Source organism: Vibrio sp. A37, from assembly GCF_059777565.1.
The window spans coordinates 1-43,691 of sequence record NZ_JBLNLI010000021.1 but is presented as its reverse complement, the minus strand read 5'-3'; the positions used below and the strand labels follow the sequence as shown (position 1 = coordinate 43,691).

The 43,691-nt window shown below is 42.7% G+C and carries 38 protein-coding genes; 17 read left to right on the top strand and 21 right to left on the bottom strand.

The window, feature by feature from the left end; translation table 11 throughout:
• Nucleotides 1-168 precede the first annotated feature (168 nt).
• The 4 genes from fre to trxA form a co-directional block, all read right to left on the bottom strand.
• Nucleotides 169-882 carry an NAD(P)H-flavin reductase gene (fre, locus tag ACM2FC_RS21045; RefSeq protein WP_498483019.1) on the bottom strand — a complete coding sequence of 238 codons (714 nt, stop codon included), beginning with the start codon at nucleotides 880-882 and terminating at the stop codon, nucleotides 169-171.
• Between the two features lie 123 nt (nucleotides 883-1,005).
• Entirely contained in the window at nucleotides 1,006-2,472 is a 1,467-nt protein-coding gene (gene ubiD, locus ACM2FC_RS21040; RefSeq protein ID WP_498483018.1) for a 4-hydroxy-3-polyprenylbenzoate decarboxylase, read from the bottom strand.
• Nucleotides 2,473-2,626: 154 nt separating this feature from the next.
• Nucleotides 2,627-3,886, bottom strand: coding sequence for a transcription termination factor Rho (rho, locus tag ACM2FC_RS21035; RefSeq protein ID WP_237363511.1), 1,260 nt, complete (start codon nucleotides 3,884-3,886; stop codon nucleotides 2,627-2,629).
• A gap of 198 nt (nucleotides 3,887-4,084) precedes the next feature.
• Nucleotides 4,085-4,411 carry a thioredoxin TrxA gene (trxA, locus tag ACM2FC_RS21030; protein WP_237363510.1) on the bottom strand — a complete coding sequence of 109 codons (327 nt, stop codon included), beginning with the start codon at nucleotides 4,409-4,411 and terminating at the stop codon, nucleotides 4,085-4,087.
• A gap of 167 nt (nucleotides 4,412-4,578) precedes the next feature.
• On the opposite strand from trxA, the gene rhlB reads away from it, so the two are divergent.
• Nucleotides 4,579-5,880 carry an ATP-dependent RNA helicase RhlB gene (gene rhlB, locus ACM2FC_RS21025; protein WP_498483017.1) on the top strand — a complete coding sequence of 434 codons (1,302 nt, stop codon included), beginning with the start codon at nucleotides 4,579-4,581 and terminating at the stop codon, nucleotides 5,878-5,880.
• Between the two features lie 10 nt (nucleotides 5,881-5,890).
• Nucleotides 5,891-7,381 (top strand): guanosine-5'-triphosphate,3'-diphosphate diphosphatase, encoded by a 1,491-nt coding sequence (gene gppA / locus ACM2FC_RS21020; protein WP_498483016.1) that lies wholly within the window; start codon nucleotides 5,891-5,893, stop codon nucleotides 7,379-7,381.
• Nucleotides 7,382-7,458: 77 nt separating this feature from the next.
• Here gppA and ACM2FC_RS21015 read toward each other — a convergent pair whose 3' ends face one another.
• The 3 genes from ACM2FC_RS21015 to recQ form a co-directional block, all read right to left on the bottom strand.
• Nucleotides 7,459-8,133, bottom strand: a complete 675-nt coding sequence (locus tag ACM2FC_RS21015; RefSeq protein ID WP_498483015.1) for a 7-cyano-7-deazaguanine/7-aminomethyl-7-deazaguanine transporter — start codon at nucleotides 8,131-8,133, stop codon at nucleotides 7,459-7,461.
• A 117-nt stretch (nucleotides 8,134-8,250) separates the two neighbouring features.
• Nucleotides 8,251-8,565 carry a DUF3630 family protein gene (locus ACM2FC_RS21010; RefSeq protein ID WP_498483014.1) on the bottom strand — a complete coding sequence of 105 codons (315 nt, stop codon included), beginning with the start codon at nucleotides 8,563-8,565 and terminating at the stop codon, nucleotides 8,251-8,253.
• Nucleotides 8,558-10,393 carry an ATP-dependent DNA helicase RecQ gene (gene recQ, locus ACM2FC_RS21005; protein ID WP_498483013.1) on the bottom strand — a complete coding sequence of 612 codons (1,836 nt, stop codon included), beginning with the start codon at nucleotides 10,391-10,393 and terminating at the stop codon, nucleotides 8,558-8,560. Before recQ ends, ACM2FC_RS21010 begins: the two co-directional genes overlap by 8 nt.
• A gap of 162 nt (nucleotides 10,394-10,555) precedes the next feature.
• Here recQ and rarD point away from each other — a divergent pair, with 162 nt between their 5' ends.
• From rarD to ggt, 4 genes are all read left to right on the top strand, one after another.
• Complete coding sequence (gene rarD, locus ACM2FC_RS21000; RefSeq protein ID WP_498483012.1) at nucleotides 10,556-11,461, top strand: EamA family transporter RarD; 906 nt, start codon at nucleotides 10,556-10,558, stop codon at nucleotides 11,459-11,461.
• Nucleotides 11,462-11,527: 66 nt separating this feature from the next.
• On the top strand, nucleotides 11,528-12,334 hold the full coding sequence (locus tag ACM2FC_RS20995) for a helix-turn-helix domain-containing protein (protein ID WP_498483011.1): 807 nt from the start codon (nucleotides 11,528-11,530) through the stop codon (nucleotides 12,332-12,334).
• 110 nt (nucleotides 12,335-12,444) lie between these two features.
• Nucleotides 12,445-13,107 carry a LysE family translocator gene (locus tag ACM2FC_RS20990; protein ID WP_498483010.1) on the top strand — a complete coding sequence of 221 codons (663 nt, stop codon included), beginning with the start codon at nucleotides 12,445-12,447 and terminating at the stop codon, nucleotides 13,105-13,107.
• A 107-nt stretch (nucleotides 13,108-13,214) separates the two neighbouring features.
• Entirely contained in the window at nucleotides 13,215-14,966 is a 1,752-nt protein-coding gene (ggt, locus tag ACM2FC_RS20985; RefSeq protein ID WP_498483009.1) for a gamma-glutamyltransferase, read from the top strand.
• 611 nt (nucleotides 14,967-15,577) lie between these two features.
• Here ggt and ACM2FC_RS20980 read toward each other — a convergent pair.
• Together ACM2FC_RS20980 and uvrD are read right to left on the bottom strand one after the other, a co-directional pair.
• Nucleotides 15,578-15,808, bottom strand: a complete 231-nt coding sequence (locus ACM2FC_RS20980) for a glutaredoxin family protein (protein WP_498483008.1) — start codon at nucleotides 15,806-15,808, stop codon at nucleotides 15,578-15,580.
• Between the two features lie 11 nt (nucleotides 15,809-15,819).
• On the bottom strand, nucleotides 15,820-17,994 hold the full coding sequence (uvrD, locus tag ACM2FC_RS20975) for a DNA helicase II (RefSeq protein ID WP_498483007.1): 2,175 nt from the start codon (nucleotides 17,992-17,994) through the stop codon (nucleotides 15,820-15,822).
• 245 nt (nucleotides 17,995-18,239) lie between these two features.
• On the opposite strand from uvrD, the gene ACM2FC_RS20970 reads away from it, so the two are divergent.
• From ACM2FC_RS20970 to ACM2FC_RS20955, 4 genes are all read left to right on the top strand, one after another.
• Complete coding sequence (locus ACM2FC_RS20970) at nucleotides 18,240-18,500, top strand: BufA1 family periplasmic bufferin-type metallophore (RefSeq protein ID WP_498483006.1); 261 nt, start codon at nucleotides 18,240-18,242, stop codon at nucleotides 18,498-18,500.
• 77 nt (nucleotides 18,501-18,577) lie between these two features.
• Complete coding sequence (bufB, locus tag ACM2FC_RS20965; protein WP_498483005.1) at nucleotides 18,578-19,447, top strand: MNIO family bufferin maturase; 870 nt, start codon at nucleotides 18,578-18,580, stop codon at nucleotides 19,445-19,447.
• On the top strand, nucleotides 19,444-20,211 hold the full coding sequence (locus ACM2FC_RS20960) for an HvfC/BufC N-terminal domain-containing protein (protein ID WP_498483004.1): 768 nt from the start codon (nucleotides 19,444-19,446) through the stop codon (nucleotides 20,209-20,211). The genes bufB and ACM2FC_RS20960 overlap by 4 nt, the downstream gene beginning before the upstream one ends.
• Nucleotides 20,212-20,221: 10 nt before the next feature.
• Complete coding sequence (locus ACM2FC_RS20955; protein WP_498483003.1) at nucleotides 20,222-20,686, top strand: DoxX family protein; 465 nt, start codon at nucleotides 20,222-20,224, stop codon at nucleotides 20,684-20,686.
• Between the two features lie 65 nt (nucleotides 20,687-20,751).
• Here ACM2FC_RS20955 and prlC read toward each other — a convergent pair whose 3' ends face one another.
• On the bottom strand, nucleotides 20,752-22,794 hold the full coding sequence (prlC, locus tag ACM2FC_RS20950; protein ID WP_498483002.1) for an oligopeptidase A: 2,043 nt from the start codon (nucleotides 22,792-22,794) through the stop codon (nucleotides 20,752-20,754).
• A 193-nt stretch (nucleotides 22,795-22,987) separates the two neighbouring features.
• Nucleotides 22,988-23,494 (bottom strand): hypothetical protein, encoded by a 507-nt coding sequence (locus ACM2FC_RS20945; RefSeq protein WP_498483001.1) that lies wholly within the window; start codon nucleotides 23,492-23,494, stop codon nucleotides 22,988-22,990.
• Nucleotides 23,495-23,783: 289 nt separating this feature from the next.
• Here ACM2FC_RS20945 and ACM2FC_RS20940 point away from each other — a divergent pair, with 289 nt between their 5' ends.
• Both ACM2FC_RS20940 and gorA read left to right on the top strand, forming a co-directional pair.
• Nucleotides 23,784-24,623 carry a 23S rRNA (adenine(2030)-N(6))-methyltransferase RlmJ gene (locus tag ACM2FC_RS20940; protein WP_498482999.1) on the top strand — a complete coding sequence of 280 codons (840 nt, stop codon included), beginning with the start codon at nucleotides 23,784-23,786 and terminating at the stop codon, nucleotides 24,621-24,623.
• 36 nt (nucleotides 24,624-24,659) lie between these two features.
• Nucleotides 24,660-26,042, top strand: a complete 1,383-nt coding sequence (gene gorA, locus ACM2FC_RS20935; protein ID WP_498482997.1) for a glutathione-disulfide reductase — start codon at nucleotides 24,660-24,662, stop codon at nucleotides 26,040-26,042.
• Nucleotides 26,043-26,122: 80 nt separating this feature from the next.
• Here gorA and ACM2FC_RS20930 read toward each other — a convergent pair whose 3' ends face one another.
• Entirely contained in the window at nucleotides 26,123-26,644 is a 522-nt protein-coding gene (locus ACM2FC_RS20930; RefSeq protein WP_498482995.1) for a cytochrome b, read from the bottom strand.
• A gap of 336 nt (nucleotides 26,645-26,980) precedes the next feature.
• On the opposite strand from ACM2FC_RS20930, the gene ACM2FC_RS20925 reads away from it, so the two are divergent.
• Nucleotides 26,981-27,982, top strand: coding sequence for a WavE lipopolysaccharide synthesis family protein (locus ACM2FC_RS20925; RefSeq protein WP_498482993.1), 1,002 nt, complete (start codon nucleotides 26,981-26,983; stop codon nucleotides 27,980-27,982).
• 149 nt (nucleotides 27,983-28,131) lie between these two features.
• On the opposite strand, the gene tsgA is transcribed toward ACM2FC_RS20925, so the two are convergent.
• The gene (gene tsgA / locus ACM2FC_RS20920; protein ID WP_498482991.1) at nucleotides 28,132-29,331 is read right to left on the bottom strand and encodes an MFS transporter TsgA; all 1,200 of its coding nucleotides are present in this window, start codon (nucleotides 29,329-29,331) and stop codon (nucleotides 28,132-28,134) included.
• 443 nt (nucleotides 29,332-29,774) lie between these two features.
• On the opposite strand from tsgA, the gene ACM2FC_RS20915 reads away from it, so the two are divergent.
• From ACM2FC_RS20915 to ACM2FC_RS20905, 3 genes are all read left to right on the top strand, one after another.
• Nucleotides 29,775-30,488: a carbonic anhydrase family protein gene (locus ACM2FC_RS20915; RefSeq protein WP_498482989.1), complete on the top strand. Its 714-nt coding sequence runs from the start codon at nucleotides 29,775-29,777 to the stop codon at nucleotides 30,486-30,488.
• Between the two features lie 351 nt (nucleotides 30,489-30,839).
• Nucleotides 30,840-31,391 carry a helix-turn-helix domain-containing protein gene (locus tag ACM2FC_RS20910; protein ID WP_498482987.1) on the top strand — a complete coding sequence of 184 codons (552 nt, stop codon included), beginning with the start codon at nucleotides 30,840-30,842 and terminating at the stop codon, nucleotides 31,389-31,391.
• Nucleotides 31,357-32,175 (top strand): VUT family protein, encoded by an 819-nt coding sequence (locus ACM2FC_RS20905; protein ID WP_498482985.1) that lies wholly within the window; start codon nucleotides 31,357-31,359, stop codon nucleotides 32,173-32,175. The genes ACM2FC_RS20910 and ACM2FC_RS20905 overlap by 35 nt, the downstream gene beginning before the upstream one ends.
• 72 nt (nucleotides 32,176-32,247) lie before the next feature.
• On the opposite strand, the gene ACM2FC_RS20900 is transcribed toward ACM2FC_RS20905, so the two are convergent.
• The 3 genes from ACM2FC_RS20900 to ACM2FC_RS20890 all read right to left on the bottom strand — a co-directional run bounded on the left by ACM2FC_RS20900 (nucleotide 32,248) and on the right by ACM2FC_RS20890 (nucleotide 35,758).
• On the bottom strand, nucleotides 32,248-33,867 hold the full coding sequence (locus ACM2FC_RS20900) for a peptide ABC transporter substrate-binding protein (RefSeq protein WP_498482983.1): 1,620 nt from the start codon (nucleotides 33,865-33,867) through the stop codon (nucleotides 32,248-32,250).
• A 97-nt stretch (nucleotides 33,868-33,964) separates the two neighbouring features.
• Nucleotides 33,965-34,561: a cysteine dioxygenase gene (locus ACM2FC_RS20895; protein ID WP_498482981.1), complete on the bottom strand. Its 597-nt coding sequence runs from the start codon at nucleotides 34,559-34,561 to the stop codon at nucleotides 33,965-33,967.
• 300 nt (nucleotides 34,562-34,861) lie between these two features.
• The gene (locus ACM2FC_RS20890; RefSeq protein ID WP_498482979.1) at nucleotides 34,862-35,758 is read right to left on the bottom strand and encodes a response regulator; all 897 of its coding nucleotides are present in this window, start codon (nucleotides 35,756-35,758) and stop codon (nucleotides 34,862-34,864) included.
• A 110-nt stretch (nucleotides 35,759-35,868) separates the two neighbouring features.
• Here ACM2FC_RS20890 and ACM2FC_RS20885 point away from each other — a divergent pair, with 110 nt between their 5' ends.
• Nucleotides 35,869-36,666, top strand: coding sequence for a chromosome partitioning protein ParA (locus ACM2FC_RS20885; RefSeq protein WP_498482978.1), 798 nt, complete (start codon nucleotides 35,869-35,871; stop codon nucleotides 36,664-36,666).
• Here the strand turns inward: ACM2FC_RS20885 and ACM2FC_RS20880 are convergent.
• The 5 genes from ACM2FC_RS20880 to ACM2FC_RS20860 form a co-directional block, all read right to left on the bottom strand.
• On the bottom strand, nucleotides 36,638-37,555 hold the full coding sequence (locus ACM2FC_RS20880; protein ID WP_498482977.1) for an SPOR domain-containing protein: 918 nt from the start codon (nucleotides 37,553-37,555) through the stop codon (nucleotides 36,638-36,640). The genes ACM2FC_RS20885 and ACM2FC_RS20880 overlap by 29 nt on opposite strands.
• A gap of 133 nt (nucleotides 37,556-37,688) precedes the next feature.
• On the bottom strand, nucleotides 37,689-38,627 hold the full coding sequence (locus ACM2FC_RS20875) for an ABC transporter permease (RefSeq protein WP_498482975.1): 939 nt from the start codon (nucleotides 38,625-38,627) through the stop codon (nucleotides 37,689-37,691).
• Nucleotides 38,628-38,631: 4 nt separating this feature from the next.
• Entirely contained in the window at nucleotides 38,632-39,609 is a 978-nt protein-coding gene (locus ACM2FC_RS20870; RefSeq protein WP_498482974.1) for an ABC transporter permease, read from the bottom strand.
• Nucleotides 39,610-39,676: 67 nt separating this feature from the next.
• Nucleotides 39,677-41,230, bottom strand: coding sequence for an ABC transporter substrate-binding protein (locus tag ACM2FC_RS20865; RefSeq protein WP_498482972.1), 1,554 nt, complete (start codon nucleotides 41,228-41,230; stop codon nucleotides 39,677-39,679).
• A 68-nt stretch (nucleotides 41,231-41,298) separates the two neighbouring features.
• Nucleotides 41,299-43,014 carry a dipeptide ABC transporter ATP-binding protein gene (locus ACM2FC_RS20860; protein WP_498482971.1) on the bottom strand — a complete coding sequence of 572 codons (1,716 nt, stop codon included), beginning with the start codon at nucleotides 43,012-43,014 and terminating at the stop codon, nucleotides 41,299-41,301.
• Nucleotides 43,015-43,691: the final 677 nt, after the last annotated feature.

Here is a 43,691-nt window from a genome sequence, read left to right as displayed (position 1 = left end):
AACTGGGCGCTTGGCTTGTTTGAAGCCATCCCGTGTCAGCGAGGGGGCATTATAGGGAGATAGATTAGAAGCGCAAGCTCTTTTTGAAGAAATTTAATAAATAAATTTTAACTGGCGATAGTTCCATCAAAACAGCATACCAACCAACAAAAAGAGCTCGTTTTATAACTAAATGAATGCAAACGCGTCTGCGTACATACGATCACTATTCGCTTGCTTGTTCTGAGTGAACAACTCTCTTGCTGCACCCGCCATTTCAAAGCGACCTGCAATATAGATATCGAATCCGCTTAAAGATTCAAAGTCCTCGTTTATGGCTTGCAGTACATTACCGACTTTACCAGCCCATTCATTGTTTATATCTTCGATGACTGGTATGAAATGAACATTGCTATGATGCGCAGAAATCTCTTTTAACTCTTCTATTGCATAAAGCTGTGTCTGGTTTTTTGCACCCCAATAAAGATATATAGGGTTTTCCTTATTTTGACTGATGCAGTGATCAAGTATCGACCTTACATAACTAAAACCTGTTCCACCGGCAATCAATAGAAGAGGATGCTCACTTTCCTCACGAACCCAAGCTTCGCCGTGTGGCGCATCTATAATGATATCGCTATTGTCTGCCATAGCTTGTTTCATCTTTTCCACCACTTCAATGGCGTAAATGTTGTGCTCGAAAGCACCGATATGCAGCTCCAATTCACCTTGATGGCGACAAGGGCTGCTTGCAATAGAAAATGGTCGCTTATCCTTTTCACTCATTTCCACCATCAAATATTGCCCCGCCTTGAACTCCACCGGAGTTTCTGGGTGCAGCAATATCTGATAAGTATTACAAGCTAATTGTTGGATAGACTTTACTTTGCACTTTATAGACATTTCTTTCCTCGGGCTTACGATCTAGTAAGCAATGGCAAGCGATACATTTTGGCAAGGAACGCCTACCTTTTTACTTCTCTTTCTTAATTATCAATATAAATGAAGACTGTTGAGCTGTCGCATTTATACAATATCTAGCTCCTGCCAGATTTTGTCGACTCGAGCGACTAATTCAGGGTCTTTCTTAATTGGGATACCCCACTCTCTCTGAGTTTCACCCGGCATCTTATTGGTCGCATCTAATCCCATTTTAGAACCTAGACCGATAACTGGCGATGCAAAGTCGAGGGAATCGATCGGAGTATTATCGATCGTGACGGTATCTCGAGCAGGATCCATGCGAGTTGTAATCGCCCAAATAACATCATTCCAATCACGCGCATTGACGTCTTCATCACAGACAATCACAAACTTGGTATACATGAACTGACGCAAGAAAGACCAAACTCCCATCATCACTCTCTTAGCATGACCAGGATATTGCTTTTTCATCGTGACAACGGCCATACGATAAGAGCAACCTTCTGGTGGGAGGTAAAAGTCGACAATTTCTGGAAATTGCTTTTGTAATATCGGAACAAACACTTCATTCAGCGCAACGCCTAATACTGCGGGTTCATCTGGTGGACGCCCTGTATACGTGCTGTGATAAATTGGGTCTTTGCGCATCGTGATGTGAGTGATGGTAAACACATGGTGTCTTTCTTTCTCGTTGTAGTAACCGGTGTGATCACCATAAGGCCCTTCATCGGCGAACTCTTCTGGATCGATATATCCTTCCATCACGATTTCAGCACTTGCAGGTACTTCCAAATCGTTGCTTACCGATTTAACCACTTCTGTTTTACTACCTCGTAGTAAACCTGCAAATGCATATTCCGACAAAGTATCTGGTACTGGTGTTACTGCGCCGAGTATAGTCGCAGGGTCTGCGCCATAAGCGACCGAGACGGGAAACGGTTCTCCAGGGTTAGTTTCCATCCAATCTTTAAGGTCTAAAGCCCCCCCGCGATGTGCGAGCCAACGCATGATCACTTTGTTTTTGCCAAGCTTTTGCTGACGATAAATGCCCAAGTTTTGCCTTTTCTTGTGTGGGCCTTTGGTGATGGTAAGCCCCCAAGTAAGAAGTGGTGCAACATCATCAGCCCAACAGCTCATTACGGGTATCTTGTCCAAATCAACCTCATCCCCCTGCCACACAATATCTTGGCAGGCAGCTTTACGAAGTCTCTTGGCAGGCATATTTAAAACTTGCTTAAATACTGGCAGTTTATCAATTGCGTCTTTAAATCCCTTTGGCGGCTCTGGTTCTTTAAGATATGCGAGTAATTTACCTACCTCTCGAAGATCGAGAACATCGTCTCTTCCCATACCAAGTGCAACCCGCTCAGGAGTACCAAACAAGTTGGTTAGAACAGGGATAGTATAACCAATGGGGTTTTCGAACAGTAAAGCAGGACCTTTCGCTCTTAAAGTGCGATCACTAATTTCCGTCATCTCATAGTGAGGATCGACAGGATGAGTTATACGTTTGAGTTGACCTTGTTTTTCCAACAAGTCGATAAAATCTCGTAAATCCTTAAAACTCATAGGCCTTTCATTCATAGCAAAAACTGAGCGCAGTATAACAAACTCTGCTTGAGCGGCGAGTGTTTTACTGTGACTCACACTGAATAACAAACGTCCAAAAACAAAAAAGCGCTACCTCATAACGAGATAGCGCCCTTAAAATTCTTTCTAACGACTATTGTCTGCGCATTGCATCAAAGAATTCGTCGTTTGTCTTGGTCATTGCCAATTTATCAATTAAGAATTCCATCGCATCGATTTCGCCCATTGGATGGACGATTTTACGAAGTATCCACATTTTCTGTAACTCATCTGGCTTAGTTAGCAGCTCTTCACGACGAGTACCAGAGCGGTTGAAATCAATCGCTGGGAAAACACGTTTTTCAGCAATCTTACGATTTAGGTGCAGTTCCATGTTACCTGTACCTTTAAACTCTTCGTAGATAACTTCATCCATTTTCGAGCCAGTATCAACCAATGCTGTTGCGATGATAGTCAAGCTACCACCTTCTTCTACGTTACGTGCAGCACCGAAGAAACGTTTTGGACGATGCAGTGCATTGGCATCTACACCACCAGTCAATACCTTGCCTGACGAAGGTACTACCGTGTTGTAGGCACGAGCTAAACGAGTAATAGAGTCGAGTAAAATAACCACATCTTTTTTATGCTCAACTAAGCGTTTTGCTTTTTCGATGACCATTTCTGCAACTTGTACGTGACGAGAAGCTGGCTCATCAAATGTAGATGCGACAACTTCGCCTTTAACTAGGCGTTGCATTTCCGTTACTTCTTCTGGACGTTCGTCGATAAGCAATACCATCAACTCACATTCTGGATGATTATGCGCAATGCTTTGTGCAATATTCTGCAGCAACATTGTTTTACCCGCTTTTGGCGGAGCTACAATCAATCCACGCTGACCTTTACCAATTGGCGAAGCCAAATCCAAAACTCGAGCCGTAATATCTTCTGTTGAACCATTACCACGCTCCATCACCATTCTTTCGTTGGCATGCAGCGGAGTTAAGTTTTCAAACAGAATCTTATTACGTGCGTTGTCTGGTTTGTCATCGTTAACTGTATTGACTTTCAATAGCGCGAAGTAACGCTCACCATCTTTAGGTGGGCGAATCTTACCAGCTATAGAATCACCTGTACGTAGGTTAAAGCGGCGAATTTGGCTTGGCGATACATAGATATCATCCGGCCCAGCTAGATAGGAGCTGTCCGCACTACGTAAAAACCCAAAACCATCTTGAAGAATTTCTAAAACACCGTCGCCGAAAATGTCCTCTCCACTTTTCGCATGCGCTTTTAAAATAGAAAAGATAATGTCTTGCTTTCTAAGACGAGCGAGGTTTTCTAGTCCTAGGCTTTCGCCCAGTTTTACAAGATCGGATACAGCTCTGTTTTTCAGTTCTGTTAGATTCATTGTGGTGGATGCTTGTTTAGTCAAAATAAGATCTGTTGGTTAAGTTAAGATGGAATTTGGTCTATGGATTGACCAAGAAGTGAACGCTTGTTTATTTAACGTGCGATAAACTATCACTAATTTACAGACTAGTCTAGGTTTTGTTGTAGTTCAAAAATAAAACCGTGCAATTTGAGCTGCACGGTTTTTTTAAACGACTTAAAGGTTTGCGTCTAAAAACTCTTTTAGCTGAGTTTTAGAAAGTGCACCAACTTTAGTTGCCGCAACTTCGCCATCCTTAAATAGCAATAAAGTAGGAATGCCACGAATGCCATACTTTGGTGGCGTCTCGGCATTTTGATCGATATTTAATTTGCCGATGGTAAGTTTACCTTCATACTCATCAGAAATTTCATCCAGTATTGGTGCAATCATCTTACAAGGGCCACACCACTCTGCCCAAAAGTCAACAAGAACAGGGCCTGCAGCTTTGATGACATCGTCTTCAAAACCCGCATCGGTCAGCTGCAAAATCTTATCGCTCATCTTCGACTCCAATGTATTTTCTTGGTCTAGCTTTAGTATATCAAACGACCTAACGATAGCTATTATGGTAAAAATAACAAGGTTGTTTGGTTTATAAGCAGTAAATAGATGCCCTATTGGAATGTATTTACTTTCGTATTGCAAGCTTAAGCTGATATTCTATAGAGATGAAAAAGACGCATATCACAGAGCAAAAGTTCGCTGATTTGGGATTAAACACCCAAGTTGTTGAAGGATTGGAGAAAAAAGGGTTCGAATTTTGTACCCCGATCCAAGCCTTAGCGTTGCCGGTACTGCTCGCCGGCCAAGACATTGCAGGCCAAGCCCAAACAGGCACAGGTAAAACGCTCGCGTTTCTTACTGCAACCTTCAACCACTTGCTAAATAATACCAAGGAAGAAAGCAACCGTACTCAGCCACGTGCAATCATCATGGCGCCGACACGTGAATTGGCAATTCAGATCCATAAAGACGCGATGCCACTCGTTGAAAGCACTGGAATCAAGACTGCCCTAGCTTATGGCGGCGAAAGTTACGATAAACAGCTCGCAAATTTAGAAAACGGCGTAGACGTTCTTATCGGTACAACAGGCCGCATTATCGACTTTTATAAGCAACGTGTATTTAGCCTTAACCATATTGAAGCCGTTGTATTGGATGAAGCCGATCGTATGTTCGATTTAGGCTTTATCAAAGACATCCGCTTCCTATTTAGACGTATGCCAGAGCCAAAAGAACGCTTGAACATGTTGTTCTCTGCAACTTTGTCTTATCGCGTGCAAGAGCTGGCGTTTGAGCACATGCATAACCCAGAGCACATTGTTGTTGAACCAGAGCAAAAAACTGGTCACCGCATCCAAGAAGAGCTTTTCTATCCTTCCAACCAGCACAAAATGGCGCTACTGCAAACGCTAATCGAGGAAGACTGGCCAGATCGCGCGATTGTTTTTGCCAACACAAAACAGAAATGTGAACTCATTTGGGGTCATTTAGCCGCAGATAAACTGCGTGTTGGACTGCTAACGGGTGATGTGCCCCAGAAAAAACGCGAAAAAATTCTCGATCAGTTTACTCGTGGTGAAGTCGACATCTTAGTGGCCACTGATGTTGCTGCTCGTGGACTACACATTCCACAAGTGACACACGTCTTTAACTACGACCTTCCTGACGATTGTGAAGACTATGTACACCGAATCGGTCGTACTGGGCGTGCAGGCGCAAGCGGTCACTCTATAAGCTTTGCCTGTGAAGAATACGCGATTAACTTGCCGTCAATCGAAGAGTATATTGAGCACGTGATTCCAGTTTCCGACTACGACCCAACAGCATTGATTGAGGATCTACCAGCGCCGATCCGTATGCGCTCACGCAACAATCAATCACGCCGTACCAATACTGGCGGTACGCGCTCTGGAAACAAAAAGTCGAATAACCGTCGACCACGCCAACCAAGACAAAACAAGGATTAGTCGTCTATTTATGAGTAACGTTGTCTCTTCTCCGCTGTATGCTGCAATTGATTTGGGCTCGAACAGCTTTCACATGCTTGTGGTTAGGCATGTGCATGGCAGCATCCAAACCATTGCGAAAATCAAGCGTAAAGTTAGACTCGCCGCTGGCCTCAATGAAGAAAACGAACTTAGTATTGAGGCTATGCAAAGAGGTTGGGATTGCCTGAGCCTGTTCGCCGAGCGTCTACAAGATATTTCAAGTGAAAACATTCGTATTGTAGGTACAGCCACGCTTAGAACGGCAACCAATATTGATATCTTCTTAGACAAAGCCAGCAAAATATTGGGCAAAGACATAGAAGTTATCTCCGGTGAGGAAGAGGCGGAAACCATCTATAAAGGTGTTGCTCATACTTCCGGTGGCCAAGGGCGCAGGCTCGTGGTGGATATTGGGGGTGCAAGTACCGAGCTCATTATCGGTGAAGGTTTTGAAGCCAAGGCATTAACTAGCTTGAAAATGGGCTGTGTAACTTGGCTAGAAAATTTCTTCAAAGATAGACAGCTAAACGCCGCCAACTTTGAAAGCGCCATTAATGCTGCAAAGAAAGCTATTAAACCAATATTAGATAACTACAAAGATATCGGTTGGGATGCTTGTGTTGGTGCAAGTGGCACTGTTCAAGCTATCCAAGAAATCATGCTTGCTCAAGGTATGGATGAACTGATTACGCTGAAAAAGCTTAAACGTCTGCAAAAACAAGCTATGCTTGCCGACCACCTAGAAGAACTTGATATTGAAGGTCTAACCTTTGAGAGAGCGCTGGTTTTTCCAAGTGGATTATCGATACTGATTGCAGTCTTTGAACTTTTTGCTATCGACTCCATGACACTAGCTGGCGGAGCCCTGCGCGAAGGCTTGGTTTATGATATGGCAGACGATCTGCGCTGCAATGATATTAGAGCCCGCACTATCAACAGCATTCAATCTCGCTTTCAGATCGATGCTAAATACGCAAAGCAAGTGGCCAATGTTGCACAGCGCCTATCCGAGCAGTGTGGTGAAAATTGGATATCTGAGCCACAAGGTAGAGCTTTGATGACGGCTGCGGCCAAGCTACATGAGCTTGGTCTATCTATCGATTTCAAAAAAGGTGGTGAACACGGAGCTTATCTGTTGAGAAACCTCGATCTGCCAGGCTTTACTCGAGCACAAAAACGACTTTTAGCTGATATCGTTCAACGCTATCGCGATCAGTTAACACCTATGCCAGAGCAGCATGCAATTTCAACGAATAATGGTATTCGGGCTCTGAGGTTGCTGCGTATAGCCGTATTGTTGACTCACCGCAGAAACCCTACACTGGAACCAGAGTTTCACTTGGAAAACCAACAAGACACTCTTACCCTTTCAATCCCATCTGTGTGGTTGAACAAGAACCCCCTAACAAGTGCAGAGCTGGAAATTGAAGCCAATCGCCAATCTGATTTAGGCTGGCCGCTGATAATCCACGCCGAATAGTACTGCGATAAAAAATAACAATGCCCCAACGTTTTCACATTGGGGCATTTAATTCAGCACTTCGTGGCGTTGATATTTTAGCTTCTTGATGCTCCGACCATTTTAAAGTCAGGGTTAATCGCCGTCAGCTTTCTCACCAGATAATTCAATAACACACCATACATAGGCACGAACAGTCCGAGGCTGATAATCAACTTAAAGCCATAATCCACCATCGCAATTTCTTTCCAATGCTGAGCCATAAACGCATCTGGGCTGTTATAAAAAGCAATGGTGAAAAACGATAGAGTATCTAACGCGTTACCAATAATCGTCGAGCAAGTCGGTGCAACCCACCAGCTTTTTGACTGACGCAGACGGTTAAATACATGCACATCTAAAATCTGCCCGAGCAGATACGCCATGAAGCTAGCAATGGCTATTCTAGCAACAAACAAATTGAATTCAGACAATGGCTGAAGACCTTGGAACTGGCCATGGAAAAATATCACCGACAAGAAATACGATACTGCCAATGCAGGTAACATAACTAAAAAGATGATTTTTCTTGCCAGTGGGGCCCCAAAAATCCGCACAGTTAAGTCTGTTGCCAAAAAAATAAATGGGAAGGTAAAGGCACCCCAAGTGGTGTGCAAACCAAAAATAGTAAAGGGCAATTGGACCAGATAGTTACTGGATGCAATGATAATCAAGTGAAACACAACTAAATAGTTGAGTGCTTTGCGCTGCTGCACAGGAGTAAATTGACTCATGTCGTACCTTTTTACTTGATTTGGGGTGAGGGAACCCAAATAACGCACAAATTCGATGAATGTGGCTTTGATTAAAAATGGCCGTTGATTATACATCAACCAACATATGCCGCAAGCTTATATCCCTCGGCGTAACAAGCGAGCAAGAAACTCTAGCTCTTCTTTACTATCGGAAACCGACAAGGCCTCTAACCAAACCGCTTCACTGTAGTGTTCCGCCTTCAAAAATAACTGACAATCTTCAAAGTCTATCAACCAAGAGTGTACATCAGCGTCAGATTGTTTTTCGACTACAGTTGCGGAAAGTAACGCAACCAAATGCTCGCCCATCTGCGGAAAACTATCATAATCAAAAGAAGGAGTTTGTAGAATAATACGGCTCGACTCCGGTAGATACTCTGCTAAGCCAAACTGATATTTCGAATTATCCATAATGCGTTAAATATTCCTGAATCACGTCTAAAAAAGGATCGGCGTACTTTTCGAGCTTAACTTGCCCAACGCCATTCACTGCCAGCATCTCTCCATAAGAAGTTGGCAGTATCTCCGCCATATCAACCAAAGTTGCATCACTAAACACCACATAAGGGGGCAAACCATCTTCATCAGCGATGGATTTACGCAGTTTGCGCAGCATGGCGAACAGCTTCTTGTCGTAGTTTTTACTCGATAGTTTATCTTGCTTGGTTGCTTTTGTTGCCGTATCGAGTCGAGGCACCGCAAGCTCGATTTCCATTTCTCCACGCAATAAGGGGCGCGCTTCTTCTGTTAATTGCAACGTGGAGTTTCGAGTAATATTTTGATTGAGCAAACCTTTGTGAATCAGCTGCCGGAAAATACTTACCCAGTAATCGTGGCTATGCTCTTTGCCAATACCGTAGGTTGATAGCTGATCGTGCTTGTTTTCTCGGATGCGAATATTTTGCATACCGCGCATCACTTCCACGACATAACCGATACCAAAATTCTGGCCAACACGATACACACATGACAGCGCTTTTTGCGCCTCTACAGTGGCATCAAAACGCTTTGGCGGATCTAAGCAAATATCACAGTTGCCACAGGGTTTTTCTCGGTATTCACCAAAATAATTAAGGAGTACTTGTCTTCGACAAGTTTGCGCTTGGGCAAAGGCATCCATCGCTGTCAGCTTGTTAACCTCTACCCGCTTTTGACCGCTTTCTTCCTTTTCATCCAGCATTCGTCTAAGCCAATTGATGTCAGCGGGGTCAAAGAGCATTAACGCTTCTGCTGGCAAACCATCTCGCCCAGCTCTACCGGTTTCTTGATAATAAGACTCGACATTGCGTGGAATATCAAAATGCACCACAAAACGTACATTGGGCTTATTTATACCCATACCAAAGGCAACTGTTGCGACGACGATTTGAATATCATCTTTTTGAAACGCTTCTTGCACCAGTTTCCGTTCTTCGACTTCCATCCCAGCGTGGTAACCAGCAACTCTTAGGTGATTATTTTTCAGCTTCTCAGTCAGCATCTCAACTTTTTTGCGACTGCCACAATAAATAATCCCACACTGCCCTTTTTGTGTTGCCAAATAGCGGACAACTTGGCTTACTGGCTTATGCTTTTCAACCAAGCTATAACGGATATTGGCTCGGTCAAAGCTACCCAAATGAACAAGCGGCTCATCAAGTTGAAGTCGATGGGTAATATCAGTGCGAGTCGCGTCGTCAGCGGTAGCGGTTAGCGCCATCACAGGCGTACCTTCAAAGTATTTCTTTAGCTGCCCCAAGGCTGCATATTCTGGGCGAAAGTCATGCCCCCATTGAGAAATACAATGCGCCTCATCGACAGCAATTAAGCTCAACGGTAAATGATGTAAACGCTCAATAAAATCTGGCATTAATACACGCTCAGGAGAAACGTAGATGAGTTTAACGTCCCCCGCATGCATTCGAGAGTAAATATCAACTAGCTCTTGCCTACTAAGCGTTGAGTTAATACATTCCGCCTTAACCCCACTTGCCTTAAGCTGGTCAACTTGGTCTTTCATTAAAGAGATCAGTGGCGATATCACCAGTGTTAACCCTTGTAAAACCAGAGCGGGAATCTGATAGCAAAGAGACTTACCACCACCTGTCGGCATAATGACTAAGCTATCTTTGCCCGTGATAGCAGATTCAATCACATCACTTTGCCCATCCCGAAAGGTTTGATAACCAAAAACATCTTCTAATATAGATTGCGGTGTTGGGTAACCATCCGATGGTTGAGAAATAGCTAGTGAGGTCATGAACTCTCTCAATGAATTATTGGAATAGAGAAGATAAATAGAAGGCGTCGGGCACATTGTAGTAGGGATTCACTGGGAATAAAACTGCAAATTGCTAGGTGAATCACGATAGCGCTCGTATACTGCACATCCTGTCCATGCCATCCCCTACAGGAAAATGTGATGAACAACGACAAACAACAACGCGCTAAACAAGGTATATTTTATGCCGTTGCTGGCTATACCATGTGGGGTATTGCTCCCATCTACTTTAAGGCTATCCAGCAAGTTCCTGCTTTGGAAATCTTGTGCCACCGTGTCATTTGGTCTTTTATTATCCTAACTGCACTGGTTCACTTTAGTGGTAAATGGCAGAGTGTAAAAAATGTTCTGACATCAAAGACAGCCTTGTATATTGTTGGCTCATCAGTATTTTTAGCCAGCAACTGGCTGATATTCATTTGGGCGATAAACTCCGATCACATGCTTGATGCAAGTTTAGGTTACTATATAAATCCCTTACTGAATGTCATATTTGGCATGCTCTTTTTAGGCGAAAGACTAAGAAAGCTGCAGTGGTTTGCTGTGCTTCTTGCGACGATAGGGGTATTTATCCAAGTGGTGGCTTTTGGTCGTGTGCCCGTTGTTGCAATTGGTCTTGCTTTTACCTTCGGCTTTTATGCACTGCTGCGTAAGAAAGTCAGCTTAGAAGCACAAACTGGACTTTTCATAGAAATGCTAATGTTACTGCCTTTTGCTGCTATCTACATGCTGGGTTTTGCTCATAGTGCAACTTCCGACATGATGAACAACACTGCAACTTTGAATATTTTATTAGTATCAGCTGGCATCGTCACTACATTACCGTTCTTGTCGTTCAATGCCGCCGCAACCAGACTTAAGCTTTCAACGCTAGGTTTCTTCCAATATATAGGCCCTAGCTTTATGTTTTTACTCGCCGTGTTGGCTTATGGCGAAACTTTCACTCTCGCCAAAGCCGTTACTTTTATCTTTATCTGGAGTGCTCTGGTTATCTTCAGCTTCGACGGAATTCGATTTAGCAAGAAGAAACTCACCACGGCGGCATAAATTTACAAGACAACACTCTGAACAAAAGGTAAGCTTGGCGATAATTCAACCAGCTTACCTTTTTTAATGGCAGATGATATCCACTATCACTCCACCGCATTTGATGCGATCAATCTGATTGAAGCTAGCTATAAACAGTTTTCGTTTCAGCAGCATTATCACTTAGATTTTCATATCGGTCTTATTACTGGTGGCCAGCAAGTTTTCCAACATAATGGCAGTCGTCATCATGTTGGCTCTGGACAACTTGTTATTATGCCTCCCGATGAGATTCATGATGGGCAATCGTGGCTAGACTCAGGTTACGACGTGCAAGTATTTGCTATCAACCCAAGCTGGTTAAGTCAATTGGCTGATATTACCTCTGCCAACAAACTGATTCATTTTCAAGAGCTCATCATTTCAGACTCAAACATCTTCTCCCAACTCACACAGCTGCACCATATTTTAAAGCGACAAGATATTAGCCAATTGGCCATGGATTGTGCACCGTACGAAGGTTTTAGCCAATTGTTCCATCGCTATGGTTGCATTGAAGAGTCGAACGAAATTCTGTTGGGCCGACAATATATCGGAAAGCTCAAAGAGTATCTGATGGAAAATCTTGACCAAGTCATTCGACTGGAAGATTTATCTACCATGTGCCAACTAAGCGAAACCCAATTTCAGCGGCGATTTAAAGCACAGATGGGGCTTACGCCCTATGCTTGGTTAAGTCGACTGCGCCTAGAGAAAAGCTTGCAACTGCTAAAATCAGGCATGAATGGTACGGAAGTCGCTCTGCAAGTTGGTTTCTACGATCAAGCCCATTTTACTAAATCGTTTAAATCTAGCTTTGGTATCACCCCGTCCCAAGTATCTTCGCGACGCTAACGCCTTTCCATTTTTGAGCGCTTAGCCGATAGACTGTCGATAATTTACAATCGCAAGCGCTTCATCCATGGCATTGTGACATTCAATCACAACTTTTAAGGAAAATTTGAATGAATGAAGCAGCCATACTCCTGACGTTAGCTGGCGTCCACTTTGTCGCACTGATGAGCCCGGGGCCAGACTTTGCTCTCGTGGTACAGAATGCCACAAAATACGGCAGACAAACCGGACTTTACATTGCTCTCGGATTGTCGTTTGGCATCTTTATCCAATCACTACTCAGCATCACTGGTGTGAGCTATTTAGTGCATGAACACCCACTAATGTTTTCGATATTACAGTTTGCAGGGGGGAGTTATTTGCTCTACCTAGGGTATGGCGCACTAAAAGCTATCATCACCAATGTTCTGCGCAAGAGCAAAAACCAGTCAGAGACTGCGAAACCTTCTGTTGTGCTGCACAACAAACGACAAGCCTTTTCAAAAGGCTTTGCTACCAATATTCTGAATCCAAAAGCGTTAGTATTTTTTGTTAGCCTTATGTCCACATTGGTACCTGCAAGTATGCCAACGTCTGGCAAAGCCTTTGCTGTACTCATCTTGTGGAGCCTCTCGCTACTATGGTTTTCATTTCTTGCATGGACACTGTCTACTGAACGACTACAAAAGCGTTTGAGCACCATGGGTGTTTATATCGACACCTTGTGCGGTATTATCTTTACCGTTATCGGAGCTTATATTTTACACGCATCTTTGTTACCACTATTTCATTGATTTACAAGATCAAAGTAACATTTTCGTAACTATTTAATGGCTATCAAGACCGCAGCCTGACAACCTTTTGCATCGCTATAAAGCGTCGCATTCACAAGGAGAGTTTTATGCTGCGGTCGATGAAACCTGCCCTCACCCTAGGCCTACTGTTGGCCTCCTCTGTTGCTCACTCACAGCAAGTCACGGATTCTATTGCTCCAGAGCACAGCTCCGGACTGGAACAGAAGCAATTAGTGGATGCTAAAGACTGGATGGTCACAGCCGCCAACCCTTTAGCGACTCAAGCAGGAGCAGATGTGTTAGATCAAGGGGGCAATGCCGTTGACGCCATGGTGGCTGTCCAGCTTATGTTGGGTTTAGTAGAGCCACAATCTTCAGGCATTGGCGGCGGCGCTTTTCTTGTGTATTGGGATGCAAACAAGCAGGCTCTTACCACTTTTGATGGCCGTGAAACGGCCCCAATGAATGCAACTCCTGAGCTATTTCTAGATAGAGATGGTCAACCGCTCTCTTTCTATGACGCAGTAGTCGGTGGCCGCTCTGTTGCAACCCCGGGCACAGTCATGCTGCTTTGGCAAGTTCACCAGCAGTACGGAAAGTTAGATTGGAAAAAATTGATAGAGCCCATTATCTCTCTCGCTGAGAAAGGTTTCGAAATCAGCCCACGGCTTGCTGCGTCCATAGCTCATGACGAAACTCGCCTCAATCGCTACGAAGAAGCCAGAGAATATTTCTTTGATAAAAATGGCAAACCAAAACAGGCTGGCACCTTACTTAAAAATCCAGCCTACGCTGAAACTCTAAAGAAAATTGCCAAACATGGTGCTAACGCTTTTTATCATGGTGATATCGCGGAACAAATTGTAAACACAGTAAACAATGCACCAAGTAATCCCGGTGTATTATCGACAAAAGACCTCAACGACTATCGAATCAAGCAGCGAGAGCCTATCTGTTCTCCATACCAAAGCTATCAAATATGCGGCATGGGACCTCCTAGCTCAGGAGCACTTACCGTTGGCCAAATCCTTTCTATCAGTGAACATTTTGACCTGAAATCTTGGGGGCCAAACAGCGTCAAATCTTGGCAGGTCATTGCCGATGCTTCGCGTTTAGCCTTCGCCGATAGAGGGATGTATATGGCCGACCAAGACTTTGTTCCAATGCCAACTCAGGGCTTGTTAAATCCAGCGTATCTCAAAGACCGCGCCAAGCTGATTAATCTCGATAAAGCTCTTACCACCGTTTCCGCGGGATCCCCACCATGGGACTATGCCTTGAAACAAAGTGAAGACCAAGCCATAGAGCTACCTTCTACCAGTCATTTCAATATTGTTGATAAACAAGGCAACGTCGTATCAATGACGACGACAATTGAAAATGCTTTTGGCTCAAGATTAATGGTTGATGGTTTCTTACTAAACAACGAATTAACTGATTTTTCTTTCCGTACCCATCAAGGTGAGAGACCGATTGCTAATCGGATAGAGCCTGGAAAACGTCCTCGTTCTTCAATGTCTCCAACCATTATCTTGAAAGATAACAAACCATACATGGCAATTGGTTCACCGGGAGGAAGTCGTATTATCGGCTATGTCGCGCAAGCTATTATTGCTCATGTTCAGTGGGGAATGGATATTCAGCAAGCTATCGACCTTCCGCACATCTTAAGCCGTTTTAAAGAAGTGGAGATAGAACAACACACTTCAGCAGAAAGCATGCAAAGCGCGCTAGAGAAGTTAGGCTATCAAACAAAAGTCGCTGATCTTAACTCAGGATTACATGCAATTCGCATTTTGCCCGACCAACTAGAAGGTGCAGCCGACCCTAGGCGAGAAGGCGTCGCTATAGGAAAGTGAAGACAAAACGACGATCTCCCCAACGCCTTGTGCGAGATCTCTTACAAAAAAGTGAGTAATTGCAGTTTTGAACTAGGGAAAGATCAACCAATATTAACTTAACTATTTGATTTGTATTGCAGGTGATGAAAGTTTCTCTTTTTATACAAAAGAAAAATGCTTTCGTTGCATTGATGATAAATTAGATCTCAGTAATATTGAGTCTGTCGGAGGGATGCTGACAAGGAAAAGATTCTAAGGATTTAGAACACTTCGGGATGAAGGATAGATTACTGAGGATTAGTAATCGGAAAGGAATCATTTAGTAGCTAGGACGGTTACTAACTAAGGACAGCAGGACACCTCTGGATGGGGGAAGGATTCGCATCAGGAAGATGCAACGGACATCGCTAAGGATATTGCGACAAAGCTAGCACGGACAAGTTAGCTGACCAAGGCAGGTACACGGACACCGCTAGGAAGGCGATGAAACGGAAAAAACTGAACGGAAATCAGGATAAATTATCAAGGAATAGATGCATGGAGCACCTTTAAGTAGCTGGATTGCTGCACTTTGAGACTTGTGACCCCGATGAGCTTACGCTCTCGGGGTTTTTCTTTATTTCTTCGGGTTACTTCTCGTTGTACATCCGATCAAAGTTTTTCGGATTCCAACCAATCATAATACGATCGCCAATCTTTAGTACTGGCAGCGATCTGGCCCCTATCGCATCCAGCTCTTTTCTTCCTCGCTGCATTTTTGCGTTGGTTAAGCGATACTTGATACCTTTTGAATCTAAGTAACGCTGCGCGTCCTTGCAGTGGGGACACTTATCTTTGATATATAAAACGACTCTTTTCATTGTGGCTCTCGCTACAGTTTTTCTAATCTCGCATAGGCGGTCACCAGCCATTTGATGCCTTCGCCATTAAACGCCACCTGCACTCGACCTTGCGGACCACTGCCTTCAAAATTGATGATGGTCCCTTCACCAAATTTCGGATGATTTACTCGCGAGCCTAAACTAAAGCCCGTTTCATTGAAGCTTTCCTTCACAGTGGTTTGACTAAATCGGCCGCTACTTGCTGGTCTACTCACTTGCGCTTTCATGCGCACTTCATCCAAGCAATTTTCTGGTAACTCTCGAATAAAGCGCGACGGCTTATGATACTTGTCTTGTCCCCATAGACGACGCATCTCCGCGTAGGTGATGTAAAGCTTTTCCATCGCCCGGGTCATTCCTACGTAACAAAGCCTGCGCTCCTCTTCGATTCGCCCAGCTTCTTCTGCGGACATCTGGCTGGGGAACATGCCCTCTTCCACACCGACCATAAAAACTAGGGGAAATTCCAAACCTTTTGCGCTGTGCAAAGTCATTAGCTGAACCGCATCGTCAAACTCATCCGCCTGACCTTCACCAGACTCCAGCGCTGCGTGAGTTAAGAAAGCGGTCAGGATTGGCATATCTTCCACTTCTTCGGGCGCTTCAAACTGACGAGTCGCAGTAACAAGCTCTGCCAAGTTTTCAATTCGAGCTTTCGACTTCTCACCTTTTTCTTGCTCATACATCGCAAACAAGCCAGAGAAGTTAATCACGTGGTCAGTTTGCTTATGTAGAGGCATTTCAGCAGTATCATCTTCCAGTGCATTAATCAGTTCAACGAAACGCCCAAGTGCACCAGCAGCTCTACCAGCTAAAACTTTTTCTTCCAGCATTGCGACGCATGCATCCCACATCGTCGCGCCTCTATCTCGAGCAGCAAAGCGGATAGTTTCTAGCGTCTTTTCACCTAGCCCGCGAGTGGGCGTATTCACCACCCTCTCAAATGCAGCATCATCGTTTCGGTTCGCTATTAATCTTAAATAACTGAGTGCATCTTTGATTTCTTGGCGCTCGAAGAATCGCATACCACCATAAATTCGATATGGCAGAGCTGACTGAATCAAGGCTTCTTCCAATACACGAGATTGCGCATTGCTGCGATATAAAATTGCAGTATCGCTAAGAGAACCGCCTTTATCTTGCCACTCTTTAATTTTGCCAACGGTAAAGCGCGCCTCATCCAATTCGTTGTAGGCAGAATAAACCGATATTGGCTCGCCTTCATTGCCATCGGTCCAAAGCTCTTTACCCATTCGCTCAGTGTTATTGGCAATCAAAGTATTGGAAGCTTGCAGAATGGTTTTCGTTGAACGGTAATTTTGCTCTAGTCTCACTGTGTTAACACTTGGAAACTCTAAAGTGAACTTCTCAATGTTCTCAACTTTGGCACCGCGCCAACCGTAAATCGATTGGTCATCATCTCCAACAATCATCACGTGAGTATCCGGCCCAGCCATTAACCTTAACCAAGCGTATTGGATGTTGTTGGTATCTTGAAACTCATCAACCAAAATATGTTTAAAGCGTGTTTGGTAATGCTCTCGGATATGTTTTTTTTCACGCAGCAACTCTAAGCAACGCAATAAAATTTCCGCAAAATCAACCAAGCCTGCTCGATCGCAAGCTTCTTGATAGGCGCCGTAAATTTGTAGATAAGTCTTGGCAACGGGATCGTGGTAACAATCAATGTGCTTAGGTCTTAACCCTTCATCTTTCTTACCATTTATCCACCAAGCTGCCTGCTTCGCTGGCCACTGCTTTTCATCTAAGTTTTGCGCTTTGATAATGCGGCGTAACAAACGGTATTGGTCGTCAGAATCGAGAATTTGGAACTCTTCACTCAGATTTGCATCCAGATAGTGCGCTCTCAGTATACGATGGCAAATGCCATGGAAAGTACCATTCCACATGCCTGACGCATTGCCCATCATGAGCTCTTCAATCCGCCCTCGCATTTCAGCTGCAGCCTTGTTAGTAAAGGTCACCGACATAACAGAGAAAGGCGATGCCTGTTCAACAGAAAGCAACCAAGCAATCCGATGAACAAGTACTCGTGTTTTACCACTTCCAGCACCAGCAAGAATCAGCAAGTTTTCTAGAGGAGCAGCGACTGCTTCGCGCTGTTTTTCGTTGAGGCCATCAAGCAGTAAAGAGGGATCGATCATGAGCAGGCTACTGGTTATTTATACATAAAGCGTGATTATAGCCTAAACAATTCAGACTCAAAACAACAAAAAGTGAACAAAAGTTATGCAATAAAATCAGAGCATTGATTCATAAATCACATAAAAATCCAATAAATGATAATTTTTATGAAAGTTTTTTAGACGCTTTTCTATCCTTTAGTTTAAGCAAGCCGAAGAATTGGCCTGCGAAATAAAGTCAAGGATCAACTTCTGAGGATATTACAATGAAAAAGTCTAATCTTGCTGTTACTGCTGCGGTTACTGGTCTTGTTGCATTAGGAGGCACACTATTAACAGCGGCTCCTGTTCTAGCTGCTGATAAAGAAAAGTGCTATGGCGTTGCAAAAGCGGGCAAAAATGACTGTGCGACCAAAACAAGTTCTTGTGCAGGTACAGCCAAGACGGATAACCAAAAAGATGCATTTGTCGTGGTACCTAAAGGCCTATGTGGAAAACTTTCTGGCGGCAGCACCTCTTCGTCTTAAATGCTCACTAGACGTTTTGAAGTGCGTTGCTTCCACACCAGCGCACTTCAAAATTCCAACCAAATAAGGATTTTATTGTGGCTCCCACATCTTTTCATGAAAAAGTTGGCGTAGGGCTAAGAACGCCACATCTCGACAACTTCATCTCTCAGGATACACCTGTGCAATGGCTCGAGATACATAGCGAGAACTTCTTTCAACCACACTCAGTTATGCGGAGCTCTCTGCAGCAGTTGTTAGATAAGTATCCGATCAGTTGCCATGGCATCGGCCTTTCACTTGGCAGTGCAGAAAGAGTCAACACCGAACACTTAAAGCAGCTAAAAGCGCTAATTTCTGAAGTAAAACCTCTATTCGTCTCTGATCACTTAAGCTGGAGCCAAACAGGAGGTCATTACTTTAACGACTTATTACCGCTGCCATATACCGAAGAAGCGCTAGACTGCTTTTGTCGCAATGTATTGGAGGTACAAGAAGCGATTCAAAGACCAATGCTGATTGAGAACCCTTCCAGTTATCTCGCGTTTAATCACTCAACAATTCCAGAATGGGAGTTCCTTTCAGAAGTACAAGCTCGTACTGAATGCCGTTTATTGCTCGACTTAAACAATGTTTACGTGTCTGCTTTCAATCATAAATTCGACCCAGAGGTTTATATCGAGTCAGTACCGCATCAAGCAGTCGATGAAATTCACTTAGCTGGATTCACTGTTAAAGAACTTGAGCAAGGTGAGATCTGGATAGATACACACAGTCGCCCTGTTAGCGACGAAGTGTGGCAGCTCTACCAGCAATGGATTTCAAAGCACGGTTCCATACATACCCTTATCGAATGGGACTTAGATATTCCCCATATTTCCGTGCTGATGAATCAAGCACAGCTCGCCAGCGAGAAGCTACATAGCCTAGAACAACTGCAAGATAATTCAGCGAGGCAAGCCTCATGAGCCTTTCATTATCTGAGCTACAAGCTCGCTTTGCGCAAGCACTGCATTACCAAGCGCACGGCAACGATTGCGATATTGTCAGCGACGAGTTTAGCTCGGAAGAACGTATACAAATTTACCGAAATAACTTCGTCATTAGCTTACGTGAAGTGCTGCAAGCGACTTACCCAATGGTATTTGAGTTGGTTGGAGATGAGTGTTTTGCACAACTTGCCAGGCACTATGTACTTAGCCATCCATTAGAGCACGGCGATGTCACATGTTACGGAGAAGGGTTCGCTGAGAGCTTTGAACACTTTCCTAATGTGATTAGTTCAGCTCCCTATTTATCTGACGTTGCGCGATTTGAATGGGCGATGGATGTCTCCAGCCAAGTCGCTGGTATGTCTGAACAGCGCCGCTATTTGATGCCGCTGTCTCAATTGAATGAAATTGAAGAATCCGAGCAAGGCAATATCTTGCTCGTCCCGTATCGCGACGTTACGATTTTTCAATCCAGCTTTGCAGTGTTTTCGCTACAAAACGCAGTCAAGAATGCTGAATTTGAAGGTTTGGATATCAATCAAGCAGAGCATGGCGTAATAAAAATGCTACCCAACGGCTCGGCTTGGTGCAGCCGCACGACGAAAGAGCTGTTAGAACTGTTAGATCAACTACACTATAAAAAAACTTTGGCTGAGATCGAGCCACATTTACTAAACCAACTGCAACCGTTGATTGAGCTAAACCTAGTTGAAGGCTTTGCATTAGTCGCCACTTTGTAAGGAAAGTTGTATGTCTAATTCAGTCAAAAACGCAATCAAGTTTTATGATTGTATTGTCGAGAGAACACAGTACTACTTTGTCCCTGTTTTCCTGCTATTCCTTCGCTTTTGGGTTGCTGAGGTCTTTTTCACTGCGGGGTTAGTAAAAATACAAAACTGGGACAGCACTCTCTACCTGTTTGAACTCGAGTATCAGGTCCCGATACTGCATTGGGAATTGGCTGCCTACTTAGGTACTGCTGCAGAGCTGATTCTACCTGTGTTCATGATATTTGGACTGCTTACTAGACCGATGGCATTAATCCTATTTGTATTTAATTTTATCGCCGTCGTATCTTATCCCGTACTTTGGGAACAAGGCTTTTTCGACCACCAGCTATGGGGCTTAATGATATTGATTGTTATCGTTTGGGGTCCAGGGCCGCTATCAGTAGATAAATTCTTAAAGCGGCGGCTTGCTGGTAACGGCGATTAAACCATTGAACAGACATAAAAAAGAGCTTTCAAATTGAAAGCTCTTTTTTGTTAGATCAGATACGTTTAAGCGCTAATACCAGAATGTCTTAGCAAGGCATCTATTTGTGGCTCACGGCCTCTAAAGCGTTTGAACAGTTCCATCGGCTCTTCACTGCCACCCATTTCTAGAATGTTGTTCAAGAAGCTCTTCCCGGTTTCTTTGTTAAAGATACCGTCTTCTTCAAACTTTGAGTACGCATCAGAAGAAAGCACTTCAGCCCATAGGTAACTGTAATACCCTGCACTGTAACCACCTGCGAAGATATGGCTAAAGCTGTGTGAGAAGCGGTTCCACTCTAAGCTAGGCAACACAGCGACTTTCGACTTCACATCAGCCAGTGTTTCTAATACTTTCGGGCCAACTTCAGGGTCAAATTCTGTGTGAAGCGTGAAATCAAACAAACCAAACTCAAGCTGGCGCAGGATGAACATCGCCGATTGGAAGTTCTTCGCTGCTAGCATTTTATCCAGCATCTCTTTTGGCAACGGCTCACCTGTTTCGTAGTGACTAGAGATAAACGATAGCGCTTCCTCTTCCCAGCACCAGTTTTCTAGGAACTGACTTGGTAGCTCGACCGCATCCCAAGGTACACCATTGATACCAGCTACCGCGCCGCTGTCGATCTGAGTCAGCATGTGGTGAATGCCATGGCCAAATTCATGGAATAGTGTCACCACTTCGTTGTGGGTAAACAGTGCTGGTTTGTCTCCAAGTGGCTTATTGAAGTTGCATGTTAGATACGCCACTGGCGTTTGCAGTTTACCGTCAAGTGTGTTTCTTCGGCCACGACAGTCATCCATCCAAGCGCCACCACGTTTGTGCTCACGCGCGTACAAATCTAGATAAAAGCTACCACGGTGTTCGCCGTTACTATCGGTAATATCAAAAAAGCGCACCGATTCATGCCAAGTGTCGATACCATCACGCTCAGTAACGGTCATGCCAAAGACACGATTGACAACTTCAAACAGCCCTTTGACGACCTTGCTTTCAGGGAAATAAGGACGCAATTCTTCATCAGAGATTTGGAAAAGATGCTGCTTCTGTTTTTCGCTGTAATACGCGATATCCCAAAGCTCTAACGAATCAACACCAAACTCGCTATTGGCAAATTGGCGCAGCTGTTCTACTTCTCTCTCCCCCTGAGGCTTGGCTTTCACCGCTAAATCATTTAAAAATGACATAACTTGAGACGGATTCTCAGCCATTTTGGTTGCCAGTGACTTTTCGCTATAAGAGTTAAAGCCAAGCATGCGGGCAATCTCATGACGAAGCTTTAGCTGCTCGGCGATGATTTCTGTGTTGTCCCATTTACCAGCCGTTGGACCACGATCCGACGCGCGAGTGACGTAGGCTTCATAAAGCTCTTTACGTAACTCTTGGTTATCGCAATAAGTCATTACTGGCAGATAAGACGGAATATCTAGCGTGAGTAAGTAACCATCCAACTCTTTTGCTTCTGCCGCCGCTTTTGCAGCAGCAAGCGCAGATTCTGGCATACCCGCCAACTCTGCTTCATCCGTCACATGTTTTGTCCAGCCCATAGTGGCATCCAGCACATTGTTGGAAAACTGAGAGCCGAGCTCCGACATGCGTTTACTGATTTCACCATAGCGATGCTGCTCGTCAGCTGGCAGCCCAATACCCGAAAGCTCAAAATCGCGCAGAGAATCGGTGATGGTCTTTTTCTGCGCTTGGGTGAGAGTGGCAAACTCTTTACTGGCTTTCATCGCCTTGTAAGCTTCGAATAAACCTTTGTGCTGCCCAACCCAAGTTCCATACTCAGAAAGCAGTGGCAAGCAGCTCTCATACGCTTCACGCAATTCATCGCTATTGACCACAGAATTCATATGGCTGACTGGTGACCACAAACGACTTAGTTTGTCGTCCACTTCTTCGATTGGGGCGACTAAGTTGTCCCAAGTAGGGTTCGAGTTGTCTTGTAAAACTTGTTCAATCTTAGCTCGACAATCGGCAATTGCTGATTCAACGGCAGGTTTAACGTGTTCAGGTTTAATTTCCGAAAAAGGAGGAAGATCGGTGAAATCAAGAAGCGGGTTCGACATAAGGCGTTCCTTCTAGCTAGTGCAAGCGGGAGAAAATTGAATATAACTAGTTAATATAGGTAACTTAGCTCAATTTCAATCCCACCCTACGACTTACATTAAATAACTGTGGTTGATCTCTTGAGGTAGCAGAGCCGGGTTACGTGTTTTTGCTTCTCGCAAAGAACGCTTGCAGGACAAATCTACTAAACTTTCAAAATTTTGTACTGAAGTTAATTACGGCAATACCTGGTAAAAGAACGCCAAATGCAATTGCCGTACTATGAGAAAAAGAATATTCAAAATAGTGATTTATATAAGGAGCAAACCCCACCCCAGTGACTTGTTTGACTTTGGAGTACACCCCTTCATCACCACAGGATGAAAAATCATCAAAGAAAAACTCTCCAGCATATAAGTAGCTTCCCTTGAATCTCCAGCCGTTATTGAAGTGAGCCCATTCATAATCCAACCCAGTGGCGAAGCATCGATTATCCTGACTATTTTTAAACGTTCCGATCAGAAAATTATGCTTTGGCGTTAAGTCATATCCGATAGAGAAAAATTGATTCCCAAAGTGCTCAGTTCCATCATAATCAGGATCATAGGCATGATAGACATAAGAAAGGTACTTAATTTCGAATCTATTTATTTGGCTTGCAAAAGCAAAAGAAGGAGAAACAAATGAAATAAAACACAATATAAAGACAAAGCGAGCCATAGTTGCACAAAAACCTTGTAGATTAAATCCTTATCACTACATAGCTCCAATCTACATCACCTGGGATACACTTTTCAAAATAGTTACTGAAACACTCATAATTCTGGGAGATGTGTGAAGCAGTTGGCTACTTTTAGCGCTACCCCCACTCTCTACTTGCTGTCTTTTCTTTCACTTCAGAGCTAAATGTGGCGACAATAACACCGTTAGTTTGGTGATGGGTCATTTGGGTATATAATGCTTGCAATTCCACCAGCACACGCTAACGCTAGCGTTATGAGAGATAACATTGCTGAGCTACCGACACAGTTTTCATGCGGGCAACCACGCTGACGTAATCAAGCACATTGTACAAAGTTTGATTCTTTCCTCTTTGCAGCAAAAAGAAAAACCTTTTGTATATCACGATACTCATTCCGGTGTTGGCCGCTATGACCTAAACCACGAATGGTCTGAAAAAACAGGCGAATATAAGCTGGGCATTGGTCGATTGTGGGACGCAGCAGATGTCCCTCAAGAGCTAGAAAGTTATCTAGAAGCAATAAAAGACTTAAATGAAGAACAGGCATTGCAGTATTACCCTGGCTCACCAAGAGTCGCACGAGCTCACCTTCGCAAGCAAGATCGCATGGTATTAACTGAACTTCATCCGAGTGACTATCCTCTGCTGCAGCAAGAGTTTCATCGCGATAGGCAAGTCTCAATCTTCAAAGAAGATGGTTTTCAACGGTTAAAAGCTAGCTTACCTCCCAAAGAACGACGTGGCTTGGTTCTTATTGATCCACCATACGAACTAGCAAAAGAATATCGCGATGTCATACAAGCTATCTATCAAGCCTACAAGCGCTGGGCAACAGGGATTTATGCTATCTGGTATCCGGTAGTGAATCGCTGTGATATTGACGATATGATTGAATCAATAAAAGGGCTAGGCATTCGCAAAATTTTACAGATTGAGCTAGGTGTTACCCCAGATACCAACGAACGTGGCATGACAGCTTCAGGCATGATTGTGATTAACCCTCCTTGGAAGTTAGAACAACAAATGCAGACTATCTTGCCATTTCTCAAGAACACAATAGCGCCAGCGACTGGGCATTACACATTGGACTGGGTTGTTCCTGAGTAATTCGCCCCAATCTAACTAGAAAGTACGACAACGATTATGGAGATACCTGTTTTGGAGAAGAAAGCAGCAACGCATTTTGATTATATATGTATTGGTGGTGGCTCAGGTGGTATTGCATCAGCAAACCGAGCAGCAATGTACGGCGCAAAAGTTGCCTTAATTGAAGCTCAAGACCTTGGTGGAACCTGCGTGAATGTAGGCTGTGTGCCAAAGAAAGTGATGTGGCACGGAGCTCAGGTTGCAGAAGCGATGAACCTGTACGCGGCTGATTACGGCTTCGATGTGGACGTGAAAGACTTCAACTGGAGCAAGCTGGTTGAGAATCGCCAAGCGTATATTGGCCGTATTCACCAATCTTACGATCGCGTGCTGGGCAACAACAAAGTCAATGTGATTAAAGGCTTTGCTAAGTTTGTTGATGCTAAAACCGTTGAAGTGAACGGTGAGCATTACACTGCAGACCATATCCTAATTGCCGTTGGTGGTCGCCCAACTATTCCAAACGTACCGGGTGCTGAATACGGTATTGATTCAAACGGTTTCTTCGATTTAGAAGAGCAACCAAAACGTGTTGCGGTTGTTGGCGCGGGCTACATTGCTGTTGAAATTGCAGGCGTTCTTAGCGCTCTAGGCAGCGACACTCACCTATTCGTTCGTAAACAATCTCCTCTGCGTAGTTTTGACCCAACGATTGTCGAAACGCTCACTGAAGTAATGAACGCAGAAGGCCCGACTCTGCATACTCACTCGATTCCGAAAGAAGTGGTTAAAGAAGCAGACGGCAGCCTGACTCTACATTTGGAAAACGGCAACAGCCAAAACGTTGATACTCTTATTTGGGCGATTGGTCGCCACCCAGCGACTGACGCAATTAATCTCAACGTCACTGGCGTAGCAACTAACGACCGTGGCTACATCAAAGTTGATGAATACCAACAAACCAACGTAGACGGTATCTACTGTGTCGGTGACATTATGGAAGGTGGAATTGAGCTCACTCCTGTTGCGGTAAAAGCAGGTCGCCAGCTTTCTGAGCGTTTGTTTAACAACAAACCTGAAGCCAAAATGGACTACGACTTAGTTCCAACCGTAGTATTCAGCCATCCACCAATTGGCACCATTGGTCTAACCGAACCAGAAGCAATTGAGAAATATGGCGAAGCAAATGTAAAAGTTTACTCGTCTGGCTTCACGGCGATGTACACCGCTGTCACTCAGCACCGCCAGCCATGCAAAATGAAGTTAATTTGTGCTGGTAAAGACGAAAAAGTCGTTGGATTACACGGCATCGGCTTTGCTGTTGACGAAATGATTCAAGGCTTTGGTGTTGCAATGAAGATGGGCGCGACAAAAGCCGACTTCGATTCAGTGGTTGCTATCCATCCTACTGGCTCCGAGGAATTTGTTACTATGAGGTAGCCCCTCTCCAACCCCATTAAGCATCTGCTTTACCAAATGTGTTTTGATAAAGCAGATTGCTCTCTCAACCTTTACCGCCTCTACTGCATCATCCGCTTCAAAGTATCATCTTTCACAATATGGTGATGATAAACTGCCGCAAGCGCATGAACCCCTATCAGGAAATATCCCACATTGGCAATATATTCATGAACCGCCTTTATATCTGAATAAGTCGCCTTGTCTGGAATGGTGAGTGCAGACACGTGGATGCCGAAAAAATCCCACTGTTTACCACCAATAACCATTCCGACTACACCTAATACCGGCAGCGAGAAAAAACAAACATACAGTATCTTATGCATCAAAGAAGCCAGTGTCTGCTGCCATTTGGGAGGCTTTGGAACAATACTAGGTAATTCATGTTTGTTGTAGAAGTAAATGCGAACAGCCATAACAACAAACACCAATACACCCGCATTAAAGTGGATAAGTTTAAAGTCGTTGTGCCAAGGGTTGGGTTTTGGAATAAATCCTTTTAATTCAATAGCTGCGTAAGTAACGGCTATAAGCGCTAAGCTCAACCAATGTAAGACGATTTGGTGTCGAGAATATCTTTGCATAGTAAGTTTTGTATCTATTAAAGGGGAAACAATCTGAATTAAAGGTGGGAATGATAATGATTATCAAAAAAATATCTAGATGTGAATAGGCCCATATCTATGCAAGGCAGTCAGTTTTATGCAATTTTACGTTTCATTAATATTAAAAATAATTAGTATAGGTAGCTGAACCACTAACATTTTCATTAAAATAGACATGCAAAATCTTTCTTTTTATTGCAAGATTTTGAGATACACATTCCACAAAAAGTACTTTTTTGATACAATTCATTTGCAATAGTTATCCCTTCTGCGCCTCTAGATTGGCGCTATCGCCAGTGAGTTGTAGGTGTCAAAGTGATTTTCAAGAAAGATATAACGATCGTTTTCCAAGGTCCTGTAGTCAAGGACATTACGGCAAAGTCAATCATTAAAGCTAAGGAATTATTTCCTGAAAGCCCAATAATTCTTTCAACTTGGGAAGGTGAATCCACTTCAGATATTGAAGTATCGAACCTGATATTTAGCAAAGATCCTGGAACAACTGTTATTTCTTACGGAAGAGATAACCGCAAGCACACGGCTAATGTAAATAGACAAGTGGTGTCCACAAGAAACGGCCTCAAAGCGGTAGAAACAAAGTATGCTGTCAAAATAAGAACTGACAATATTTTGCACAAGGATGAATTTATTCATTTTATTGATAAATTCCAAGAAAGAGATGATTCGTACTCAATATTTGAAAATCGCATTGTCTCTTCATGTTACTTCGCGACGGAGTTTGTCAAAGGTCTTACTGCGCCTTATTTCTTTTCAGATTTTTTCCACTTTGGCTTAACTTCAGATTTGATAAAGCTATGGGATATTCCCTTGTTTGAAGATTATATATTCGATGAGTCCTTGTCAGGGAAGTTTCAACATAAACATTATCCCATGAGGCGACCTTTTGTAGAACAAAACTTGTGGGTCTCATGTCTAAATAAAAACACAACTGAATCACATAACTTTGTTGATAGGTTTGGTACGAGAAAAGATGTAAAGGACTCTTATAGCTACCTAATAAACAATTTAATTGTTCTAGATGGCCATATGATAGGGCTTGAAGTTCCAAATCGACTTCGTCGGAAAAATAAACTCCCTGTTGAATTTTATAGCCATCGTAGATGGACATGGCTATATGAAAAACGTTTCCAATTAAAAAACACGATACCATTATTTTTTAAAGCTAAATGGTATTTTGGTCGTACGTTTGATTACCTGTTTTCTGGATTACGGTACCAAATAAAACAGCCATTTATGTTACGCAAAAAAAGAAAATTCGACTCAAATGTCGAGCTAATACCCCAGCAAGTAGACTAACAATTAGTTTTGCCCCTACTTATCATATTGAGGGCGATCCTTATATCGAGCTTCTACGCACCATCAGTTTGAATCACTTACCTCCAAGTTATCTTTAGGGGGCAAATAGATAATATTATCTATTTGCCCCCTAAAATTTACCCCATAACTTAATGCGCAAACTCACCTTCAACTTGCGAGTTTACTTTGTGCTTGGTAAATAGCCCTAATGTTAAGCAAGCAACAAATACCACCACATACAACGCATCAGCGGTCATAAGCGCTGCGTGAACTCCTGACGACTGCACGATTGGGCTTGATACCACAAAAGTTAGCATGGTACCTGTTGTGCCGCAGGTCAGAACGAAGTTCACCAGTTTTGGCGAAGCCACTTTAGTCTGTTGGGAAGCTAAAGTAATAATGGTTGTATAGATAGCACTAGAAACAAACCCAAGGGCAATAATCCAATACCCTAAATGAGATACTGCTGTCGACGTATTAAACATATACATAAATACGGTGGCAAGTAGCGATAGCACTAGTACCAGCTTGTGCAAGTCAATATAACGCAATACAAGAGTAAGTACCCACATACCTATCATGTAAGACATCCAGAAACGTGCGACCATAGTACCCGCCTCTTCAACGCTCATCTCGAATGTTTTCTGAACATACTGTGGAACCCAAGAAATGAATACCAGCTGGCCTAGAATGTAGCAAAGGGCTGCTAGAGCTAGGATATAGACACCCACACCCCATTTTTCACCTGTTAATTTTTGGGATTGTTCTGCTTTAGCTTTTTTACCCAATTGTGGAAACTCTGAAATCCGAGTTAGGACGAAAATCGCCACGTAAATTAACCCAATGACGGCATATACCCAATACCAAGGAGCTTGCTTACCTAGCATGTAGCCTGCGATTGCTGGCAGAGCCATACTCGCCATACTGAAAAATGAGTCAGTAAACAAAAGACGAGAGCCACGCTGGCGTCCTTCATATAGTCGAGTGATCAAGAACGTACCGATAGACATGGTGATACCACCCATGACACCAAGCACAAACATACACAGTGAGAAAATCATCAAGCTATGAGTAAGCATCAACGAAATGATCATTAGTATCATTAAGACAAAGCCAAAGTTTAGCTGTCGTTTGAGTGGGATAATATCCATCAACCAAGCATTGAGGAATATTGCTACCAACATACCACCATTCAGGAATGTAAAGGTGTTGCTCATGCTGGATATAGGAATAGAAAAGAAATTAGCCACAGGCTCCATTACAATGCCAGTGACGGCCACTAATGCACCTACAAGGCCATAAGATAGAAAGCTTATCCAAGTAAGCTGAATTCGATTGCGATTATTCATATAGACACCTGAAGTGTAAGATAAATTTAATTAGTTTCACTAAGAATTGCTTAGCGCAATTTCATCATTCAGGCGAATCATTTCTAAGTATTTATTGTTTTTTATCAGCTAGTTAAGCAGATTGACAACCTGAAATATGAGCAAAAAATTCTATTTAACCGAGAAGTAGCTACACGTGATATACATCTCATTCATGTTGAAATATGACTATAAAAAATTGTTAATTACTAAATATGTGTATATCAAACAGAAAGACATGCTGTTTATTACTCAAGATGGGAAATAAATGAAATACGTCGATAGACATATATCCAGCATAAAAATAGAAACCGCATGAATTTGCTAAGACTTGTAAGAGTTTTACAGTTGCTAACATTTGACCACTATTGAGCTCAAAAAAGATACGTTATATCTAGATCATGTAACTAAATGGAGCTTTAATCATGTGTCTAGAATGCCCTTCAAGAAGAAAGTTATTTAAATTATCAGCTGGCATCGCTGCTTTAACCGCAGTTGGCTCTTTACCATCAATTTCCTATGCCGCCTCTTTAACAAAAGAACAGCGCGACAAAATGACACCAGATGAGATTATTCAATCTCTGTTAGATGGTAATAAAAGGTTTGTCTCTGGTGAGGTATTAAATCATGATTATCGAGCCCAGCAAGACACAAGCCAGCATGGTCAGTTTCCTTCTGCTGTAATTCTAAGCTGCATCGACTCGCGCGCCCCAGCTGAAATCATATTGGATACTGGCATTGGAGAGCTTTTTAATGGCCGAGTAGCTGGCAATGTTGCAAACAGTGATATTTTAGGCAGCATGGAGTTTGCCTGCGATGTCGCTGGAGCCAAAGTGGTGTTTGTTATGGGACACACAAAATGTGGCGCCGTGAAAGGTGCAATAGCCGACGTAAAGTTAGGCAACTTAACAGGCCTACTTAATAAAATAAAACCAGCCATTGGGCTGACTGAATATAATGGTGATAGATCGGCAAATAATTATGACTTTGTCGATAAAGTTGCTGCGACAAACGTTAAACTGACCATTGAAGATATAAAGAAAAATAGCCCAACACTAGAAAATTTAGAGAACAACGGTTCGATAAAAATTATTGGTGCCATGTACGATATTACTAACGGTCAAGTTAGCCTTATATAGGCATATATTTTTACCTTCTCAGACTTTTCAAAAAAAGACCCGCTAATGAATAGCGGGTTAAATTCAAATATCGAATACCCGTTGAAGAGGCGGGCAAAGTCAGTTGGCTATGTTCAATACTCTTAGGCTATGAAAGAGCATTGCACTGAAGCATGTCAAACAACTTATGACTCACTTCATGGCATACATTAACATAATGTGTATTTAAAAAAAATACTTTTCAATCGAGTGTGTATTTAAAAACAATTCATTTTTAATGAGTTCAAATCAGTTTTCCGCTACAATCTAACCGTTGTGCTCGTCACAATCAATTTAATAAATATATAACAACCAAATAGATAGACATTAGCAATGAATACTGAAACTGTCGGCGATAGAATAAAAGAAGCACTCTTTATGAGAGGCATGAGTCAAGCCGATCTTTGCCATAAATCAGGCATTGAGCGCGGACACATAAGCAATATAACCACTGGCCGAATTAAGTACCCCCGCAAACATCTAGGAAAAATTGCTGAGGCTTTAGGCGTTTCAGAAAATTGGCTACTCACCGGACAAGGACAAAATAAAGCTCATCAATTTAGTTATCCCATTTTTGCTTTACTCGATCTTCACTTAACTGAAATAGGTTCTTGGCAAACTGAATTAAAAATATCAGAAGATCTAAAAGTTATTGATGATGGCGAAAAATTGCTTATCATTGCGGAACAATTAGGAGAAGGATCTTACTTATTTCATCATTTGGGAAAGCTCATCACGTTATATAGACACGAGTCTTTATCTCAGATTAGTTGGTACCCTACACAACTTGATGATTCTTATACGCTTATAGGGAAAATTATTTCTAGCATTAGCAAAGAGTTAATAGACAATGAGACAATTAAAGCTTGTCATGGTGAAAGATGACAAGGTTCACTATACCAACGAATCTGAATCTTTAACTATTTCAGAAGACGCTGACGCGCTAATAGACAAAGAGCTTATTAAGCTTTTCGATAAAAAAGATCGCACAACGATTCGAGCGGTGAGCCGTCGACACAATCCGAAAAATGAACTGCAGCGTATGAAATGGTATGGTTTTATTACTGCACTCTACATCGGCTTTTTACTGATTGCGATTCCTATGTCGCCGCATACAATAAAAATTCTCGGTACCTACCAACCTGCTGGCATTCTCATTTTCCCGCTGACTTTCGCGATGCTGGATGTAATTAACGCAACCTTGCGCTACGAATATGCGAAAACCACGGTTTATATTGGAGCCACCATTTGTGCCCTTGCCTCACTGATGATTTTCATTTCATTTCATGTTCTGAATATCTCGGGTGAGTACTACAATGTGTTTCACCCTCTAATCAAACTGTATCTGATCAATATGATCTGCGTGCTTACCTCGGATCAATTGAACAACTTTGTGTTCAGAAAACTCAACGACAAATTCTACAATAAGAAGCTGTGGCTTAAGACTCTCGCTTCTAGTGTCATTGGCCAGATTGCTTACACCATTATCTGGATCCTTGCTTTCTTTAATACTGCAGCCAACGGCACTTTGATTCAAAAAATCATCGACAACTACTCGTTCAAGATTGGCTATGCTGTTGTACTCATCCCTGTTACTTACCTATTGGTGTATATTTTCAACACTATGGTAGACAAGAACCTGTCTGTAGAAACTGCGCAAGAAAGCTAATCACTACTCAGCTTTTAAAAAGACCACTCAAATATGAGTGGTCTTTTTTTAGGTACGTAAAATACAAGGCACTTAACTTGTCGGTTCTGCCTTAAAATACAAATCCTTAGAGTAAATTCTGCCTTCTGCATTATCTGTCGGGAAGCCACCAATGTGTGGGTTGACCAGCCGTGCTTGCATATAGTAAAAAATGGGCGCAATTGGCATATCTTGAGACAAGATTTTCTCTGCCTCGTCATAGAGCTCTTGCCGCTTGTTCAAATCTGTTTCCGCGGTCGCTTTAGCAATAATTTCATCGTATTTAGGGTTACTATAGCCACCATAATTACGGCTGTTGCCAGAAGTAAATATAGAAAGGAATGTTGAAGCTTCGTTGTAATCTCCACACCAAGATGCTCGCATAACATCGAAATTACCTTGCTGGCGTGCAGTCAAGTACGATTTCCACTCTTGGTTTTCAAGTGTGATGTTGGCACCCAAACTCTTTTTCCACATCGAAGCAATTGCCACCGCAATATTCTTATGGTTTTCGCTAGTGTTATACAGCAGCTTGGCTTTCATACCTTTTTCATGAGCCGATTCAACCAACTTCTCTGCTTGCTGATCTCTTTTTCGTTGCGACCAATGACTATATTCTGGCTGGGTGGCATGAAAATCAGCCGTATATTTGTGGGCAAAAGTATAAGCTGGGATGTAGCCAACCTTAGTCACATCTTCAGTGATGACATCACGCATAATGCTGTATGAAGCCGCTTTGCGTATCTCCGGATGATTAAAAGGCTCGTGTTTGGTATTGAAAACGTAGTAGTACGTGCAAAGCAACGGCATGACTTGGTATGCATCTTTGTAATCACGCTTCAGCTCATCTGCCATTGAACTTGGTACATCAGAGGTTATGTCGATTTCTCCTGTCCGATATCGATTCATCGCCGACGTTTGGCTTTCAAATGGAACATAGGTAACTTTATTGAGCACCGTATCCTTATTATCCCAATAATGGGGGTTACGGACCATCACTAACCTTTCGTTAATCACCCATTTATCCAGTTCAAATGCCCCATTGGAAACAATATTGGCTGGCTTGCTCCACGCATCACCATACTTTTTAACCACTTTTTGATTTAGCGGCATCATCACCGTATGAGCGAGCATTGGTACAAAATAAGGAACGGGTTTATCCAACGTAAACTGCAAGGTGTGATCGTCTAATGCTTTGACACCCAATGACTCAACAGGCATCTCTCCATCGATGATTTTTCCTGCATTGTGAATACTGGTCATTTTTAGATACCAAGCATTTGGCGAGGCAAACTTGGGGTCGACAGCACGACGAAGCGCAAAAACAAAATCTCGAGCCGTTACGGGATCGCCATTGGACCACTTGGCATCCTTGCGCAAATAGAAGGTATATTGCTGATTGTCTTTGTTCACCCAGCGCTCAGCCACTCCCGGTATGACCTCTCCTTGCCCATTTTGAATGACTAAGCCTTCAAACAAATCTCGAATCACATGCATCTCAGCTAACCCTTCAGCTTGTAGAGGGTCTAATGTTGCAGCTTCTGCATCATTACCTCTAACTAACTCTTGCTTGTTTGCCAGTTGCACACCATTTGGTACCTGGGCAGCAATAATACTGGGAGCGGAAAGTAAAGACGTACCAGCAATTACTGCCGTAAGAATATGTTTCTCCATCAACGTGTTCTTCCTTGATTACATTAGCGAATAACACATTGATAACATAGTTTGCCACAATGGACGGTGATCACGACGAGCTATTCACAAGGCTTGACTATATTTCATAAATCCAAGAACACATGGTTTCTGAGTCAAACCAATCAGTTTCAGAACTTTCAAGCTTGTAGAAGCGAAACTGCTTTAATGGAGGAGAATAAATGTGAATAGTCACCAACGGCTCATTGTTCGCCTGAAGATTGGAAATTTGATGAATATCGTCATCAATGCTAGCGGTAACACTTCCTTCTTCGTATACGTTCGATTCTGTCGCGTAAATATGTTTGTTCGGCGCTCGCTCAAATACCGTCTCGGTTGCTTGTCCAGATAGCACCTTTACGCCACAAGAAGTGCCTAGATGATCGTGTATCTTACTGCGCTGGCCATTGAGCCAACTAAGCATTAAGACCTCGCAGTGTTCATTTTTAAACAGACGCTTGCGGCAATAGGAATCTTCTTTAAATTCAGCCAATCTTTTGATTTCATGATCACTGAGATACAGGTTATCCAACACATAACGAATAGTAGAGATAGAAAGAGGTTTAGTTGTATGTTCTAGCTGTTGAATAAAGTCATGATAAGTCAATGACTCTTCATCATTGAACATTAACGGTAAAACCGAAAGTGACTCTATATTTTCTGACGATTGGCTCATACGACATTCTCCTCTATTACCACGGTCAATCCATTTACCACAAACTTTTCACACCCTGTTTACATAATACATACAAAAATACTACTATCAATAGTTAAAATAGAATTATCCACCCTTAATAAAATCAATTGTGGTAATATTTTTCACGATAAAGAAACAAAAGATACAAACATACCAATCGGTTAACTAGAAATTAGAGTTGCCACAAGAAAGAACCTCAACCATTGGCTGAGGCTTGAAATATGAGAAGTAGAAACATTCAACTTTACTGAAGTGGGGAGCCTTCTGGGTAACTTAGGTTTAAAAAGCGACGAGCGTGACTTTTCCTTGAGCCAACATATCTATCTGACAAGCAAAGTCTAAACGTTTATCGTCGTCTTTGGCATACATGATTTCGAGCTTGTCGAAGTTCTCGGGAATAAAGCTAACGTTTTTAAGCTTCAGGCTACGGCGAGTATGTTTATCGATGAAAGTGATTGCAGACTTATCAAGAACATCTTGGCAAGCATCGATCATGTCTTTTGTAACGTTATTACTATGCACTGCCGCATGCAGTTGTTCATCTGTGATGCTGCCATTGCGCTTGGAAAATGTACATATTGCATACACGTCCAGTAACGCCACAACTTTGGGCTTCTTAAGAACACTGTCTTCAAATACTGCCATCAAACATGGCAATTTACTTTCATCAAATTTCTGCTTTTTTATCGTATTTAAGCGAAGGTTTGGATTGATGGTGCGTTGGATATTTTTCTCTAACTGGGACAGACGAGGTAAGGCCCAGTCATCTTTCGGCCCAGTGTTAGGGCTTGGTATAATCTCACTATCTTCAATACTACGAACTAGCGGCTTTAGTTTTTTGTGTAGATCGTTATCCTCAAAAGGCTTCGATAATACGAAACTCGCTCCCGCCTTTTCTGCTTTACCTATTTCCTCTTTATCATCGACTGTTGTCACCATACCAATCTTGATGCCCATCTTGCGTTTATCTATCTCTTGAACCAGCATTAATCCTGACATATCAGGCATATGCCAATCTGTAAGAACTATTTGTGGGTGCCAACTACCGATGATAGAAAGCGCTTCAACCGCAGTCGAGGCTTTTTGAATGTACAGGCGTCGATAGCTGTACTTTTCTAATGCCCTTCTGACGATTTCTAGTGTTGCTTTACTGTCATCAACAATAAGTACTTTCACAAATATTTATAACCAGCCGCTTTAACCTGTTCAAAGTATAGGCATAAATTTTTGTAACAACTAAACTTATCTCTAAAACATGGAAGATATTTGCTGAGTGGGAGCAAAGAATGGAATGGCAACACTTATTGACAGAAAACGTATTAAAAGCATTAGCCGTTGATTTTGGTTTAATAATATTGGCGGTTTGGTTTTTGATATTGCTGCTAATTCTTAGGGAATTTAGGCAGTTCGCAAAGACAGTCGCAGGTCATGGTGTCGATCAAAAAATGATTACATTAGTGCAAAAATCCGTCGACAATGCTCTTAATCATGTCTCAGAAAATACGAAAACACTCAGCGATTTAGTAGATGTCCAGCAGGCTTTAGAGAATCAAGTGATTACCATTAAACAGTCCGCACCATCGGGACAAATGACTCCAGAAAATCAAGCTGCGCTAGAAGATCTCAACAAAAAACTTAATAAATCTGACTTATTAATTAAAAAACTTAAAGGTGATTTAGAAAGGAGTATTAAAGGACTTAAGCTCACCAAAGACAAACTGTACAGCCAATTCCAAACCGTCGAAGGATTAAAAGCAGAAAAAGAACAACTGCAAAAGAATTTCAGTCAACTAGAACAAGAGTATATCCAAATATCACAAGCTAGCGGCATACAAAAAATTGAGGATGAGAAAAAAGAGCTGATTGCTACTTTAAATCAATACAAAAGGCAGATTGAAGAGCAAGATCAAGCCATCAACCAACTTAAAGAACAAGGCAGTGGTGACGGAAGCTTAGAAATAGAAGCAGTACAAGAAGAGCTCACGCTAGCACAACAGAAACTACAAAACCTGACAAAAGAAAAAGATTTTGTCGAGAAGAAATTTTTAACCTTACTCAAGGAGATCGAAAAGCCAAAGAGCTAATATCCTGCGCCACGCAAACCACGTTAAGCAATGATTCACCGTTCAGTTGGTTAGTTTTACCACTGGTAAACAATCCCTTTTTGTTATCTCCCCAATAGGGGATATAAACTGGCCAAGAGCCATCATTCATGACTTGGGAGCCGAGTAAACGGTTCCATTCAGATTGTGATGGTAACTTCATTCCTAATCGATGGCATACGCTACCTGCCATATCATAACTAAGTCGACTCCAAGGCTTATCATGCTCCATATAGTACTGTTGTGCCTTTTCTCCTAAAAATGGCACTTGATATATAAAGCCTGCGATATTGGCTTGTAAGCGTATTTCCGTATCTGATGGACTCTTCAAACGCATCGTGTCCACCGTATTGAATATCTCTTGCTTAGCTGTAATCGCTAGTTTTCTATCGTTCACAGGCGCTTTCGTCACCTCTGCTCTATTCACTGATTTCTGCTTTGACGCGATTTCTCGAATAAAGGAGTCGCGATAACGTGGGATCTTCTGAATGTTGCTAAGATCAGCTTTAACCTGTTTAAAGCTTTTATATGGGCCAATCAAGCAGCGATATCCTTTACCATCGCGTTTCATCCACACATCTGTTGTTATTTGCTTATAAAGCTTTTTGGCGACACTCAAGCTCATCGGAGCTTCAAGAATGCCACACTGAATCCAAAAGTGTGATTGGCTGTTAACTGGCGCTTTTTTGCCCCACATACCTTTACCAATTGGACATGTCTTGTCTAATACCGCTAACTGCCTGTCAGACGCTTGATTTGCATTACATAAAAATGAATCAACCGCAAAGACACTTGGAGCCCAAAAGGCACCCGACACCATAAACAACATTATCGCTGCGCGGTGCAATAAGGAAGAAAGTTCCATCTTCATAATCATCACCCACTTTGTACATCTATGAGTAAACTTTTTGACGAGTTCTAATAATAAATATACATGCAAAAAAAGAGCCGCGTTTCCACGCGGCCCTTTAATTATCGGCAATATCAGCTAACTCTTTAATCTATTAGCCTTTATAAATTTTCGGGTTAAATACATCCCGTAACCAGTCACCAAGCAGGTTAATGACCAAGACTAAAACAACCAATACAATGCCAGGAAACACTGTTATCCACCAAGACCCTGAAAATATATAGTTAAACCCGATACTGATTAATGAACCAAGTGAGGGCTGATCTACTGGCAACCCCAAACCGAGGAAAGAGAGTGCCGCCTCGGACATAATGGCATTTGCTACCTGAACCGTAGAAATGACTAGAATTGGAGAAAGACAGTTCGGCAGTATATGGCGGAACATAATTCTAGGCGCTTTGAAGCCCATCACTCTCGCCGCTTCAACGTATTCTTTCTTCTTCTCGGCCAAAACAGATGCTCGAATGGTTCGAGCGTATTGTGGCCATTCCGCGACACCAATGATGACAATCAGCATAACCACTGCGTACTGACTATAAAATTCACTGCCAAAGCTTGCTTTGAAGATAGCTGATACAATGATTGCAACCATCATGGTTGAGAACGAGAGCTGAACATCGGCAAATCGCATTAAAAAGCTATCTATTCGACCACCGAAATAACCAGCAGACAAACCAATCACTATTCCTAGAACCAACTGTAAGCCAACGGCGAGGAAACCAATGGTAAGAGACAATCGTGAGCCATATAAGATAGTGGATAAGATATCCCGCCCTTGGTCATCTGTACCCAAAATAAATTGCGACTCTCCGCCTTCCATCCAAGACGGAGGAAGTTCTGAATCCATAATATCAATGGCGGAAAGCTTATACGGATCGGTAGGCGCGATAATTGGTGCGGCAAATGCCAGAACTAAAAACACCATAAATACGGCAAAGCTAACCATAGCCACTTTGTCACGAAGGAAATAATATAGAAAGTCTGATTGTTTAAAGCGCTGCCAACGTGATGGAGCTGTTGCTGCTTGACTCATACGCTTAGGCTCCTTTTCCAGTTAGGTTAACTGTTGGGTTAATAATGCCGTACAGCAGATCGACAATGGTATTGGTCACAACGAAAATCAATCCGACGAAAATAACGTAGGCAGTAATAAGCGGGGTATCAACTCGGTTAATTGCTTCTAAAAATAGGAAGCCAGTACCTGGCCACTGGAAAACAGTTTCAGTCAAAATCGTATACGCCACCATGGTTCCTATTTGTACGCCGCCCACAGTAAGTACTGGCAACATAGTGTTTTTGAGCGCATGCTTATAATAAATCTTCTTCAGTGCGATCCCTTTCGCCTTACTGAACTTAATGTACTCAGAGCTCAATACTTCCACCATTTCAGAGCGGACGAGGCGTATAAATAAAGGCAACATAATTGAAGCCAAAGACACACAAGGCAGTATCAAGTGGGCAAGCCCATCTAAATTAAAATAGCCAGACTGCCAGCCGAATGGCGCGGTAGTCACTCCCCGACCATATGAAGGAAGCCAACCCAACTCAATAGAAAATATGTACATCAGCATTATCGCGGTCAGGAATACCGGGATAGAAATACCGATACTACTAAACGCCATAACAGCTTTAGTAAACCAACTTTTCGGGTGGATAGCGGAATACACGCCAAGAGGAATTGAGAGCACAATAATCAGCACAGAAGCACCGAAAACTAGCTCTAGGGTCGCCACAAGCTTATCGAGAATAACTTCTACAGCTGGGCGTTTAAAAAAGTATGATGTGCCTAGGTCGCCATGTAGCGCCCCAACAACAAACCGAGAATACTTGGTAAAGAATGGATCGTTGAGTCCAAGCTCATCTCGAAGCTGCTGTCTCTCAGCTTCAGAGACTGACTGCCCAACAAGCTCACGCAATGGGTCACCCAGATTATCCTGAATGGCAAACGCCACTAAACTGATCACAAACATCACTATCAGTGCCTGAAATAGGCGCTTGACCAGAAATGAAAACATTTCTTCCCCTTTATAATTTCAATAAAAAAGCCACCCAAAGGCGTGCCCTTAGGTGGCTTCTTAAAGCTTATTTCACAACAAGATCACCGAAATACGGATAGTTCATTGCATTTACAATTGGCTGAATATCTACGTTAGATTTCGCGCCCCAAGCAAGATTTTGCCAATGTAATGGCACGAATGCAGCGTCGTTGTATAAGATGTCTTCCACTTTCTTCAGCATCTCATCACGCTTCGCTGTGTCAGTTTCTACGTTTGCCGCTTCAACTAACTTGTCCACTTCCGTATTGGAATAGTGACCGCAATTGTATTGACCACGACCTGTTTTCTCGTCGCGGGTCATCGTTAAGAACTCAGAGAAGTTTGCTGAATCTTCTGTATCTGAGTGCCAACCAATCATCAACATGTCTGCTGCACACTTATCAAACTCTGGCCAATATTGCGCTTTTGGCATGGTTTTCAAATCAACTTTGATACCAATTTTCGATAGCATTGCCGCTGCAGCCTGAGCAATTTTCGCATCATTTACGTAGCGATTGTTCGGCGCGATCATGGTAATGGTGAAGCCTTTTTCATAACCTGCTTCTTTCATTAACTGTTTGGCTTTTTTCAAATCATAGCGGGGTACTAGGTTTGGATCGTAACCAGCGTAGCCTTTTGGACCTTGCTGACCAGCAGCTGTCGCAAAGCCTTTCATGATTTTATCAACGATACCTTTGTTATTAATCGCATAAACGATAGCTTGGCGAACGCGAGGGTCTTTTAGAGCTTCATTACTATTTTGGTTCATTTGGAACTCAATGATTCGAGTACCAGGTAACGTCACTAAATCAATGCCTTGTGCTGTTGCAACACGCTTATGATCGTTCGGAGCAACTGGTGCAATCACATCCACATCGCCAGAAAGAAGCGCTGCAACTCGAGTCGCATCTTCTTTGATTGGCACTAATGTCAGCTGATCGACGTTACCTTTTGAAGACTTATCCCAATAACCATCAAAGCGCTCAAATACCATTTTTACGCCTTGCTCACGTGATTTAACAGTAAACGGCCCTGTACCAGAGGTGTGAGTAGAAGCAAATGAGTTACCGTGCTTAACGATTTCAGACTTGTCTTTGCCATCGGCTGTTTTGCCCGTATAGAACTTATGATCCATTGGGAAAATATAAGTCGCGGTTTGCAAGACGAGTGGATATACATCTTCGGATACTAAATCGACAGTATAATCATCAACTTTGACCATCTTCACGTAAGGTTCAAAAATCGCTTTAAAGTCTGGTGATTCTTTTAAGCGATCGAAAGTCCATACAACATCGTCTGCTGTGAAGTCGTTACCTGAGTGAAATTTCACCCCTTTGCGAAGATAAAATCGGAAGGTTTTATCATCAACACGCTCCCACTTCTCAGCTAAACGTGGTTCAAAACTTAGATCTTGGGTATAGCGAACCAAAGGGTCAAAAACCATGTGAGACATTTGTAATGTACCACCTGATAGTTGCTCCTGAGGATCCAGAGATACTGGGTCCGCGTCATAGGCGACGGTAATATCTGCTGCCACTGCACCGAAGCTCAAGCTAGCTGCCATCATCGCAGCAGCTAATTTGCCTTTTATGCTTATCATTTGCATAACTCCTTTGCGGGATTAAATCCCTGGTCGTTGTGTTTGCTTTATTGTTTATATGTAGCGGCTTACGCCGTTTTTATTTCTTCTCTTAGGCCAGTAAACTCCGGCATTAGGGAAATAAGTTGCTTGCTGTAATCATGCTCTGGAGTCGAGAACAATTGCTCTGTAGGTGCTACTTCCAATAGGGTACCCATCTGCATCACGCCAACCCGATCGCACATTTGTCTTATTACAGGCAAATCATGGCTTATAAACAGCATAGTTAAGTTCAGCTCATCTTGGAGATCTTTCAGCAGGTTGAGTATTTGCGCTTGAACTGACACATCCAATGCTGATGTTGGCTCATCACAAATAAGCAAGCGAGGTCTAGTTGCCAGAGCACGAGCAATTGAAATCCTTTGTCGTTGGCCACCAGAAAATTCGTGCGGATACTTAACACCAGCCATTTTTCCAAGGCCGACATGCTCTAATAAGTCATTCACGATCTGGCGAGTTTCCATCTCATTTTTAGTCAATTTATGAAAACGAATCGGCTCAGCAATGATGTCTGAGATCTTCATTCTCGGGTTCATCGAGGTGTAAGGATTTTGAAACACCATCTGCATCTGACGACGCAACGGCCTGCGCTCTTTTTCAGATTTCAGTGCTGTTAAGTCAATGCCCTCAAAAGTGACTTTGCCAGAATTTGGCTCGTACAAACCTGCAATAACACGTGCAATGGTAGATTTTCCAGAGCCCGATTCACCGACCAACCCGAAAGTTTCACCTTCAAAAACTTCGAAGCTTACGTTATTAGATGCCTGCACATATTCACGACGACTTTCGAATAAAGAGTCTTTAGTAATAAAGCGTAGATTGACATTTTCCACAGACAACAAAGACCCAGAGTACTCGCGCTGGTCTTGGCTTTGACCAAGCCAGTGGTTTTTAACATCGAGAGGCTCCATTTCGGTTGCCTCTTCTATGTAACTCACCAGAGGAAAGCGATCGAGCTTTACATCAGAGCGTGGAACTGCCGAAATCAAGCTTCGAGTATAGGAATGATCTGGGTCACCGAGAACTTTGCTCGTTGGACCAAATTCAACAAGGTCGCCACGATACATAACTGCTACGCGATCTGTCACATTTGAAACAACCCCCATGTCGTGCGTCACCAACATACAACCTACGTTGTTTTGGATACAAAGTTCACGAATAAGGTTTAGGATTTGGTCTTGGATGGAAACATCAAGTGCAGTAGTTGGTTCATCTGCAATAATTAAATCTGGCTCACCCGCCAGTGCAATGGCAATAACAACACGTTGCCTCATACCGCCAGAGAATTGATGTGGGTATTGTTTTAAACGGTTTTCTGGTTGAGGAATACCGACCTGATTCATTAGTGACAAAGCACGCTTGTAAGCTTCTTCGTCAGAAACTTTCATATTGGCATGAATCGTTTCTTTAAGCTGCTGCTCGACAGTAAACAGAGGGTTTAAAGAAGTCATGGGATCTTGGAAAATAAATCCAATCTTTGAGCCTCGCACCTTGCGCATTTGATCGGCCGTTAAACCAGAGATTTTTTCTCCATCGAGATACACATCCCCGCTTGCAATATGGCCTGGAGGACTAAGCAAATCAATTACCGCATTACCCACCGTGGACTTTCCGGCACCAGACTCACCGACAACACCCACTATTTCACCGCGTTCAATATTGAAAGAAAGAGACTTAACCGCGGCATGAACGCCATGACGAGAGGGATACTCTATACGAAGGTTTTTAACCTCAAGAAGCGACATTTACCAGACCTCTACAGCTGTGTCTGTCAATGGTGTTGATTTAAACGTGCCACAACAGTCTAAAAAATACTTAAACACCATACCATCAACACTATGAATTTATGACTAGTAAATCTGGCAAAAAATTCACAAAAAAGCAACATGAACTCTGTTTTATACGGGATAGGTTAAACAATTAGAGCATTTGTTATTAAATAACTATGCGATTAGTAGACATTTATTCTCATGCGCAAACGATTCATAACGTGGGAATATGCTTAGAGACTATAGGTAGGTGTATGTTTTTAGTTGTTAACAAATAAAAACAGTAATCAAGGATAAAAAATGATTATGCGAACATACAATTAAAATACGCGCCAATCTAAACTGAGACTTAAATCACAACTATTTTGCAACTACAGAGCAAGAAGTCTAATTACCCAAGTAGATAATTCAGTAATTTGAACAAACACCAAAACGAAAAAGCGCCAACATCTCTGTCGAGGTCTTGAATAGTTGGTCGGTGAAGAGGGATCGATCGGACTGGCGCTCCAGCCCCCGACCCTCTGGTCCCAAATCAATATTAGACTTTTCCATACACCAGAACGAGAAAAGCCCCGACATGTCTGTCGAGGCTTTTAATAGTGGTCGGTGAAGAGGGATTCGAACCCCCGACCCTCTGGTCCCAAACCAGATGC

What these genes read in the sequence shown, in the direction of transcription:
- ACM2FC_RS20905 (WP_498482985.1), top strand. Translation starts at nt 31,357, where the DNA reads ATGAGACAATTAAAGCTTGTCATGGTGAAAGATGACAAGGTTCACTAT.
- recQ (WP_498483013.1), bottom strand. Translation starts at nt 10,393, where the DNA reads ATGACCTCACTAGCTATTTCTCAACCATCGGATGGTTACCCAACACCG.
- ACM2FC_RS20955 (WP_498483003.1), top strand. Translation starts at nt 20,222, where the DNA reads ATGTCTAATTCAGTCAAAAACGCAATCAAGTTTTATGATTGTATTGTC.
- ACM2FC_RS20860 (WP_498482971.1), bottom strand. Translation starts at nt 43,014, where the DNA reads ATGTCGCTTCTTGAGGTTAAAAACCTTCGTATAGAGTATCCCTCTCGT.
- gorA (WP_498482997.1), top strand. Translation starts at nt 24,660, where the DNA reads ATGGAGATACCTGTTTTGGAGAAGAAAGCAGCAACGCATTTTGATTAT.
- ACM2FC_RS20875 (WP_498482975.1), bottom strand. Translation starts at nt 38,627, where the DNA reads ATGAGTCAAGCAGCAACAGCTCCATCACGTTGGCAGCGCTTTAAACAA.
- ACM2FC_RS20970 (WP_498483006.1), top strand. Translation starts at nt 18,240, where the DNA reads ATGAAAAAGTCTAATCTTGCTGTTACTGCTGCGGTTACTGGTCTTGTT.
- rho (WP_237363511.1), bottom strand. Translation starts at nt 3,886, where the DNA reads ATGAATCTAACAGAACTGAAAAACAGAGCTGTATCCGATCTTGTAAAA.
- rarD (WP_498483012.1), top strand. Translation starts at nt 10,556, where the DNA reads ATGAACAACGACAAACAACAACGCGCTAAACAAGGTATATTTTATGCC.
- ACM2FC_RS20880 (WP_498482977.1), bottom strand. Translation starts at nt 37,555, where the DNA reads ATGAAGATGGAACTTTCTTCCTTATTGCACCGCGCAGCGATAATGTTG.
- rhlB (WP_498483017.1), top strand. Translation starts at nt 4,579, where the DNA reads ATGAAAAAGACGCATATCACAGAGCAAAAGTTCGCTGATTTGGGATTA.
- ACM2FC_RS20960 (WP_498483004.1), top strand. Translation starts at nt 19,444, where the DNA reads ATGAGCCTTTCATTATCTGAGCTACAAGCTCGCTTTGCGCAAGCACTG.
- ACM2FC_RS20990 (WP_498483010.1), top strand. Translation starts at nt 12,445, where the DNA reads ATGAATGAAGCAGCCATACTCCTGACGTTAGCTGGCGTCCACTTTGTC.
- ACM2FC_RS20910 (WP_498482987.1), top strand. Translation starts at nt 30,840, where the DNA reads ATGAATACTGAAACTGTCGGCGATAGAATAAAAGAAGCACTCTTTATG.
- ubiD (WP_498483018.1), bottom strand. Translation starts at nt 2,472, where the DNA reads ATGAGTTTTAAGGATTTACGAGATTTTATCGACTTGTTGGAAAAACAA.
- ACM2FC_RS20900 (WP_498482983.1), bottom strand. Translation starts at nt 33,867, where the DNA reads ATGGAGAAACATATTCTTACGGCAGTAATTGCTGGTACGTCTTTACTT.
- ACM2FC_RS21010 (WP_498483014.1), bottom strand. Translation starts at nt 8,565, where the DNA reads ATGGATAATTCGAAATATCAGTTTGGCTTAGCAGAGTATCTACCGGAG.
- ggt (WP_498483009.1), top strand. Translation starts at nt 13,215, where the DNA reads ATGCTGCGGTCGATGAAACCTGCCCTCACCCTAGGCCTACTGTTGGCC.
- ACM2FC_RS21015 (WP_498483015.1), bottom strand. Translation starts at nt 8,133, where the DNA reads ATGAGTCAATTTACTCCTGTGCAGCAGCGCAAAGCACTCAACTATTTA.
- ACM2FC_RS20895 (WP_498482981.1), bottom strand. Translation starts at nt 34,561, where the DNA reads ATGAGCCAATCGTCAGAAAATATAGAGTCACTTTCGGTTTTACCGTTA.
- gppA (WP_498483016.1), top strand. Translation starts at nt 5,891, where the DNA reads ATGAGTAACGTTGTCTCTTCTCCGCTGTATGCTGCAATTGATTTGGGC.
- ACM2FC_RS20930 (WP_498482995.1), bottom strand. Translation starts at nt 26,644, where the DNA reads ATGCAAAGATATTCTCGACACCAAATCGTCTTACATTGGTTGAGCTTA.
- tsgA (WP_498482991.1), bottom strand. Translation starts at nt 29,331, where the DNA reads ATGAATAATCGCAATCGAATTCAGCTTACTTGGATAAGCTTTCTATCT.
- ACM2FC_RS20945 (WP_498483001.1), bottom strand. Translation starts at nt 23,494, where the DNA reads ATGGCTCGCTTTGTCTTTATATTGTGTTTTATTTCATTTGTTTCTCCT.
- prlC (WP_498483002.1), bottom strand. Translation starts at nt 22,794, where the DNA reads ATGTCGAACCCGCTTCTTGATTTCACCGATCTTCCTCCTTTTTCGGAA.
- ACM2FC_RS20885 (WP_498482978.1), top strand. Translation starts at nt 35,869, where the DNA reads ATGGAATGGCAACACTTATTGACAGAAAACGTATTAAAAGCATTAGCC.
- fre (WP_498483019.1), bottom strand. Translation starts at nt 882, where the DNA reads ATGTCTATAAAGTGCAAAGTAAAGTCTATCCAACAATTAGCTTGTAAT.
- ACM2FC_RS20995 (WP_498483011.1), top strand. Translation starts at nt 11,528, where the DNA reads ATGGCAGATGATATCCACTATCACTCCACCGCATTTGATGCGATCAAT.
- ACM2FC_RS20870 (WP_498482974.1), bottom strand. Translation starts at nt 39,609, where the DNA reads ATGTTTTCATTTCTGGTCAAGCGCCTATTTCAGGCACTGATAGTGATG.
- uvrD (WP_498483007.1), bottom strand. Translation starts at nt 17,994, where the DNA reads ATGATCGATCCCTCTTTACTGCTTGATGGCCTCAACGAAAAACAGCGC.
- ACM2FC_RS20865 (WP_498482972.1), bottom strand. Translation starts at nt 41,230, where the DNA reads ATGATAAGCATAAAAGGCAAATTAGCTGCTGCGATGATGGCAGCTAGC.
- ACM2FC_RS20915 (WP_498482989.1), top strand. Translation starts at nt 29,775, where the DNA reads ATGTGTCTAGAATGCCCTTCAAGAAGAAAGTTATTTAAATTATCAGCT.
- trxA (WP_237363510.1), bottom strand. Translation starts at nt 4,411, where the DNA reads ATGAGCGATAAGATTTTGCAGCTGACCGATGCGGGTTTTGAAGACGAT.
- ACM2FC_RS20980 (WP_498483008.1), bottom strand. Translation starts at nt 15,808, where the DNA reads ATGAAAAGAGTCGTTTTATATATCAAAGATAAGTGTCCCCACTGCAAG.